The 54,324-nt window shown below is 64.2% G+C and carries 59 protein-coding genes and 2 tRNA genes (2 of these 61 running past the window's edge); 20 read left to right on the plus strand and 41 right to left on the minus strand.

Going from position 1 to position 54,324, the window contains the following annotated elements; translation table 11 throughout:
• Both I2H36_RS12520 and I2H36_RS12525 read left to right on the plus strand, forming a co-directional pair.
• Positions 1–235 carry the end of an ABC transporter permease gene (locus I2H36_RS12520; RefSeq protein ID WP_196264232.1) on the plus strand. 542 nt of this gene lie to the left of the window's left edge, so the window shows 235 of its 777 coding nt (coding positions 543–777); its start codon lies beyond the left edge, outside the window; the stop codon is at positions 233–235.
• The gene (locus I2H36_RS12525; RefSeq protein WP_196264233.1) at positions 232–1,023 is read left to right on the plus strand and encodes an ABC transporter ATP-binding protein; all 792 of its coding nucleotides are present in this window, start codon (positions 232–234) and stop codon (positions 1,021–1,023) included. The genes I2H36_RS12520 and I2H36_RS12525 overlap by 4 nt, the downstream gene beginning before the upstream one ends.
• A 118-nt stretch (positions 1,024–1,141) precedes the next feature.
• Here I2H36_RS12525 and I2H36_RS20035 read toward each other — a convergent pair whose 3' ends face one another.
• The 3 genes from I2H36_RS20035 to I2H36_RS12535 form a co-directional block, all read right to left on the minus strand.
• A complete protein-coding gene (locus I2H36_RS20035) occupies positions 1,142–1,411 on the minus strand; it encodes a hypothetical protein (RefSeq protein WP_246718773.1) in 270 nt (89 codons plus the stop codon).
• A 692-nt stretch (positions 1,412–2,103) separates the two neighbouring features.
• Positions 2,104–2,328, minus strand: coding sequence for a hypothetical protein (locus I2H36_RS20040; protein ID WP_246718774.1), 225 nt, complete (start codon positions 2,326–2,328; stop codon positions 2,104–2,106).
• Positions 2,297–2,716 (minus strand): hypothetical protein, encoded by a 420-nt coding sequence (locus I2H36_RS12535; RefSeq protein ID WP_196264234.1) that lies wholly within the window; start codon positions 2,714–2,716, stop codon positions 2,297–2,299. The genes I2H36_RS20040 and I2H36_RS12535 overlap by 32 nt, the downstream gene beginning before the upstream one ends.
• Before the next feature lie 166 nt (positions 2,717–2,882).
• On the opposite strand from I2H36_RS12535, the gene I2H36_RS12540 reads away from it, so the two are divergent.
• A complete protein-coding gene (locus I2H36_RS12540) occupies positions 2,883–3,077 on the plus strand; it encodes a hypothetical protein (RefSeq protein ID WP_196264235.1) in 195 nt (64 codons plus the stop codon).
• Positions 3,078–3,277: 200 nt separating this feature from the next.
• Here I2H36_RS12540 and I2H36_RS12545 read toward each other — a convergent pair.
• The 7 genes from I2H36_RS12545 to I2H36_RS12575 form a co-directional block, all read right to left on the minus strand.
• Positions 3,278–3,353 (minus strand) — tRNA-Phe (locus I2H36_RS12545).
• 102 nt (positions 3,354–3,455) lie between these two features.
• The gene (gene yacG / locus I2H36_RS12550; protein ID WP_196264236.1) at positions 3,456–3,659 is read right to left on the minus strand and encodes a DNA gyrase inhibitor YacG; all 204 of its coding nucleotides are present in this window, start codon (positions 3,657–3,659) and stop codon (positions 3,456–3,458) included.
• A gap of 214 nt (positions 3,660–3,873) precedes the next feature.
• On the minus strand, positions 3,874–4,491 hold the full coding sequence (locus I2H36_RS12555) for a Maf-like protein (RefSeq protein ID WP_196264305.1): 618 nt from the start codon (positions 4,489–4,491) through the stop codon (positions 3,874–3,876).
• Between the two features lie 111 nt (positions 4,492–4,602).
• Entirely contained in the window at positions 4,603–5,451 is an 849-nt protein-coding gene (pssA, locus tag I2H36_RS12560) for a CDP-diacylglycerol--serine O-phosphatidyltransferase (RefSeq protein ID WP_196264237.1), read from the minus strand.
• A gap of 111 nt (positions 5,452–5,562) precedes the next feature.
• The gene (locus I2H36_RS12565) at positions 5,563–6,264 is read right to left on the minus strand and encodes a phosphatidylserine decarboxylase (RefSeq protein WP_196264238.1); all 702 of its coding nucleotides are present in this window, start codon (positions 6,262–6,264) and stop codon (positions 5,563–5,565) included.
• Positions 6,265–6,319: 55 nt separating this feature from the next.
• On the minus strand, positions 6,320–8,233 hold the full coding sequence (locus I2H36_RS12570) for an ABCB family ABC transporter ATP-binding protein/permease (RefSeq protein ID WP_196264239.1): 1,914 nt from the start codon (positions 8,231–8,233) through the stop codon (positions 6,320–6,322).
• 108 nt (positions 8,234–8,341) lie between these two features.
• Positions 8,342–9,655, minus strand: a complete 1,314-nt coding sequence (locus I2H36_RS12575) for a LysM peptidoglycan-binding domain-containing protein (protein ID WP_196264240.1) — start codon at positions 9,653–9,655, stop codon at positions 8,342–8,344.
• 129 nt (positions 9,656–9,784) lie between these two features.
• On the opposite strand from I2H36_RS12575, the gene I2H36_RS12580 reads away from it, so the two are divergent.
• Entirely contained in the window at positions 9,785–10,393 is a 609-nt protein-coding gene (locus I2H36_RS12580) for an LOG family protein (RefSeq protein ID WP_196264241.1), read from the plus strand.
• Between the two features lie 9 nt (positions 10,394–10,402).
• Here the strand turns inward: I2H36_RS12580 and I2H36_RS12585 are convergent, their stop codons facing one another.
• The 4 genes from I2H36_RS12585 to cysS all read right to left on the minus strand — a co-directional run bounded on the left by I2H36_RS12585 (position 10,403) and on the right by cysS (position 14,822).
• A complete protein-coding gene (locus I2H36_RS12585; RefSeq protein ID WP_196264242.1) occupies positions 10,403–10,852 on the minus strand; it encodes a DMT family transporter in 450 nt (149 codons plus the stop codon).
• A 169-nt stretch (positions 10,853–11,021) separates the two neighbouring features.
• Complete coding sequence (gene cimA / locus I2H36_RS12590) at positions 11,022–12,617, minus strand: citramalate synthase (protein WP_196264243.1); 1,596 nt, start codon at positions 12,615–12,617, stop codon at positions 11,022–11,024.
• A complete protein-coding gene (locus I2H36_RS12595) occupies positions 12,614–13,123 on the minus strand; it encodes a GNAT family N-acetyltransferase (RefSeq protein WP_196264244.1) in 510 nt (169 codons plus the stop codon). The genes cimA and I2H36_RS12595 overlap by 4 nt, the downstream gene beginning before the upstream one ends.
• Before the next feature lie 175 nt (positions 13,124–13,298).
• A complete protein-coding gene (cysS, locus tag I2H36_RS12600; protein ID WP_196264245.1) occupies positions 13,299–14,822 on the minus strand; it encodes a cysteine--tRNA ligase in 1,524 nt (507 codons plus the stop codon).
• Positions 14,823–15,115: 293 nt separating this feature from the next.
• Here cysS and I2H36_RS12605 point away from each other — a divergent pair, with 293 nt between their 5' ends.
• On the plus strand, positions 15,116–15,439 hold the full coding sequence (locus I2H36_RS12605; RefSeq protein ID WP_196264246.1) for a hypothetical protein: 324 nt from the start codon (positions 15,116–15,118) through the stop codon (positions 15,437–15,439).
• A 5-nt stretch (positions 15,440–15,444) separates the two neighbouring features.
• Here I2H36_RS12605 and I2H36_RS12610 read toward each other — a convergent pair whose 3' ends face one another.
• Positions 15,445–16,341, minus strand: coding sequence for a LysR family transcriptional regulator ArgP (locus tag I2H36_RS12610; protein WP_196264247.1), 897 nt, complete (start codon positions 16,339–16,341; stop codon positions 15,445–15,447).
• Positions 16,342–16,435: 94 nt separating this feature from the next.
• Here I2H36_RS12610 and I2H36_RS12615 point away from each other — a divergent pair, with 94 nt between their 5' ends.
• On the plus strand, positions 16,436–17,047 hold the full coding sequence (locus I2H36_RS12615) for a LysE/ArgO family amino acid transporter (protein ID WP_196264248.1): 612 nt from the start codon (positions 16,436–16,438) through the stop codon (positions 17,045–17,047).
• A 7-nt stretch (positions 17,048–17,054) separates the two neighbouring features.
• Here the strand turns inward: I2H36_RS12615 and I2H36_RS12620 are convergent, their stop codons facing one another.
• Both I2H36_RS12620 and I2H36_RS12625 read right to left on the minus strand, forming a co-directional pair.
• On the minus strand, positions 17,055–17,561 hold the full coding sequence (locus tag I2H36_RS12620; RefSeq protein WP_196264249.1) for a CreA family protein: 507 nt from the start codon (positions 17,559–17,561) through the stop codon (positions 17,055–17,057).
• Between the two features lie 62 nt (positions 17,562–17,623).
• Positions 17,624–18,007 (minus strand): VOC family protein, encoded by a 384-nt coding sequence (locus tag I2H36_RS12625; protein ID WP_196264250.1) that lies wholly within the window; start codon positions 18,005–18,007, stop codon positions 17,624–17,626.
• A gap of 155 nt (positions 18,008–18,162) precedes the next feature.
• Between I2H36_RS12625 and I2H36_RS12630 the strand changes: the two genes are divergently transcribed.
• From I2H36_RS12630 to I2H36_RS12640, 3 genes are all read left to right on the plus strand, one after another.
• Positions 18,163–19,284 (plus strand): DUF2865 domain-containing protein, encoded by a 1,122-nt coding sequence (locus I2H36_RS12630; protein ID WP_196264251.1) that lies wholly within the window; start codon positions 18,163–18,165, stop codon positions 19,282–19,284.
• A 178-nt stretch (positions 19,285–19,462) separates the two neighbouring features.
• Positions 19,463–20,434: an ABC transporter ATP-binding protein gene (locus tag I2H36_RS12635; RefSeq protein ID WP_210331058.1), complete on the plus strand. Its 972-nt coding sequence runs from the start codon at positions 19,463–19,465 to the stop codon at positions 20,432–20,434.
• Positions 20,431–21,192: an ABC transporter permease gene (locus tag I2H36_RS12640; RefSeq protein WP_196264252.1), complete on the plus strand. Its 762-nt coding sequence runs from the start codon at positions 20,431–20,433 to the stop codon at positions 21,190–21,192. The genes I2H36_RS12635 and I2H36_RS12640 overlap by 4 nt, the downstream gene beginning before the upstream one ends.
• Positions 21,193–21,299: 107 nt before the next feature.
• Here I2H36_RS12640 and gltX read toward each other — a convergent pair whose 3' ends face one another.
• The 5 genes from gltX to gor all read right to left on the minus strand — a co-directional run bounded on the left by gltX (position 21,300) and on the right by gor (position 28,270).
• Complete coding sequence (gltX, locus tag I2H36_RS12645) at positions 21,300–22,640, minus strand: glutamate--tRNA ligase (RefSeq protein ID WP_196264253.1); 1,341 nt, start codon at positions 22,638–22,640, stop codon at positions 21,300–21,302.
• Positions 22,641–22,828: 188 nt separating this feature from the next.
• Complete coding sequence (locus I2H36_RS12650; RefSeq protein WP_196264254.1) at positions 22,829–24,562, minus strand: NAD+ synthase; 1,734 nt, start codon at positions 24,560–24,562, stop codon at positions 22,829–22,831.
• Positions 24,563–24,951: 389 nt separating this feature from the next.
• On the minus strand, positions 24,952–26,337 hold the full coding sequence (locus tag I2H36_RS12655; protein ID WP_196264255.1) for a class II 3-deoxy-7-phosphoheptulonate synthase: 1,386 nt from the start codon (positions 26,335–26,337) through the stop codon (positions 24,952–24,954).
• Between the two features lie 295 nt (positions 26,338–26,632).
• The gene (locus I2H36_RS12660; protein WP_196264256.1) at positions 26,633–26,860 is read right to left on the minus strand and encodes a hypothetical protein; all 228 of its coding nucleotides are present in this window, start codon (positions 26,858–26,860) and stop codon (positions 26,633–26,635) included.
• Positions 26,861–26,884: 24 nt separating this feature from the next.
• The gene (gene gor / locus I2H36_RS12665) at positions 26,885–28,270 is read right to left on the minus strand and encodes a glutathione-disulfide reductase (RefSeq protein ID WP_196264257.1); all 1,386 of its coding nucleotides are present in this window, start codon (positions 28,268–28,270) and stop codon (positions 26,885–26,887) included.
• Between the two features lie 227 nt (positions 28,271–28,497).
• Between gor and I2H36_RS12670 the strand changes: the two genes are divergently transcribed.
• The 3 genes from I2H36_RS12670 to I2H36_RS12680 all read left to right on the plus strand — a co-directional run bounded on the left by I2H36_RS12670 (position 28,498) and on the right by I2H36_RS12680 (position 31,634).
• The gene (locus tag I2H36_RS12670; protein WP_196264258.1) at positions 28,498–29,469 is read left to right on the plus strand and encodes a Bug family tripartite tricarboxylate transporter substrate binding protein; all 972 of its coding nucleotides are present in this window, start codon (positions 28,498–28,500) and stop codon (positions 29,467–29,469) included.
• Between the two features lie 184 nt (positions 29,470–29,653).
• Entirely contained in the window at positions 29,654–30,127 is a 474-nt protein-coding gene (locus I2H36_RS12675; RefSeq protein WP_196264259.1) for a tripartite tricarboxylate transporter TctB family protein, read from the plus strand.
• 7 nt (positions 30,128–30,134) lie between these two features.
• The gene (locus tag I2H36_RS12680; protein WP_196264260.1) at positions 30,135–31,634 is read left to right on the plus strand and encodes a tripartite tricarboxylate transporter permease; all 1,500 of its coding nucleotides are present in this window, start codon (positions 30,135–30,137) and stop codon (positions 31,632–31,634) included.
• Positions 31,635–31,701: 67 nt separating this feature from the next.
• On the opposite strand, the gene I2H36_RS12685 is transcribed toward I2H36_RS12680, so the two are convergent.
• The 3 genes from I2H36_RS12685 to I2H36_RS12695 all read right to left on the minus strand — a co-directional run bounded on the left by I2H36_RS12685 (position 31,702) and on the right by I2H36_RS12695 (position 33,506).
• Complete coding sequence (locus I2H36_RS12685; protein ID WP_196264261.1) at positions 31,702–32,202, minus strand: DUF2059 domain-containing protein; 501 nt, start codon at positions 32,200–32,202, stop codon at positions 31,702–31,704.
• A gap of 29 nt (positions 32,203–32,231) precedes the next feature.
• Positions 32,232–32,927 (minus strand): ribose-5-phosphate isomerase RpiA, encoded by a 696-nt coding sequence (gene rpiA, locus I2H36_RS12690; protein WP_196264262.1) that lies wholly within the window; start codon positions 32,925–32,927, stop codon positions 32,232–32,234.
• Between the two features lie 123 nt (positions 32,928–33,050).
• Positions 33,051–33,506, minus strand: coding sequence for a hypothetical protein (locus I2H36_RS12695; RefSeq protein ID WP_196264263.1), 456 nt, complete (start codon positions 33,504–33,506; stop codon positions 33,051–33,053).
• A 90-nt stretch (positions 33,507–33,596) separates the two neighbouring features.
• Between I2H36_RS12695 and I2H36_RS12700 the strand changes: the two genes are divergently transcribed.
• Positions 33,597–34,298, plus strand: a complete 702-nt coding sequence (locus tag I2H36_RS12700; RefSeq protein WP_196264264.1) for an HAD family hydrolase — start codon at positions 33,597–33,599, stop codon at positions 34,296–34,298.
• Between the two features lie 66 nt (positions 34,299–34,364).
• Here I2H36_RS12700 and I2H36_RS12705 read toward each other — a convergent pair.
• Positions 34,365–34,439, minus strand: a tRNA-Val gene (locus I2H36_RS12705).
• A 246-nt stretch (positions 34,440–34,685) separates the two neighbouring features.
• Between I2H36_RS12705 and I2H36_RS12710 the strand changes: the two genes are divergently transcribed.
• A complete protein-coding gene (locus I2H36_RS12710) occupies positions 34,686–35,270 on the plus strand; it encodes a L,D-transpeptidase (protein WP_196264265.1) in 585 nt (194 codons plus the stop codon).
• 50 nt (positions 35,271–35,320) lie between these two features.
• On the opposite strand, the gene I2H36_RS12715 is transcribed toward I2H36_RS12710, so the two are convergent.
• Positions 35,321–35,689, minus strand: coding sequence for a gamma-butyrobetaine hydroxylase family protein (locus I2H36_RS12715; protein WP_196264266.1), 369 nt, complete (start codon positions 35,687–35,689; stop codon positions 35,321–35,323).
• A gap of 89 nt (positions 35,690–35,778) precedes the next feature.
• On the opposite strand from I2H36_RS12715, the gene moaA reads away from it, so the two are divergent.
• The 3 genes from moaA (at position 35,779) to I2H36_RS12730 (ending at position 38,646) form a co-directional block, all read left to right on the plus strand.
• Positions 35,779–36,816: a GTP 3',8-cyclase MoaA gene (gene moaA / locus I2H36_RS12720; RefSeq protein WP_196264307.1), complete on the plus strand. Its 1,038-nt coding sequence runs from the start codon at positions 35,779–35,781 to the stop codon at positions 36,814–36,816.
• 210 nt (positions 36,817–37,026) lie between these two features.
• The gene (locus I2H36_RS12725) at positions 37,027–37,719 is read left to right on the plus strand and encodes a transporter substrate-binding domain-containing protein (RefSeq protein WP_196264267.1); all 693 of its coding nucleotides are present in this window, start codon (positions 37,027–37,029) and stop codon (positions 37,717–37,719) included.
• Between the two features lie 60 nt (positions 37,720–37,779).
• Positions 37,780–38,646: an NAD(P)-dependent oxidoreductase gene (locus I2H36_RS12730; RefSeq protein ID WP_196264268.1), complete on the plus strand. Its 867-nt coding sequence runs from the start codon at positions 37,780–37,782 to the stop codon at positions 38,644–38,646.
• A 69-nt stretch (positions 38,647–38,715) separates the two neighbouring features.
• On the opposite strand, the gene I2H36_RS12735 is transcribed toward I2H36_RS12730, so the two are convergent.
• The 7 genes from I2H36_RS12735 to cobT form a co-directional block, all read right to left on the minus strand.
• Positions 38,716–41,151, minus strand: a complete 2,436-nt coding sequence (locus I2H36_RS12735) for a caspase family protein (protein WP_196264269.1) — start codon at positions 41,149–41,151, stop codon at positions 38,716–38,718.
• A 102-nt stretch (positions 41,152–41,253) separates the two neighbouring features.
• A complete protein-coding gene (locus I2H36_RS12740) occupies positions 41,254–41,460 on the minus strand; it encodes a hypothetical protein (protein ID WP_196264270.1) in 207 nt (68 codons plus the stop codon).
• A 12-nt stretch (positions 41,461–41,472) separates the two neighbouring features.
• The gene (locus I2H36_RS12745) at positions 41,473–42,264 is read right to left on the minus strand and encodes an enoyl-CoA hydratase-related protein (protein ID WP_196264271.1); all 792 of its coding nucleotides are present in this window, start codon (positions 42,262–42,264) and stop codon (positions 41,473–41,475) included.
• Between the two features lie 98 nt (positions 42,265–42,362).
• The gene (locus tag I2H36_RS12750; RefSeq protein ID WP_196264272.1) at positions 42,363–42,584 is read right to left on the minus strand and encodes a hypothetical protein; all 222 of its coding nucleotides are present in this window, start codon (positions 42,582–42,584) and stop codon (positions 42,363–42,365) included.
• A gap of 446 nt (positions 42,585–43,030) precedes the next feature.
• The gene (locus I2H36_RS12755; protein WP_196264273.1) at positions 43,031–43,654 is read right to left on the minus strand and encodes a uracil-DNA glycosylase family protein; all 624 of its coding nucleotides are present in this window, start codon (positions 43,652–43,654) and stop codon (positions 43,031–43,033) included.
• 67 nt (positions 43,655–43,721) lie between these two features.
• Positions 43,722–44,225: a thermonuclease family protein gene (locus tag I2H36_RS20045; RefSeq protein WP_196264274.1), complete on the minus strand. Its 504-nt coding sequence runs from the start codon at positions 44,223–44,225 to the stop codon at positions 43,722–43,724.
• Positions 44,222–45,247: a nicotinate-nucleotide--dimethylbenzimidazole phosphoribosyltransferase gene (cobT, locus tag I2H36_RS12765; RefSeq protein WP_196264275.1), complete on the minus strand. Its 1,026-nt coding sequence runs from the start codon at positions 45,245–45,247 to the stop codon at positions 44,222–44,224. The genes I2H36_RS20045 and cobT overlap by 4 nt, the downstream gene beginning before the upstream one ends.
• Before the next feature lie 78 nt (positions 45,248–45,325).
• Between cobT and cobS the strand changes: the two genes are divergently transcribed.
• The 3 genes from cobS to I2H36_RS12780 are packed head-to-tail and all read left to right on the plus strand — an operon-like array spanning position 45,326 to position 47,097.
• Positions 45,326–46,162: an adenosylcobinamide-GDP ribazoletransferase gene (gene cobS, locus I2H36_RS12770; protein WP_425523305.1), complete on the plus strand. Its 837-nt coding sequence runs from the start codon at positions 45,326–45,328 to the stop codon at positions 46,160–46,162.
• A gap of 15 nt (positions 46,163–46,177) precedes the next feature.
• Positions 46,178–46,393, plus strand: a complete 216-nt coding sequence (locus I2H36_RS12775) for a DUF1289 domain-containing protein (RefSeq protein WP_196264276.1) — start codon at positions 46,178–46,180, stop codon at positions 46,391–46,393.
• Positions 46,393–47,097, plus strand: a complete 705-nt coding sequence (locus tag I2H36_RS12780) for a retropepsin-like aspartic protease family protein (protein WP_196264277.1) — start codon at positions 46,393–46,395, stop codon at positions 47,095–47,097. The genes I2H36_RS12775 and I2H36_RS12780 overlap by 1 nt, the downstream gene beginning before the upstream one ends.
• 237 nt (positions 47,098–47,334) lie before the next feature.
• Here I2H36_RS12780 and dusA read toward each other — a convergent pair whose 3' ends face one another.
• From dusA to xdhA, 7 genes are all read right to left on the minus strand, one after another.
• Positions 47,335–48,339: a tRNA dihydrouridine(20/20a) synthase DusA gene (dusA, locus tag I2H36_RS12785; RefSeq protein ID WP_196264278.1), complete on the minus strand. Its 1,005-nt coding sequence runs from the start codon at positions 48,337–48,339 to the stop codon at positions 47,335–47,337.
• Positions 48,340–48,539: 200 nt separating this feature from the next.
• Entirely contained in the window at positions 48,540–49,010 is a 471-nt protein-coding gene (gene ybaK, locus I2H36_RS12790) for a Cys-tRNA(Pro) deacylase (RefSeq protein WP_196264279.1), read from the minus strand.
• Positions 49,011–49,035: 25 nt separating this feature from the next.
• Positions 49,036–49,659 carry an urease accessory protein UreE gene (locus tag I2H36_RS12795; RefSeq protein ID WP_196264280.1) on the minus strand — a complete coding sequence of 208 codons (624 nt, stop codon included), beginning with the start codon at positions 49,657–49,659 and terminating at the stop codon, positions 49,036–49,038.
• A gap of 73 nt (positions 49,660–49,732) precedes the next feature.
• Entirely contained in the window at positions 49,733–50,218 is a 486-nt protein-coding gene (locus I2H36_RS12800) for a nucleoside deaminase (RefSeq protein ID WP_196264281.1), read from the minus strand.
• A 5-nt stretch (positions 50,219–50,223) separates the two neighbouring features.
• The gene (gene xdhC, locus I2H36_RS12805; protein ID WP_196264282.1) at positions 50,224–51,189 is read right to left on the minus strand and encodes a xanthine dehydrogenase accessory protein XdhC; all 966 of its coding nucleotides are present in this window, start codon (positions 51,187–51,189) and stop codon (positions 50,224–50,226) included.
• A complete protein-coding gene (gene xdhB, locus I2H36_RS12810) occupies positions 51,186–53,651 on the minus strand; it encodes a xanthine dehydrogenase molybdopterin binding subunit (protein ID WP_246718775.1) in 2,466 nt (821 codons plus the stop codon). The genes xdhC and xdhB overlap by 4 nt, the downstream gene beginning before the upstream one ends.
• Positions 53,652–53,655: 4 nt before the next feature.
• A protein-coding gene (gene xdhA / locus I2H36_RS12815) for a xanthine dehydrogenase small subunit (protein ID WP_196264283.1) crosses the window boundary here: on the minus strand, positions 53,656–54,324 show its 3' end. Its footprint extends 813 nt past the window's final position; 669 of the gene's 1,482 nt are visible here — the last part of the coding sequence; its start codon lies off the right edge, out of view; the stop codon is at positions 53,656–53,658.

Genomic DNA, 54,324 nt, shown 5'->3' on the forward strand with positions numbered 1-54,324 from the left:
GCCGGAAATCGCCGAGATCCTGCGCCTCGTGCTCGGCTGGGCCTGGACTTACGTGATCGTGGCCGAACTCATCGGCTCTTCATCCGGCATAGGACACATGATCATCGACAGCCAGGCGCTGCTCGCGACGGGTCAGATGATCTTCGGCATCATCATCATCGGCATCATCGGTCTCATCTCCGACTTCCTGTTCAAGGCCGTCAACCGCAAGCTCTTCCCGTGGAGGCTCGCATGAGCACTACGATCCTCCAGATCGACAACGTCTCGCGCGTGTTTCCCGGCGTGCGCGGCGGAGTGCCCGTGCGGGCGCTCGAGCCCACGAACCTGCAAGTTGAGCAGAACGACTTCATCACCATCCTCGGCCCGTCCGGCTGCGGAAAATCCACGCTCCTGCGCATCGTCGCGGGCCTTGACCGGCCGACCGATGGGCGCGTGCTGCTCAACGGCCGCGAGATCAAGGGGCCTGGGGCCGATCGCGGCATGGTGTTCCAGTCCTATACCCTCTTTCCGTGGCTCACGATTGCCGAGAACATCGCCTACGGCCTGCGCGAAAAGGGCGTACCGAAGGCGCAGCGTCAGGAGATCGTCGCCTCCTACACCGAGAAGGTGGGCCTGCGCGGTTTCGAGAACCATTATCCCAAGCAGCTCTCCGGCGGCATGCAGCAGCGCACGGCCATCGCCCGCGCGCTCGCCAACGATCCGGAGATCCTGCTGCTGGATGAACCCTTCGGCGCCCTCGACAATCAGACGCGCGGTCTGATGCAGGAATTGCTGCTCGGCATCTGGGAGCGCGAGCGCAAGACGGTGCTGTTCGTGACCCATGACATCGAGGAAGCAATCTTCCTGGCCTCCCGGGTCATCGTGATGTCGGCCCGCCCCGGCCGCATCAAGGCGGACATCCCCGTCGAGCTGCCGCACCCTCGTCATTACACCATGAAGACGACGCCGGAGTTCTCCAGCCTCAAGGCGCAGCTGACAGAGGAAATCCGCGTCGAGGCCATACAGGCAGAAGGCGTCCACTGATATTGTTTGTGGGGGCGACGCGCTTCCGAGATATCCCTTACGGATGAATTGACCCGCTTCCCCCGTTCAGGCGACCTTTGTATCCCTGAACGGGGAAGGCATGATGCTCAAGCGACTGTTAGCCGGATCCATCCTGATCACGAGCATGTCTCCCGCCATGGCTGACATTTTGATCGACCAAGCGATGATTACGGGTGGGGAGTTGCGTGTTGTTGGCCGGTTGAGCAAGCCGCGCCAGACGCCGATCACGCTCGACGAGCAGCATCAGACGAGAACGGATGCCAACGGACGCTTCACCTTCCGTCTCACCTATCATCCCAACACCTGCATTGTGAACATCAAGGCCGAGGATGAGCAGCGTCAGGTGGTGATCGGATTCTGCGGACAACGAGGCCCCGCCGCCTCAACTGCTGCCACCGCCGCAGCCATTCCCCCCGCTCAGCCTGGGCCGGTCGGCCCGATGGGACCTCAGGGCGAACCCGGACGCGACGGAGCCCCAGGCCCCCAAGGCCCCGCCGGACCGGAAGGTCCAATAGGGCCGCAGGGACCACAGGGCGTTACCGGTCTCCCCGGCCCCCAGGGAGAGGCTGGGCGCGATGGTCCTCCGGGGCCAGCCGGCCCTATTGGTCCTGCCGGACCGCCTGGTCCTCCCGGCAGCCCGGAGACACGCACGATAGCGGAGGGGCAACCTGGCCCAGCCGGCCCGATCGGACCTGAAGGACCCCTGGGGCCTCCCGGTCCCCAAGGTCCGCAAGGTTTGGCAGGGCATCAAGGCCCTCAAGGGCCTCAAGGCGTTCCGGGACCGAGAGGAGAGCCTGGTCCGGCTGGTCCCTCAGGCCCTGCAGGACCTCCTGGACCTGTTGGAACCATAGGTATGATAGGCCCCGCTGGACCTCCCGGCCCGCAGGGCCCTGCCGGTGAGATTGGCCCTATCGGACCTCCTGGCCCCATAGGCCCGATCGGCCCTGCCGGTTTGACAGGACCTGTTGGCCCACCCGGCCCTGAGGGCAAACTGGGTCCTGAGGGCAAGCCTGGTTCGGCGGGAACGGTTCTGCGGGTCTTCGTGCAGGAATGCGCCTCTCAGGCCCGCTGCACGGCCCGCTGTGGCGAGGACGAGTATCCGGTCAACGGCACCTGCAACCGCGGAGACCGCTTCGATATGGACGAGGCGGGCGTGTACTGCTTCTCCACAACCGAAAGCCCCAGAGGCATGATCGCCCGGGCGATCTGCGCGAGGAAGTAGGCGAGACCGGAAATCAGATCGGGCTCGTAATCAGCGAGAAGCGCGTTGAGCGCCACGAGCACGCAGGGCTGGCTCTTCATAAGGAGACGGAGCAAAGGAGCTGTTGTGCGGATGCGGGTTCCAGGTCTCGCCCGTGGATGTCACCGCCTTCAGCACGCCGGACCAGCGCAGTTTGAAATGACTGGCCGCCTTCGGGCTCTTGAAACCGACAAGGCCCCAGACGCCAAGCAGGTGGTAGAAGTCGCAGGCGTCACCGTGCTGCTCCAGCCAGGTGCTGACCTCAGGTTTCAAGCCCTTCCGCTGCTCGTTCCACACGTCCCAGTCATTGACCGCATAAACGAACGGCCAGCGCCTCGCATAGGCATCGATGCCATAGCAGGCTGCCGAGGCCATCTCCTCGTCCCGCCAAGTCTGACGGATGACTTCCTTCACTGATTTCAGATCCGTCATCGGCTGCATCCACTTTGCCATTGGCCATTAGGACTAGAAATGTGCCCTCCTTTGGGCATGGCGCAGGATTTGTGTACCTCTTTTGAGGTAAAGGAAAAACCAATCTTTTCTTGATAGCCGTGTGATAGTCTGGCGCAGAAGCATGCCTTGCCAACGCATGATCCGTATGGCTGTCGTTCGGTTGCGTATGAAGGAGGCTTATACCGTGGGTGGGCTTCTACCAGGGCCAAAGATCAACTGGCGGCAATTGCCGTTGATCATCATCAGCGGACTTCTGATCGGCGCCATCTTCGGCGGGGCCATCAAGGCTTTTGCGCCGGAGCAGACCACGGTAGTGGCGCGCGTGAAGCCTCGTTCCTAGAGCATCGGACCCAAAAGTGGATTTGCACTTTTGGGATCGATCCGATGCTTCTTCTATACATGAGAGCATCGTTGATGCGGAAAACCGGATCCGCTTTTCCGCACCAACGATGCTCTAGCCCTCTGTGCTGCAAGCATGACGCAACACGCGTCTGCACCAACAGCGCGAGGGCTCAATCTTTGAGATGTCAGAGTAAAGAGTGGTGCCCAGGGACGGAGTCGAACCGCCGACACTGCGATTTTCAGTCGCATGCTCTACCAACTGAGCTACCTGGGCATTCGATGCGCGGCGAGGCCGTGCGCGTCGTGGAGGGGTGTATAGTCAGACAAAGACCCTCTGTCCAGCGGGTCGAGGGAGAAAAATGCGAACGAGATCGGATCATGTCTCCCGGCGGTCTTCGTCCGGGTCGTCCGGTTCGCTTTCGACGACCGGAATGGCATAGCTGCCGGTCAGCCACCGGTTCAGGTCCACGTCGGCGCAGCGCCGGGAGCAGAACGGCCGGTACTGCTGCTCTGTGGGCTTGCCGCAGATCGGGCACTTGCCGGCCGAGGTCAGGGGCTTGTTTTCGTTGGCGGCGTTCATCTCTCGCCTCCTTTCTTCACGGAAGGCTAAAGCATCGGACCCAAAAGTGGATTCCATTTTTGGGTCCGATGCTACTTTCATATGCTGGCGCATCGTCCGAGGCGGAAAACCGGGCTCACTTTTCGCTGACGCGACCCTCTGGGTCCGCTCGATGCGCTAGGTGGTTGGTCCATTGTCCCGATGCAAGACCGAACCTCAGCCCAGGAGTGCAGCGTCAGGCGGCGTCGAGCCAGGAGAAGCGGACGGGATAACCCTCCCCGTCGAGCAAGGCGACGGCCTCGTAGAGCGGCAGGCCGACCACGTTCGAGTAGGAACCGACGAGCTTGACCACGAAGGTTCCAGCGAATCCCTGGATGGCATAGCCGCCGGCCTTGCCGCGCCACTCGCCCGAGGCGAGGTAGCGCTCGAACTCGTCCCGCGACAGGCGCTTGAAGCGGACCCGGGTTTCTACGAGGCGCTCGCGGATCGTGTCCTTGGGGGTGATCAGGCAGATGGAGGTGTAGACCCGATGCTGGCGGCCCGAGAGCAGGCGCAGGCAGCCTGCCGCCTCGTCCGCCACTTCCGCCTTGGGCAGAACCCGCTTGCCGACCACCACGACCGTATCGGCGGAAAGGATATAGGAGTTCTTCAGGTCTTCGCGCGTGCGCGCCACCTTCCGGGCCACCTCGGCCTTCGAGCGAGCCAGGCGTTTGGCCAACTCCTTGGCGCTCTCGTTCTTGAGCGGCGCCTCGTCCACATCGGCCGGAAGCAGCGCGTCGGGCTCGATGCCCGCCTGCTGCAGCAGGGCAAGCCTGCGGGGCGAGGCGGATGCGAGAACGAGCTTCGGACGCATGCTGGGATTCGACACCTCGGAAGACGACGCCACTTTTTTCTCCACGCTCCGGATTGGTCACAAAGGCTCAAGGCTAGACCCGGTGACAACATGGCACCAGGGGGAGATGAATCAAGCCGCAGGAGGCTCCGGTTCAGAGCTTGCCGGCTGTGGCGGCACCACCTGTGCGGCATGGGCGCGGTCGAGTTGGCGGTAGCGCATGACGCTCAAGGGGATCGAGGCCAGGAACAGCACGGTAATGACCGTCAGCATCTCCCAGGGGAAGTTCGCCAGAAGCCCGAAAACGGCCGCCGACAAAACGAAGATCGGCAGAACCCAATGGCGCGGCACCTTCAACCCGATGGTCTTGCCCGAATAGACCGGGATGGTGGAGACCATCAGGAAGGCCAGGCCCAACAGGTAGACCAGCGCAATCGGAGCGGCCGCAGGCCCCATTGGAACGCCAAGGAACGAGAGGTAGAGCGGCAGCATCGAGGTCAGCGCGCCGGCCGGTGCCGGCATGCCGGTGAAGAAGTTCTTCTTCCACTCGGGCCGGTGGGGATCGTCCAGCATCACATTGAAGCGGGCAAGGCGCAGCACCATCGCGATGGCGAAAACCAGCACGGCAATCCAGCCGATCGCCTTGAGCTCGTTCAACAGGAAGCTGTAGAGGATGAGAGCCGGCGTGACGCCGAAATTGACGAAATCCGCCAGCGAGTCGAGCTCCGCGCCGAATCGGGACGTGCCCTTGAGCATGCGCGCCACCCGGCCGTCGATCCCGTCCAGCAGCGCCGCGACCACGATAGCGACGACGGCCGGCTCGTAGCGCCCCTCGAAGGCCAGCCTGATTGCGGTGAGCCCAAGGCATAGGGCAACTAGAGTAATGATGTTCGGAATGATGACCCGAACCGGAACCGGCTTGAAGAGCCGTTTGCGCGGCTCGTTCGGATCGGGGGCGAAGGGAGGAAAAAGATCGCTCATGGCATGACATCTAGGGGGTGCCAGCTTAACCGGCAACCAAGATCGGAGGTGTTTCCCCTGTCATGGGAACAGCCCCGATCCTTCCAAAGCCCCGATTTTCTCGACAATGGCCTACCCGACCCGGTACTCCCGGCCGGGCTCGTTGGCCGTCAGGTCCGCCAGAACCGTCTCGCCTGCGACCGCCGTCTGGCCGAGGCCGACGAGGACCTGGGCGTTAAGCGGCACGAAGATGTCGAGACGGGAGCCGAACCGGATCAGGCCGAAGCGTTCGCCGGTGCTCAGGTGGTTGCCAACCTTCACGAAGGACACGATGCGGCGGGCCACGAGACCGGCGATCTGGACCACGCCGATCTTAGTATTCGCCGTCTCGATGACGAGGGCATTGCGCTCGTTGTCCTCGCTCGCCTTGTCGAGTTCGGCATTGAGGAACAGGCCCGGCGTGTAGAGGATCTGGGTGATGCGCCCGGTGACCGGCGCGCGGTTCACGTGGCAGTCGAACACGTTCATGAACACCGAGATCCGGGTCATGGGCTCGGGCGGCAGGTCGAGTTCGGCCGGGGGCACGGCGGTGGTGATGAGGTTCACGCGCCCGTCCGCCGGAGAGACCACGAGGCCCTCGCGGACCGGCGTCACCCGCGGCGGATCGCGGAAGAAGTAGCAGACCCACACGGTCAGGATGGCGCCGATCCAGCCGAGCGGCGACCAAAGCCAGGCCAGCACGAGCGTCGCGAACAGCGCGATCAGGATGAAGGGATAGCCCTCCTTATGGATCGGCACGAAGATGCGGCGCATCGATTCCAGGATGTCGGTCATATTGTCTCAAGCCTTAAGAAGATTTGCGCGGGGATGGCAGGCAAAAGAGCATCCGTCAACCTGCCACGCTCTCGGGGCTGCGTTCCTCTTCCTCGACCCGCTTGAGTGCTTCGCGGGCCTGATCGGCCTCGCGCTGGCGGTTCCACATGGCCGCATAGACCCCGCCATGGGCGAGAAGGCTCGCATGGTTGCCGCGTTCAACGATCCGCCCATGATCGAGGACGATGATCTCGTCAGCCCCGATCACTGTGGACAACCGATGGGCGATCACCAGGGTGGTGCGGCCGCGGCTGACACGGTCGAGGGCATCCTGGATCTCCTTCTCGGTGAAGGTGTCCAGCGCCGATGTCGCCTCGTCCAGTACCAGGATCGGCGGTGCCTTGAGGATGGTCCGGGCAATCGCCACGCGCTGCTTCTCGCCGCCTGAGAGCTTGAGGCCGCGCTCGCCCACAGGGGTATCATAGCCCTCCGGCAGGAGACCGATGAACCGGTCGATCTGCGCGAGGCGGGCCGCCTCCCTCACCTCCTCCGGGGTCGCATCCCAGCGGCCATACTGGACGTTGTAGCCAATGGTGTCGTTGAAGAGCACCGTGTCCTGCGGGACCATACCGATCACCTTGCGCAGGGAAGCCTGCTGCACCTCGGCGATGTTCTGGCCGTCGATGAGGATGCGGCCGCTGCTGGGCTCGTAGAAGCGGAACAGCAGGCGCGAGATCGTGGACTTGCCGGCCCCCGAGGGGCCGACGATGGCCACCGTATGCCCGGCCGGCACCTCGAAGCTCACGCCCTTGAGAATGGGCCGCTCCGGATTGTAGGAGAAATGCACGTCCTCGAAGCGCACGATGCCTGCATTGACCTGGAGCGGCTTGGCACCCGGTCTGTCCTGGATCTCGGGGTTGCGGTCGAGGATGTTGAACATGTCGTCGATGTCGATCAGCGCCTGCTTGATCTCGCGGTAGAGCATGCCCATGAAGTTCAGCGGGATGTAGAGCTGCACCAGCATGGCGTTGACCAGCACGAAGCTGCCGATGGAGGCGTTGCCCGTCATGATGTCCCGCGCGGCCAGCACCATGACGATGGCCATGCCGATGGAGAAGATCACCGCCTGGCCGGCATTGAGCACGGCCAGCGACGTATAGGTCTGGGTCGAGGCCTTCTCGTAGCCCGCCATGGAGCGGTCGTAACGGGCGGTCTCCCGCTGCTCGGCACCGAAATACTTCACCGTCTCGTAGTTCAGGAGCGAGTCCACCGCCTTGGTGTTGGCGTCCGTATCGGAGTCGTTCATCTGCTTGCGGATCGAGATCCGCCACTGGGTCGCCTTGTAGGTATAGGCGAGGTAGATCACCACCATGACGAAGACGACGGCCGAATAGACCCAGTTGAACTCCCAGGCGAGCAGGCCGAGCACGAGAACGAATTCGAGGATTGTAGGCAGGAGCGTCAGCACAACGAGGCGCGACAGCTCTTCGATCCCTTCGCGGCCGCGCTCGAGCACGCGGGTCAGGCCGCCTGTCTTGCGCTCCAAATGGAAGCGTAAGGACAGGCGGTGCATGTGCTCGAAGGTCTGCAGGGCAAGCTGTCTCACCGCATGCATGGCGACCTTGGCGAAGATGCCGTCGCGGACTTGCGTCAGCACCGCCATGAGGATGCGGGTGAGGCCGTAGATCGCCGTGAGCAGGATCGGCGCCTTCCAGATCCACGACCCGGACGTGGCGGCCACCTCGGTCGCCTGATTGCCGCTGCTCGTGACGGCCACGAGCGCGTCCGTCGCCCATTTGAAGGCAAACGGCGTGACCATCGTGACGCCTTTGGCCACCAGAAGCAGACCGAAGGCCAGGAAGACACGTCGCTGGAGATCCGGCCGGCCATGGGGCCAGATATAGGGCCAGAGCTTCTTCCAAGTGGCGGCCAAGCCGCTCGGCTCAGGCCGGGCTGCGCCAGTCGTCGGGACGGCGGTGGAGGGAGGCATAGGTGAGGATCCAATCGAAATCTGGACCTCGATATAGGCGATCGGCCGGGCGAATTCACCATGCCCTGGCAAATGTTCTGTGCAGCCGGCTCAAGCACCTGCCTTATACTAGTTGCTCTTGGGCTCCTGCTCGCCCGGCAACACGAAGACCTGGCCCGGATAGATCAGGTCCGGGTTGCGGATCTGCTCCTGGTTCGCGCCGTAGATCACCGTGTAGCGAAGGCCCTTGCCATAGATCCTCTGGCTGATGCGCCAGAGGTTGTCGCCGCGGGACACGATGGCAGTGTTGATGTTGGGGATCACCACCGTACCGGCATCGGCCACCTGCCCCTGCGGCAGGGCTGAGGCGATGTCGCGCGAGGTCTGCGGCTGGGAGAACGTCGACGGATCGGCGGCCCGCAGCTGAGCCGGCGCGGGAGCCTGAGGTTGAGTCGAGGCAACCTGGGCTGGCACGTTGAAGCCGACCTCGGCCCGGGACCTGACCTGACCGGAGACCGGGTCCACATCGTCGAGACGGATGCGATAGTCGCCGGGCTTCACGCCGCTGGCGATGGAGAAGGACACCTTGCCGTCGCCTCCGGCTCCCCCGGGAGCGATGAAGCTCTCGTTGAGATAGAGCCGAACGGTGGCTCCGGGCGAGGACTGACCCGACACATAGAGCTTCCCCTCCTCCGCCTCCACCGTCACGATCTTGATCTCAGGCCGGGCAGCAGGGGGAGGCGCCGAGGCAGCGGGTGCCGGTGGGGAAACGGTTGGAGCGGCACCCGCCTGCTGTTGCGGCACAGGAGGAGCAGTGGGCTCGGCCGGCTTGGTTTCAGGGTTCGGCGCCTCGGCAACCTTGGCCGCAGGCGGCTCGGGGTTCGATAGAACCACCGTGGGAGCATCCGGCGAGGTCAGGGTCACCAGCGGCCGGGTCTTGCCGTCCGTAATGACAACCGTCACGGCCTGGGCGGAGCGCTGGCGCGTTCCATCGGGCGCGATGGATTGCAGCACCACCTGGTGGGATCCGGGCGGCAGGGGCGGCGGCACGATGGCGAAGAGGCCGGATGCGTCGGCCGCAGCGCGGGCATGGACCTGATCGCCCCTGAGAAGCTCGATGGTGGCGCCGGGCGCGGCGCGGCCGGCAATGACGCTCTCCCCGTCCGGCTCGACGCGGACGACATCGAAGGACGGAACGACAGGCGGCTCCTTGGCCTGGGCCGGAGGCACCTCATTGGGCTTGGCAGCGGCCTGCTGCTGGCCGGGTGCGGGCTGAGCCGGGGGAGCGGGAGACTGCGCCGTCTGGGCGGGCGCTGCGTTCTGCAAAGTTTCAGGCTTTCCCGACCAGGACCAGTAAAGCACGCCGAGCAGCACCGCGACGACGGCCGCGGCGGCAGCGCCGAGAAGCGCGATCGTGCCCTTCAACTCTTTCGGATGCGCCATGATGCTTTTTCTCAAACGCGGCACTTTCCGCCATTTAATCCGTTTATCTTTCAAAAGGCTACGGCCATAAAGGACAAATTAATGCTCTACGACTCAGCGCGGGAGGCTCCCCGCCTCCCCGAAATGCCCATGTCATCCGTCAAACCGATCAAATCCATCTGCGTCTATTGCGGCTCCGGCTTCGGAGACGACCCTGTTTTCGCTGAGAATGCGGCCGCTTTGGGCCGTTCGATGGCAGAACAGGGGATCAACCTCGTTTATGGCGGCGGCAATGTGGGCCTGATGGGCACCGTGGCCCAGTCCGTCCTCGACCATGGCGGTTATGTCACAGGGATTATCCCAGAATTTCTGAAGTCCCGCGAGAAGCTCCTGGACGACGTGCAGGAAACCCTCGTCGTGCCCGACATGCACACCCGCAAACGGCTGATGTTCGAGAAGGCCGACGCCTTCGTGGCCATGCCCGGCGGCATCGGCACCCTGGAAGAGCTCGTCGAGCAGATGACCTGGTCGCAGCTCGGCCGCCACACCAAGCCGATCCTGATGCTGAGCACCAAGGGCTTCTGGAAGCCGCTCCTCACCCTGATTGCCCATATGCGCGAGCAGGGGTTCATCCGTCACGGGCTGGAGCTCAACTATCTCGTGGCGGAGCGAGTGGAAGAAGTAATCCCGATGCTGGAGAACGCTGCCCGGCGGGTTGGCATCGTGAGCAACGAAGAGGCGATCGAGAGCCGCTTTTAGAGATGCTGCTTATCCTGTGCGGGACAGCACGAGCCCGCCCAGGATCATGCCTGCCGCAAGAAGCCGTTGCCAGGTGATCGCCTGCACGGGAAGGCCGAAGGCTCCGACGGCATCGAGAACCAACGCGGCCGCGACCTGCCCGAAGATCAGGGCCGCCACGGTACTGACCACGCCGAGCTGCGGCACACCCCAGATCACGACGGCGACGTAGAAGGCGCCCAAGAGCCCGCCGAGCCAGGACCACCAGGGCGCCGCGGCCATGGCGCTGCTTGAGGGCCACGAACCGCGAAAGGCGCTGAGCACGGCCAGAATGAGGAAGCCGACTCCGAAGGAAATGCAGGCGGCCAGGACCGGATCGCCAAGGGACTTCGCCAGTGCGGCATTGATGGGAGCCTGGGCGGACAGAAAAGCGCCGCCCAGAAGAATGCCCAGGATCGGCAGAAGGATCGTGATGTTCATGAGAGCGCCTCGGGCTCGACTCAGTTTCAGCAATGCCGAACTCTTACACTGACCTTGTCCTGAGGAGCAGACGAAGTCTGCGTCTCGAAGGAGCTTTCAGAAAGCACGGGAGCCTCCTTCGAGACGGCGCTTCGCGCCTCCGCAGGATGAGGTTTGATTTTCGGTTGTCTTAGAGCGTCGCTCCGCCCTTCAACAGCTTGTAGACCATCGAGTCCGTCAGCGCCTGGAACGAGGCATCAATGATGTTGGGCGAGACGCCGATGGTGGTCCAGCGCTCGCCGGTTCCGTCCGCGAACTCGATCAGCACGCGGGTGACCGCATCCGAGCCGCCCTGGTAGATGCGCACCTTATAATCAACCAATTCAAGGTCCTGGATCAGGTGCTGGTACTTGCCGAGATCCTTGCGGAGCGCAACGTCGAGTGCATTCACCGGGCCGTTGCCTTCGGCCGCCGAGATCAGCACCTCGTCGCCGACGCGCACCTTCACGATGGCTTCCGATGCCGTAACCAATTCGCCGACCGCATTGAAGCGGCGCTCCACGTTCACTGAGAAGCGCTCTACGTCGAAGAAGGCCGGCACCTCGCCGAGCATGCGCTTGACCAGCACGTAGAAGGAGGCGTCCGCTCCTTCGAAGGCAAAGCCCTCGGACTCCTTGCGCTTCACCTCGTCGAGCACGCGCGCGATGCGCGGATCGCCCTTTTCGAGCGCGAAGCCGCAGCGCTTGAGTTCCGCCAGGATGTTCGACTGTCCGCCCTGATCCGACACCAGAACTTTACGCGCATTGCCGACGACCTCCGGCTCCACATGCTCGTAGGTGCGCGGATCCTTGAGCACCGCGGAGGCATGGATGCCGGCCTTTGTCGCAAAGGCGCTCGATCCGACGAATGGCGCGTGGCGGTTCGGCTGTCGGTTGAGGATCTCGTCCACCTGACGCGAGACCAGGGTGAGCTGACCCAATGTCTCCTCGGTGACGCCGAGATCGAAGCGGGCGGCGTAGCCGTCCTTCAGCTTCAGGGCGCCGATAAGCGTGATCAGATTGGCGTTGCCGCAGCGCTCGCCGAGGCCGTTGAGCGTGCCCTGGATCTGCCGCGCGCCTGCCTCGACGGCCGCAAGGGAATTGGCGACCGCGCAACCACAATCGTCATGGGCATGGATGCCGAGATGCGCGCCCGGCACCTCCTTCGTGACCTCTGTGACAATCTCAGTCACCTCGTGCGGCAGAGTGCCGCCATTGGTGTCGCAGAGCACGACCCAGCGCGCGCCCGCCTCATAGGCGGTCTTCACGCAGGAGAGCGCATAATCGGGATTGGCCTTGTAGCCATCGAAGAAATGCTCGCAATCGACGAGCACCTCGCGGCCCCTCATACGGGCGGCCTCGACGCTCTCCTGGATGCCGGTGAGGTTTTCTTCCGGCGTCGTCTCCAGGGCCACGCGCACATGGTAATCCCAGGCCTTGGCGACGAAGCAGATGGCATCGGCTTTAGCCTCCAGCAAAGCCGCGACGCCGGGATCGTTCGACACGGACCGCCCTGCCCGCTTCGTCATGCCGAAAGCCGTGAATTTGGCGGCCTTTGTGCGATTCTCAGCAAAAAAGGCGGTATCCAGCGGGTTCGCTCCCGGATAGCCGCCTTCCACGTAATCGATGCCGAGCCGGTCGAGGAGCGCAGCGATCGCCTTCTTGTCCTCGAGGGAAAAATCGACCCCTGTCGTCTGCGCCCCGTCGCGCAGGGTGGTGTCGAAGAGGGTGACGCGGTCTCGGCTCATGACGACAACTTCCTGTCTTCGAGCGGTGTCAGACGCTTTTCCATGGTGGTGGTGCCGAGCCATTCGTCACCAAGCGGCACCGTGTTGCGGCGCTGTGGCTGAAACCCATGTTTCTGGAAGAAGGGCAGCGCGTTGTCGCTGACCTCGGCGACAAGACGCGGAGCACCGCGCGCGGCGGCAAGCTTCTCGACTGCATCGTAGAGCATCGTGCCGATCCCCTGGCCCGCCACCGCCGGATGCACGTAGAACAGTTCGATCCGCTCGTTGTCTTTGAGCGCGATAAAGCCGACCGGCGAGCCCTCGACGGTTGCGATCAGCGTGAGGCTCTTTGCGAGCTTTTCGGCGAAGGCATCGTCCTCGGCGAGCGCCATCCAGACTTCCTGCTGGCTCTCGCTATAGTCCTCGCCTGTCAGCTCCGCGATGCTCTCCTCATAGATGTCGACGAGCAGCGGCAGATCGGCCGGCAGGAAAGGGCGAAGCCCCGGTTTCGGCAGTGCCTGTCCCATCAGTCGACCTCTTCTTTAAGGCTATAGCTTCCACTCCCCTCATCCTGAGGAGCCTGCGGAGCAGGCGTCTCGAAGGAGGATCCAGAGAGTACTGGAATCTCCTTCGAGACGGCGCTGCGCGCCTCCACAGGATGAGGACAGAGGGAAACAGAACGCCGATTGCGTTGGAGACGGCTCATCGCGCCACCTCCCAGGTGGTGGTGCCGTCCTTGTTGTCCTTCACCACAACATTCAAGGCCGCGAGCTCGTCGCGGATGCGGTCGGACTCAGGCCAATTCTTCGACGCGCGCGCTTCCTTGCGGGCGGCGATCAGCGCCTCGACCTGTTGAGTAAACTCGGCTGACAATAATTGCTTTTTATCTGTAGTCAGATCGATCCCGAAGAACATAGCAGAAGCCAACAACTGCCCCGCTGCATCGGCGCCCAACTCATTCTGTTCAGCATGTTCCTCTGAACCACGATAATATCTCGCCCCCCGCGCAGCATTTTCATATCTGTGCATCAAAGCGAGTGCCTTGGGAGTATTCAGATCGTCGGCTAAGGACTCGATCAATTCGCGAGGCACCGTAGTTTCTACGACACCAATATCCTTGATCACAGCACGCCATCTCTCCAGAACTCTTTGACTCTCCTCAAGCCCCTTCGTCGTCCAGTCGATGGGCTGGCGGTAATGGGTGCGCAGCATGTTGAAGCGCAGCACCTCGCCGGGCCAATCCTGCAGCAGCTCGTTGATGGTGAAGAAGTTGCCCAGCGACTTGGACATCTTCTCGCCTTCCACCTGCAGGAAGCCGTTGTGCATCCACACATTGGCCATGCGCGGCGTGTCGAAGGCGCAGCAGGACTGCGCGATCTCATTCTCGTGGTGCGGGAACACGAGGTCGATGCCGCCGCCGTGGATGTCGAAGATCTCGCGGGCTGTCGGATCGGCGCAGGTGAGCCGGGTCTCGAAGGCCTGGACGAGGTGCCGCCATGCCATGGCCGAGCATTCGATGTGCCAGCCGGGACGGCCCGGCGTCGCGATGCCGGCGGGCGAGGCCCAGGCGGGATCCCGCGGGCCCGACGGCTTCCAGAGCACGAAATCCATGGCATCGCGCTTGTAGGGCGCCACGTCCACGCGGGCGCCGGACAGCAACTCGTCGAGGGAGCGCTTGGAAAAGGCGCCGTATTTCGGCACGCCGGTCAGGTTCTGCATGTCCGCGACCGAGAACAGCACATGCTCCTCGGCCACATAGGCCGCCCCGCGGGCGATCAGCCGCTCGATGATCATGCGCATCTCGTCGATGTGCTCGGTCGCCCGGGGCTCGACGAAGCGCGGGGGCTGGCCCGCCTCGTTCACGTCCTCGGGCATGAGCACGCCGAGCGCCCGGATATCGGCGTGGAACTGCTCCTCGGTCTTGCCCGTGACGGCGCGGATGGCCTCGTTGTGCGGCATACCCGGGTAATCCCGTGCGGCGCGGGCGTTAATCTTGTCGTCCACATCGGTGATATTGCGCACATACGTCACGGCTTCCTTGCCGTACACATGTCTCAACAGACGGAAGAGAAGGTCGAAGACGATGATCGGGCGGGCGTTGCCGATGTGGGCGTAGTCGTAAACGGTGGGTCCGCAGACGTAGAGGCGCACGTTCGCAGGGTCGATTGGGACGAAATCGTCCTTCGACCGGGTCAGCGTGTTGTAGAGGCGAAGCTTGGCCGCCATGAAACCATACCCCTGTCAGGCCGCAGGCCGGAGGGTGGTTTCGATCTTGGAATGAGAACGAGACGGCTCCAGCCAGCGAAGTGCGCTAGCCGCAAATAATCCCGGAAATGAGGATCGTTGCCGTGTTCATGAAGCCATCAATGCCTCTTCAGGCTGAAGCCGTCAAGATTTCCGAATTGGTAATCATATTGAATTTGCATGGCCGCATGAAACGGGTTCAGCTTGAGCGCGTTAGAGCTTTGTTCACGCACACTCGTGACATAATGGCACGAGTTCAAACAAAGAGGTCTTCGATGCGCCGCGCATTTGCCATGCTCGGAATGGGTACTGTCGTGTTTTTCGCAGCCGCGTCCCTGACGCTGCTTCCCAATGGTACCCAGGCCTCTTCGACCGAAGCGACCTTCATGGTCCCCGCAGCCGACGGTTATGGCGCTGCGGAATGCCTCATAGGAAACCAGGCTTGTGGCCAAGTTGTGGCAAACGCCTGGTGCGAGGCTCATGGATACACCAAGGCCGTTTCCTTCCGTCAGATCTCGCCGGAGGAAGTCACCGGCACGATCCAGAAGGCCTCCTTCGGCCCCAAGGAGCCACCGGTCTCCGTGACCTGCACGAATTAAGGCGGTCAGACCCTGAACGGCATCGGCGAAAGCATGGCCCGGGCGGTCGACAAAACGGCTCGGGTCACATCGGCCAGCAGAGGACTGACGATCCGGCTCTGCTGCCAGTAAAGTGGCACCTCGAACGGTTCGAAGGGCTCCAACGCCACAAGGCGGCCCTCCCGGATATGCTCCCGAACCGTGGTTTCCATGTTCATCCCCCACCCCAATCCTGCTAGAGCCGCATCCACGAAGGCTTGCGATGACGGCAGCCAGTGAACCGGTGGCCTCACGTCTACGCCGAGGGCTCTTCGGAGCCAGAGCGCCTGGAGTTGGTCCTTCCTGTTGAAGACCAGACACGGCGCCCGGGCCGCTGATTGCTCATCCAATCCGTCCGGCAGCCAGCGTTTCACAAATCCCGGGCTAGCCGTCGCGAGATAGCGCAAGGCCCCGAGGGGATGGCAATTGCATGCCTGGATCGGCTTTCCGTGGGAGGTGACAGCCGCTACGACCTCGCCCCGTCGCAGCCACTCGGCGCTATGGTCCTGATCGTCCACCACGAGGTCGAACAGGAAGCCTTCCGTCTGGGCCATCGCCGGAATGAACCAGGTGGCGAGGCTGTCCGCATTGACCGCGATGCGCAGGGTCACCGGGCGGCTCTCCGGCTGAAGCCCCGGCAGGTTCTGGCGCAGGTAGCTTTCGAGCAGCGCCACTTGCTCTGCATGCTGGCACAGGCGCTGTCCCGCCTCGGTCGCCAGGCAGGGCTGGCCCCGCACCACTAGAACGGCCCCAATCCTCTCCTCCAGCAACTTGATCCTTTGGGAAACGGCGGAAGGCGTCACGTTCAACTGCTCTGCCGCCCGCTCGAAGCTTCCGGTGCGCACCACGGCAGCCAGGGCCGACAGAAGGGCATAATCTAGCATGAGATTAGTTTTTCTAAACTAGGAGAAGAGACTTTAACTGTCCTAATCTTAGATCCCAGCTTAGGAGACGTCGACTCCTCTTCGGACCATCGACATGACAGCTCCCCTCTTTGCCGGCTTCTTCCTGGGCCTTAGCCTCATCCTGCCCATCGGGGCCCAGAATGCTTTCGTGCTGCGCATCGGCCTGCGCGGGGAGCATGTGCTGGCTGTGTGTCTCACCTGTGCGCTCTCGGATGCGGTGCTCATCCTGGCCGGCGTCTCGGGCTTCGCGCAGCTCAGCGCCCGGGTGCCCTGGGCCGAACCGATTCTGCGCTACGGAGGCGCCGCATTCCTCCTGGTCTACGGAGCGCGCAGCTTCATGGCCGCCTTCGGGTCTGCCGCCCTGAGGCCGTCGGATGCGGCACCGGAAACCTTAAGCCGGGTGGTTCTCACCTGCCTCGCCCTCACCTGGCTCAACCCGCATGTCTATCTCGACACGGTGGTGCTGATCGGCTCCATCTCGACCCAATTCGACGAGGGCAAGGGCCTGTTCGCCATTGGGGCCATGCTGGCCTCCTTCGTATTCTTCTTTTCCCTCGGCTTCGGGGCCCGGCTGCTGAAGCCCCTGTTCGCCCGGCCTGTGACATGGCGCATTCTCGATGTCGCCATCGGCCTGATCATGTGGGCGACGGCCGCAAGATTGCTGCTGAGCGAAAGCGCGGGCTGAGCCCCTTTTAAGAGTTCATCCACTCTCCGCATTTCGGCGGCACCTCGGTGCCCCAGGGCATCAACGGCACGCTCGAGGTGGAGTTCTTGGGCGAGCCCTCGATGGGGCGGTCCGAATAGACCATGTAGACCAGGGTATTGCGCTTGGCGTCGCAGCCACGCACGATCTGCATCTTCTTGAAGATGAGCGAACGGCGCTCGCTGAACACCACGTCGCCCTGGCCGAATTTCTGCTTGAACTTCACCGGCCCGACCTGCCGGCAGGCGAGCGAGATGTCGGACACCTCCTCCGCCACGCCGAAAGTGCCGGCGATGCCGCCGCGCTCCGGGGTCGTGTAGTGGCAGGCCACGCCCTCGACCACCGGATCGTCGATGCCATAGACGGCGAGCTTGTCGTCTGGGGTGAGCGCCCGCCAGACCGTCGATTTCTTGAAGATCAGGTCGGGCTCCTGGGCCACGGCGGCGGTCGTGGCAGCCAGAGCGAGGGTCAGGCCGAGGGCAATTCGGGCAAGCATCGTCGGTTCGTCTCCTAACGTTACGCTGTCATGTGGGGATGGCCTCGACCTTTGACGAGAGGCTATTCCGGCTGATGGCAGACGATGCAGATCTTGTTGCCTTCGAGATCGCGAAAGTAGGCGCCGTAGTAGTTTGAATGGTAGTGCGGGCGCAGGCCCGGCCTGCCCTCGTCCGCCCCGCCCTGCTCCAGGGCCGCATGATGGCAGGCATCGACCACACTGCGTCTGGGCGCCAGCAATGCGATCATCGCTCCGTTGCCGACGCTCGAGGCCTCTCCGTTGAAAGGCCGCGCCACCAGGAACTGCGGCGGGCCGCCCGGCGCTCCCCATCCGACGAGCATCTCGTCCGCGTAACGCACCTCGTGCCCGAGCGGCGCGAAGATGGCATCGTAGAAGGCACGAGCCCGGGCGAGGTCGTTTGCCCCGACGGTCGTATGGGAGTACATGCTGGATCTCGCCTCAGAGTCGCTCTTGCGGGAAAGCTAGACAGCTTCTCCTGGAGCGGGCAAGGCGTTAATCACAATAGGGTCAAATTCGGGCGTCACATGACGAGCCAACCTGGCATAGGATGCCCCAACGGACCGGTTCTGCGATCAGCTTCATGACAAAGACATTCCTTATCCGCTCCCTTATCGCCCTGACGGCTTTCCTGGCCGCCGGACAGGCGGCGCTCGCCCAGTCCGCGCAGTGCCAGCGCTTCCAGGCCGAATTGGCGTCCCTGGAGCGCAGCGGAGGCAGCGCGCCGACCGGCCAGATGCGCGCCCAGCGGGCGGAGATCAACCGGCTCGTCACCTATTACCGTAACATCGGCTGCGAGCGCGGCCCGCTCGGCTTCCTCGCCGGCCCTGCCCCGGCCGAATGCGGGTCCATCGCCACCCAGATCCGCCAGCTCGAGGCCGGCTATGCCCGCCTTGCGGCGCAAGGAGCCGAACAGGGGGACATCGAAGCCCGGCGCCGGCAGCTCCAAGCTGCGGTCCAGCAGACCTGCTCCACGGAGCCCCGCGGCTTCTTCGAATCGCTGTTCGGCGCCCCGCGCCAGCCGCAGCAGCAGCAGGTCATGCCCGAGGGCCAGCCGATCATCGCCGATGACGAGCCGCGCTCTCTCGGCGGCGGGCGCCTGATCTGCGTGAAGACCTGCGACGGGTCTTTCTTCCCGCTGACCACCCCGCCGGGTGGTGGCCAGAGCGCCAACGAGATGTGCCAGGCCCTCTGCCCCGGCACGGAGACGACAGCCTTCGCCTATCCCGGTGGCGACAACGGCCTCAACCGGGCGGCTTCGCTCTCCTCGAACCAGCCCTATACGTCCTTGGCGAACGCCTTCAAGTTCCGCAAGAGCTTCGATGAGAACTGCGCCTGCAAGAAGCCCAACGAGAGCTGGGCCGTGGTGCTGCGCAAGGCCGAGAGCATGCTCACGCAACGCAAGGGTGACCTGATCGTTACCGCCGAGCAGGCCGAGGAACTGTCGCGCCCCAAGACACAGGCTGCCCGCAAGGCCGCCGACAAGAAGGCTGAGGAGGAGGCCAAGGAGGCCGCCGAGATCGCCGCCGCCGCCCCGACCGCCAGCAAGGAATCGGCCGGCATCGGCCCGCAATCGATCGAGAACAGCACCGTGGTTCGCCAGGGTGAAGGCGCGAAGCGCGAGGTCGCCTCGGGCAACGGCCAGAAGAAGACCGTCCGCGTGATCGCCCCTGACGTGATCCCGGTCCCGAACGTTCAGAACTGACGGCCCTTCCTAAGAAGCGATCCGTGTCATTCCCGGCCGGAGCGCAGTTGAGGGAAAGGGAATCCACCCACATGCTCGGCGGTATGGATCCCCTTCCCTCGCCTGCCGCTCGCCGGGGATGACATAGAGGTCGAGCACCTCCTTTCCGCGTGACGGACGGCCATGCTATCACCCCGGCATGAAGCCACTCGATTCTCTTGAGATGCCCCGCCCCGCGGGCGCGTCTGACCCGATCATCACCGTCTCAGGCCTCACCAAGACCTACGCTTCCGGATTCCAGGCCCTGAAGAAGGTCGACCTGGAAATCCGGAAGGGCGAGATCTTCGCGCTTCTTGGCCCGAACGGCGCCGGCAAGACGACGCTGATCAGCATCATCTGCGGCATCGTCAACCCGAGCACCGGCACCGTCGTCGCGGACCGTCACGACATCATCCGGGATTTCCGGCCCGCCCGCACGAAGATCGGGCTCGTGCCGCAGGAGCTCACCACGGACGCCTTCGAGAGCGTCTGGGCGACGGTGACGTTCAGCCGGGGGCTCTTCGGCAAGCCACCCAATCCGGCCTATCTCGAGAAGATCCTGAAGGATCTCTCCCTGTGGGAAAAACGCGACAGCAAGATCATGACGCTGTCCGGCGGCATGAAGCGCCGGGTGATGATCGCCAAGGCCCTCTCTCACGAGCCCACGATCCTGTTCCTCGACGAGCCCACCGCCGGCGTCGACGTGGAGCTGCGGCGGGACATGTGGGAGATGGTCCGGGGCTTAAGGGAGAATGGCGTCACCATCATCCTGACCACCCACTACATCGAGGAGGCCGAGGAGATGGCCGACCGGATCGGGGTGATCAACAAGGGCGAGATCATCCTGGTCGAAGACAAGCATGTTCTGATGCAGAAACTGGGCAAGAAGCAGCTCACCCTCCACCTGCAGCACCCGCTCGCGAGCCTGCCGCCCGAGCTGCAATCTGCGAACTTGCAACTCTCCCCGGACGGCACCGAACTCGTCTACACCTTCGACACCCAAAGCCAGGAGACGGGCATCGCGAGCCTCCTGCGCCGCCTGAACGAGCACGGCATCGACTTCAAGGACCTGCAGACCTCTGAGTCATCGCTTGAGGAAATTTTCGTCAGCCTGGTACGGGGGCGCGCATGAACTTCTACGGCATCAAGGCCATCTATCTCTTCGAGATGGCGCGCACCTGGCGCACGATCATGCAGAGCATCGCCTCGCCCGTGCTGTCGACCTCGCTCTATTTCATCGTGTTCGGCTCGGCCATCGGCTCGCGCATGGCGAGCATCGAGGGCGTGAGCTACGGCGCCTTCATCGTGCCGGGCCTCATCATGCTGTCGATCCTGACCGAGAGCATCTCGAACGCCTCGTTCGGCATCTACATGCCGAAATTCACCGGCACGATCTACGAAGTCCTCTCCGCGCCGATCTCCGCGGTGGAGACCGTGATCGGTTATGTGGGGGCGGCTGCCACCAAGTCGATCATCATCGGCACCATCATCCTCATCACGGCCCGGCTCTTCGTGGACTTCTCCATCGAGCACCCCCTGTGGATGATTGCCTTCCTGGTGCTGACCTCCGTCACCTTCAGCCTGTTCGGCTTCATCATCGGCATCTGGGCTGACAGCTTCCAGAAGCTGCAGATCGTGCCCCTGATGATCGTAACGCCGCTCGCCTTCCTGGGCGGCAGCTTCTACTCAATCAACATGCTGCCGCCGTTCTGGCAGACCATCGCCCTGTTCAACCCGGTGGTCTATCTGGTGAGCGGCTTCCGCTGGAGCTTCTACGGCGTCGCCGATGTGGGCGTGGGCATCAGCCTCGTCATGACCCTGGTGTTCATGCTGATCTGCCTCGCCGCCATCAGCTGGATCTTCAGGACGGGCTACAGGATCAAGGCGTAATCTGCCGCACGTCATCACCGGCCTTGTGCCGGTGATCCCGACTAAATGGAGCGCCATACTCTTCTAATCGAGATGGCCGGGACAAGCCCGGCCATGACGAAGATATGTTATGCAGCCTGCCCCGCCAGCCGCGCCTTCGCCCGCTCCGGCCCGATCAGCGGCAGCAGCGCTGCCAGTTCGGGACCGTGATCGAGCCCGGTCAACGCTAGCCGCAGAGGCATGAACAGTGCCTTGCCCTTGAAGCCCGTGGCGGCTTTCACCGCTTCCGTCCAGGTCTTCCAGGTGGTGGCGTCCCAAGGGGCCTCCGGCAGAACGCCGGTGGCTGCCTCGATGAAAGCTTTGTCCTCGATAACCGGAGTCACGGGACCGCGCACGATCTTGGCCCACTCCGCGGCATCCTGAACCTTCGTCAGATTGCCGCGCACCGCATTCCAGAACGCCTCGCCCTCATCGGCGCCGAGCTGTTTCAGACGCTCTCGGGCCACTTCATAGGGCATCTCGTGGATGAGGCGCGCGTTCAGGTGCTCCAGCTCGCTCTCGTCGAACTTCGCCGGCGCGCGGGAGATGTGCGAGAAGTCGATGAGCTTGGCGAGCTCGTTGAGATCGGCGATGGGCCGCACGGCCTCGGCCGAGCCGACCAGCACTGCCAGTGAAGCGACTGCCTGCGGCTCGAGACCGGCATCGCGCAGGCCCTTCACGGACAGATGGCCGAGGCGCTTCGACAGCCCCTCGCCGCTCGCCGTGATCAGCAGGCTGTGATGGGCGAAAGTGGGAGAGCCGGCGCCCAGAGCTTCGAAGATCTGGATCTGCACGGCCGTGTTGGTGACGTGGTCCTCACCCCGGATCACGTGGGTGATCTTGAGGTCGATGTCGTCCACTACCGACGGCAGGGTATAGAGATAGGTCCCGTCCTCGCGCACCAGCACCGGGTCGGACAGCGAGCTGCAATCCACATGGCAATGGCCGCGCACGAGGTCTTCCCAGGCGACGTTCGTCGGCTCCAGACGAAAGCGCCAGTGTGGCTTGCGGCCCTCATCTTCGAGTTTGGCCCGGTCCTCATCCGTGAGCTTCAGGGCCGCCCGGTCGTAGATCGGCGGCAGCCCACGGGCGAGTTGGCGCTTGCGGCGGAATTCCAGCTCTTCCTGGGTTTCGTAGCAGGGATAAAGCCGCCCAGCCGCCTTCAGCTGCTCGGCTGCCGCGTCATAAAGCGCGAACCGCTCCGACTGACGCACGACGACATCGGGCGGGATGCCGAGCCAATGCAGGTCGGTCTCGATGGAATCCGCATATTCCTGCTTCGACCGTGCCACATCGGTGTCGTCGAAGCGCAGGATGAAGGTGCCGCCTTCCCGCCGCGCGTAGAGCGCGTTCAGCAGAGCGACGCGGGTGTTGCCGATATGGATGTGCCCGGTCGGAGACGGGGCGAAGCGTACGATGGGCTTGGACATGCAGATGCTATGGCGAAGGGAGCGAAGGCGCGCAAGGGGTGACCGCGTTTGACAGTGCTCAGACTTTATCCCCTCCCCCTTGTGGGGAGGGTTAGGGTGGGGGTGCCGGCGCTGAACTGGACCAGCGGAGCGCTCACACCCCCACCTCCAACTCCTCCCCACAAGGGGGAGGAGAGTACAGGTGCGCCCTACACGTCCATCGACCCAGCGCGCGGCTTGCCGATGGCGCGCTCCAGGGCTTCGTCCTTCTGGTGCGCTGCCAGCCCCTGATCGCGGTAGCGGTTGACGATAGGGTAGCGACGGTCGCGGCCGAAGTTCCGGCGCGTCACCTTTACGCCGGGCGCCGCCTGGCGGCGCTTGTACTCGGCGATGTAGAGCAGGCGCTCCACCTTCTTGACGACCTCCAGGTCATAACCCTTCGCCACGATTTCCGAGACCCGCAACTCCTCCTCCACGAGGCCGCGCAGGATCTCGTCAAGATCCTCGTAAGGCGGCAGCGAATCCTGATCCTTCTGGTTCTCGCGCAGCTCTGCGGTGGGGGCCTTGGTCAGGATGTTCTCGGGGATCACGATCCCGTCCGGTCCGAGCGCACCCTTGGGTTTCCAGCGGTTGCGCAGGGCGGAAATGCGGTAGACCTCCATCTTGTAGAGATCCTTGATCGGATTGAAGCCGCCGTTCATGTCGCCGTAGATCGTGGCATAGCCGACCGACATCTCAGACTTGTTGCCGGTGGTCAGAACCATGGACCCGAACTTGTTCGAGATCGCCATCAGGATGGTGCCGCGGGCGCGGCTCTGGAGGTTCTCTTCCGTGATGTCCCGCTCGCGCCCCGCGAACAGAGGTTGCAGAGCGGCTTCGAAACCCTCCACGGGCTCGGCAATCGGCAGAATGTCGTAGCGCACGCCCAGCGCCTTGGCGCATGCTTCCGCATCCTTCAGGGATTCGCCGGAGGTGTAGCGATAGGGCAGCATCACGCAATGCACCCGCTCCGCCCCAAGCGCGTCCACCGCCATAGCGGCGCAGATGGCGGAATCGATGCCGCCGGACAGCCCCAGCACCACGCCAGGGAAACGGTTCTTCTCCACATAGTCGCGCAGGCCGAGCACGCAGGCAGCGTAATCGGCCTCCTCGCCTTCCTCCACCGTAACGATGGGCGCCTCACGACAAACCCAGCCCTCCTCACCCTTCTCCCAAGTGGTGAGCGCGATGGTCTCCTCGTTGGCCGGCAACTGACAGGCGAGCGAGCAATCGGAATTGAGCACGAAGGAGGCACCGTCGAAGACAAGCTCATCCTGACCGCCGACTTGGTTCAGGTAAACCAGCGGCAGGCCGCTTTCGGTCACGCGGGCGGCGGCGATGTTGAAGCGCTCCTCTGTCTTGCCGCGCCAATAGGGCGAGCCGTTGGGCACGAGCAGCATCTCGGCCCCGGTCTCGGCGAGGCACTCGACCACGTCGCCGCTCCAGATGTCCTCGCAGATGGGCAGCCCTAAGCGGATGCCGCGGAAATTAACCGGCCCCGGCAGGGGGCCTGCTTCGAAATTACGCTTCTCGTCGAAGACGCCGTAATTCGGCAGATCAACCTTGAAGCGCACCGAGACCGTGCCGCCGTCGAGAAGCGCATAGGCATTGTAGAGAAGCCCCTCCTCCCGCCACGGCAGGCCGACGAGCATGCCGGGCCCGCCATCCGCCGTCTCACGGGCGAGCCGCTCAAGCGCAGCCCGGCAGGTATCCTGAAAGGCGGGCTTCAGCACGAGATCCTCGGCGGGATAGCCCGCGAGGAACTGCTCGGCGAACATCACGATGTCGGCTCCCATGCGGGCGGCCTCGGCGCGGGCCTCGCGAGCCTTCTGCTCGTTGCCGGCCACATCACCGACGATGGGGTTGAGCTGCGCGAGCGCGATCTTGAGAATGTTCTGAGCCATGATACCAGCGGATTTAGCGCGCTGCCGGTTGCTCAGCAATGCGATGGGCAAAGCTTTCCCACGACAGTTCAACGTGCATCATGCCCAACCGATCCGCCATTTGGTATAGGCTCTGGCAGAGCTCTCAACGGCAAGCGCTCCACCCCTCGTGCAAAGCTCAAGCTTTGTGGGAACCCGCAACAGTCCAGTTCGTTATTTCCACACGAAACACTGGGAGACTGACATGTTGAAAGGCGGCCTGCTTTGGCTCATCGGCATTCCTCTGCCGATCATTCTTATTCTCTTCTTCATGGGCTGGCTGAGCTAAGCTCAAGTACTTGTAGAGTAGCGTATGCGTAAAAGAAAAAGGGGCGCTCGAAGCGCCCCTTTTTCTTAAGACATCCAGTCGTTCATTCCGCCGCCAGGGCGGCCGGTTGTTCCCTTGACTGGCGCTCGCGCTTGATCAGTTCCGATGTCAGGAATGCAATCTCCAGCGCCTGCTCGGCGTTGAGGCGCGGGTCGCAATAGGTGTGATAGCGATCGCGCAGATCCGCATCGGTGAGCGCGCGGGCGCCGCCGGTGCATTCCGTCACGTTCTTGCCGGTCATCTCCAGGTGGATGCCGCCCGCATGCGTGCCTTCCGCCTGATGGATGGCGAAGAAGTCCTGCACCTCGCTCATGACCTGCTCGAACGGCCGGGTCTTGTAGCCTGAGCCCGCCTTGATGGTGTTGCCATGCATCGGATCGCAGGACCACACGACCGTGCGCCCTTCCCGCTCGACCGCGCGGATCAAGCCCGGCAGATGATCGGCGACCTTGCCTGCGCCGAAGCGGCAGATCAGGGTCAGGCGGCCGGCCTCGTCCTCGGGGTTGAGGGTGTCGATGAGCCTGAGCAGCCCATCGGCCGAGAGTGATGGGCCGCATTTGAGGCCGATCGGGTTCTTGATGCCGCGCATATATTCAATATGGGCGTGATCCGGCTGGCGGGTGCGGTCGCCGATCCAGAGCATATGGCCAGAGGTGGCGTACCAGTCGCCGGTCGTGGAATCGACCCGGGTCATGGCCTCCTCGTAGCCGAGCAACAGCGCCTCGTGGCTGGTGTAGAAATCCGTCGAGCGCATCTCGGGATGGGTCTCGGGGTCGATCCCGATGGCTCGCATGAAGTTGATGCTCTCGGTGATGCGCTCGGCCAGCTCGCTGTAGCGCGAGGATTGCGGCGAATCCTTCACGAAACCCAGCATCCAGCGATGGGCATTTTCGAGATTGGCGTAGCCGCCGGTCGCGAAGGCGCGGATCAGGTTGAGCGTCGCGGCCGACTGGCGGTAGGCCATGAGCTGGCGGCGCGGATCGGGCGTGCGGGCCTCCGGCGTGAAGGCGATGTCGCTGATGATGTCGCCCCGGTAGCTCGGCAGCTCGACGCCGTCGATGATCTCCGTGCCCGAGGAACGTGGCTTGGCGAACTGGCCGGCCACGCGGCCCACCTTCACCACGGGCGAGCCGCCCGCATAGGTGAGCACCACGGCCATCTGCAGGAACAGGCGGAAGAAATCGCGGATGTTGTCCGCCGAATGCTCGGCGAAGCTCTCGGCGCAGTCACCGCCCTGGAGCAGGAAGGCCTCGCCCTTGGCCACCTTGGCCAGGGTCTTCTTCAGCTTGCGGGCCTCGCCGGCAAAGACGAGCGGAGGAAAGCCGGCGAGCTGCTGCTCGACGCTCTCAAGGGCCTCAAGGTCCGGATAGGCCGGAACCTGCTGGATCGGCTTGTTTCTCCAGCTATCGGGCGTCCACCGCTCGGTCATGACACTTACCCCGTGTCCTTTCTTCAATGCTCATCGTGCGCCGCAACAAGCGGCATGAAACGGCACCTATACACGACATGAACGAAAAGGCGAGTGCGTAGAGGTGACGCCGCGCATGAGGGGACCGCATGTCGCGGACACCCGAATTAAGCCTGAAATCCTGTAAAGTGCAGAAAAGGCGTATCTCAGCGCGCGGGGCGCTGACGGCTCTCACGCCGGGACATCCAGAGGGCGCCAAAGCCCATCGCGACGGCAATGACCGGGATGCCGAAGTAGACATAGGCTTCCAGGAGGGTCATGGCTTCAGGTCTCTCAAGATCAACTTCGCTATCGAATGTAGGATGAACCCGACAAAAAGCCAAATGATGCTGACGAGAATGGTGATAGAATCCCTTGCCATAGCCTCCGATCCATAGCCGACGGCCACCATTGGCCCCACGAACCCGGCAATCACGAATGCAACTGCCACGTTATTGAGGGCTGTCGCCGTCAGCTTGGTCTGCTCGTTATGGATCAGACTCATTCAGTACCCCCGCACCCCACCCTACTACCCCACCGCCACCGGCTTCTTCACCACGACCGACGTGCGCATGGTCACCAATTCCTCGGCTGCCGTTGGGTGAACCGCCACTGTTCGGTCGAAATCGGCCTTGGTGGCCCCCATGGTGACGGCGATGCCTGCAAGCTGGATCATCTCGCCGGCATCGTGCCCCATGATGTGGACGCCCACGACCTTGTCGGTGGCCTTGTCGACGACCAGCTTCATGAAGACCCGGTCCTTGCCGCCCGAGAGGGTAGCCTTCATGGGCCGGAAGGCGGTCTTGTAGACGTCGATCTCGCCATAGATCGCCCGGGCGGCGCCCTCGCCGCAGCCGATCACGCCGATCTCCGGCGTAGAGAAAACGGCGGTCGGGATCAGGTCGTGGTCGACCATCGTGGGCTTGTTGCCGAACACCGTATCGGCAAAGGCATGGCCCTCCCGGATGGCGATGGGGGTGAGGTTCGCCCGGTTGGTGACATCGCCCACCGCGTAGATCGACGGGATGAGGGTCTGGGAATAGGCATCGACAGGGATTGCCCCGACCTCGTCGACGGTGATCCCGGCATTTTCCAGGCCGAGCCCTTTGGTGTTGGGGCGCCGCCCGGTGGCGACGAGAACCTGATCCACGGTGAGCGTCGAGCCGTCGGACAGGCTCGCGGCAATGCCCCCGGCCGTCTTCTCCAGGCTCGTAAGGGTCCGCCCGAGGGCCAGGTTGATGCCGCGCTGGGTATAAGCTTCCCCCAGAGCATCGCGCACGTCGTCGTCGAAGCCGCGCAGGAGCTTGTCGCCCCGGTGCAGGAGCGTGACCTCGCTGCCGAGGCCGGCGAAGATGCCGGCGAACTCGACCGCGATGTAGCCGCCGCCGACGACCAGGATGCGCTTGGGCTGGGATTCCAGGTGGAAAACCTCGTTGGAGGTGATGCCGAGTTCGCCGCCGGGGATGACCGGCTCCAGGGTCGGGTGGGCGCCCACCGCGACGAGGATATACCGGGCTCGGATGCGGGAGCCGGTCTTGAGCACATGAACCGTGTGAGCATCCTCGATCACGGCGCGGCTGTCGACGATCTCGACGCCGGCCTTCCCGAGATTGGTCCGGTAGATGCCCTCCAGCCGGTCGATCTCCTTGTCCTTGTTGCGGATCAAAGCGGCCCAGTCGAAGCGCCTCTCGCCGAGGGTCCAGCCGAAGCCCTCCGCCTCGTGGAACTCGTCGGCGAAGCGGCTGGCATAGACCATCAGCTTCTTGGGTACGCAGCCACGGATGACGCAGGTTCCGCCGACCCGATACTCCTCCGCGAGCATCACCTTCGCGCCGTAACCGGCGGCGATCCGGGCAGCGCGCACGCCGCCCGACCCGCCTCCGATGACGAAGAGATCAACATCGAATGAGGTCATGGCGCGGTCTCCGCTCAAGTTCCGTTTCAACACTTCATATAGGGAATGTTGCTGGGCGGCACCGCCCGACAGCCCTGCTCCGGGGACATGGCTGCCCCTTGCGGTGGTGTTCTTACGCTAAGGTTCAACAGCGATAAAGAAGCAAGCGCTTGCCGCTCCTCTGTTCCCTCTTTAGGTTCTGCCGCAGGACGCTCTCACCAAACGTCAGCGTCGACGGAGGAAATAAGATGACCCAGTTTCGCAAAGGCCTTTGGCGCAGCGCACTCGCTGCTGCAGCCGTGGCCGGTTTCGTGACATCGGCAGCGGCCCAGATGGAGCTCAAGATCATGGCTCCCGCAGCGCCAGGCGGCGGCTGGGACCAGACGGCTCGGTCCATGCAGCAGGCGCTGACCCAGTCCGGCATCGCCAAGAGCGCGCAGGTCACCAACGTTCCGGGCGCTGGCGGCTCCATCGGCATCGCCCAGCTCGTGAACAACTCCAAGGGCGACGGCAATCAGCTCATGGTCATGGGCTACGTCATGGTGGGCGCGCTGCTGACCAACAAGTCGCCCGTCACCCTCGATCAGACCACGCCCATCGCCCGCCTGACGACGGAATACGAGGCGATCGTGGTGCCGGCCGACTCGCCGATCAAGAACGCCAAGGACCTCGCTGCTGCGATCAAGGCCGATCCGGCCAAGGTGACCTGGGCCGGCGGCTCGGCGGGCGGCGTCGACCACATTGCTGCGGCGCTCTTCGCCAAGGCTGCAGGCGCAGACCCGACCAAGATCAACTACATCCCCTTCTCCGGCGGCGGCGAGGCCCTGGCGGCCATCCTCGGCGGCAAGGTGACGGCCGGCATCTCCGGCTATGGCGAGTTCGAGAGCCAGGTGAAGGCGGGCAAGCTGCGCCTCATCGGCCTGACCTCGGCCAAGAAGACGGCCAATGTTGATGTGCCCTCCATCAAGGAGCAGGGTATCGACCTCGAGATCGCCAACTGGCGCGCGGTCGTGGCCCCTCCTGGCATTTCCGCCGACCAGAAGAAGGCTCTGACGGACACCATGGACAAGATGGCGAAGTCGAAGGAATGGCAGGACATTCTGAAGGCCAAAGGCTGGGAGGACGCTTACGTCTCCGGCGATGCCTTCACCAAGATTCTGGCCGACGAGCAGGCCCGCACCAAGGACGTGCTCACGGCCGTCGGTCTGGTAAAGTCGTAAGCTCAAGCCAAGAGCATCGTGCGGAAAAGTGGCCCCGGTTTTCCGCAGAAACGATGCTCTTATTCACGAAGGAAGCATCGGATGGATCCCAAAAGTGCAAATCCACTTTTGGGTCCGATGCTTTAGAATGACCTTCGGAGCGCCGCGTTCACGAAGCGCGGCGCTTCTTTTTGCAGGAATCGCCATGGCCTTCTCTCCGCATCGGCGCATCGACGTAGCAGGCCTCGTCATCGCCATCATCCTTCTCGTCTTGGCCGGAATCGTCTGGTGGGACATGAGCAAGCTTCAGATCCTGTCCCCCTACGATCTCGGCCCGAAGGTCATGCCCATCGTTGTGTCGGCGTGCCTCGTGCTGCTGGCCATCGGCAATGCCATCGGAGCCCTGCGCGGCGACCTCCCGGCCCGTGAGACGCTGGACTGGAAGCCGATCATCCTGATCCTCGGCGCGCTTGCCTGTCTCATCGCGCTGATCCGCTTCGGCGGTGGATTCATGATCGGCACGGCCTTGCTCTTCGCTGCGACATCGACGGCGTTCGGGCGCCGGGCTTTTGTCACCGATTTCATCATCGGCGCTGTGATTGCTCTTATCGTCTACGTGCTCTTCGCCAAGCTCCTGACCCTGTCCCTGCCGGCAGGGCCGCTCGAACGCCTGTTCTGAGGCCGCCATGGAAGCCTTCACCTCCCTCGCCAGCGGCCTTTCTGTCGCGATCCAGCCGATGAACCTGCTGTTCGCCCTCATCGGCGTTCTCCTCGGCACCGCCGTCGGCGTGCTGCCCGGCATCGGCCCGGCTCTCACCGTGGCGCTGCTCCTGCCAATCACGTTCAAGCTCGATCCGGCAGGCTCCATCATCATGTTCGCCGGCATCTACTACGGCGGCATGTATGGCGGCTCGACCACCGCGATCCTAATCAACACGCCGGGCGAGAGCGCCTCCATGGCGACCGCGCTCGAAGGCAACCTGATGGCCAAGGCCGGCCGCGGCGGCCCTGCCCTCGCGACAGCCGCCATCGGCTCCTTCGTGGCGGGCACGATCGCCACCCTCGGCCTTACGCTCCTGGCGCCGTACCTTGTCGACATCGCCGTGAGCTTCGGGCCGGAGGATTATTTCGCCCTGATGGTTGTTGCCTTCGTGACGGTCTCGGCCACCTTCGGCGATTCTCCCGTGCGCGGCCTCACCAGCCTGTTCATCGGCCTGATGCTCGGTCTGGTCGGCATCGATCTGCTCTCCGGCCAGTCGCGCCTGAGCTTCGGGGTGCCGGAGCTCTACGACAACATCGAGGTCACCACCCTGGCGGTCGGCCTGTTTGCCGTGGGCGAGGCGCTCTATGTCGCCTCCCGACGCCATGTGCATGAGGAAAAGCTCGAAGCCGTTCGCGGCTCCCTGTGGATGACCAAGGAGGACTGGAAGCGCTCCTGGAAGCCCTGGCTGCGGGGCACGATGTTCGGCTTTCCCATTGGGGCCCTCCCGGCGGGCGGCGCCGAGATTCCCACCTTCCTGTCCTACGCAACGGAACGGCGCCTGACCAAGTATCCGGAAGATTTCGGCAAGGGGGCCATCGAGGGCGTGGCAGGCCCGGAGGCCGCCAACAATGCCTCAGCCGCCGGCACCCTCGTGCCGCTGCTGACGCTCGGCCTTCCCACCTCGGCCACGGCCGCCATGATGCTGGCCGGCTTCCAGCAATACAACATCAACCCCGGCCCTCTGCTGTTCGCCCAGAACCCGGATCTTGTGTGGGGCCTGATCGCCAGCCTGTTCATCGCCAACGGCATGCTGCTGGTGCTGAACCTGCCCCTGGTGGGCCTCTGGGTGAAGCTGCTCACGATTCCACAGCCCTGGCTCTATGCCGGCATCCTGGTTTTCGCCACCATGGGTACCATCGCGGCTAATCCTTCGCCGGTGGAGCTTATCATGCTGACGATTTTCGGCGTGCTCGGCTTCCTGATGCGGCGGTTCGACTTCCCGATCGCACCGGTCATCGTCGGGCTCATTCTCGGCCCCCTGGCGGAAAGCCAGCTGCGGCGTGCGCTGTCGATCAGCCTGGGCGATCCGATGACGCTTCTGCAGAGCCCGATCTCGGCAACGCTCCTCGCCATCGCCCTGATCGCCCTCGTGTTGCCGTTCTTCCTGAAAGGCCTGGGACGCTTCAAAGCGGTGGAAGACTGATCCAAACAGAAAAGGCCCGGAGATTTCCGGGCCTTTTGCATTCCAATGTTCTAAATTTTAGCAGCACTTACTGCAGCTGATGCCCGCGCTTGCTCATTTCCTCGCGAGCGCGGCTCATTACGAACTGCGCGGTCTGCTGCGTCCAGGTTGCGAGATCCCGTACGACATCGTCGAGGATACCCGGCTGGGTCTCCACATACTTCTTGCCCGCCGGAGACTTGTAGAAATCCGAGATTGTTTTCAGCTCGGCCTCGGTCATTCGGCTGGCAAAAGCCCTGGCCGCGTTGTCGACCATCTTCTGCTTTTCCTTGTCGAGCTCGGGCCGGAGCATGGTCACGACCTGATCGAGATCGTTCTTGATCTCCGGGCGGGTCACGTTCATTTGCTGCAGCTGATCGAGGAAGGGCTCGACCATGGCGTCGAAAGAGCGGGCCATGCCGGAGGTGAGAGCGACTTCGCGGGCGAGAGCCATGTGGCTGGCGCTCGGCTGGGTCTGGGCGAAAACCGGGCTGGTGAGCATGAACAGCGCGACGGAAGTCGCAGCCAATCGGGAGGCGTTACGGATCATAAGTATGGCTCCAATCGTCATGGTTCTGGTCAGAGCTGACCGAGTTCGACGAGCCCGTCAGCGGTGGCGAGGATCGCGCCGGTAGCCAGGCCCAGGAAAAGACCGTGCTCCACGACGCCGGGAATGTTGTTCAGCGTCGAGGCAAGCACGTTCGGCTTGTCGATGCGCTCGAGATGCGCATCGATAATGAAATGGCCGCCATCCGTCACGTAGGGCGCGCCGTCGGCGGCATGCCGGAGGCGCAGCTCGCCGGACATGGACAGGGAATCCAGCAGCCGGGCAATAGCGCGTTCCGTGGCCGTGAGGCCGAAAGGCATCACCTCGATGGGGAGCGGGTAGCGTCCGAGCTTCGTGACGAGCTTCGACCCGTCTGCGATGACGATCATGCGCTGGCTCGCGGACGCGACGATCTTCTCCCGCAGCAGCGCGCCACCGCCGCCCTTGATGAGGCGCAGGTCGCTGTCGATCTCGTCGGCCCCGTCAACCGTCAGGTCCAAGTCCGGCGTTTCGTCCAGGGTGGTCAGGGGAATACCTTCGCGCAGAGCCTGCTCGCGGGTTGCCTCGGAGGTGGGTACGCCCACGACCTTCAGCCCGCCCCGGACGCGCTCGCCGATGGCCGCGACGAAATGCACCGCGGTCGAGCCGGTGCCGAGCCCCAGCCTCATCCCGTCAGTGACGAGTTGGGCTGCCCGTTCGGCCGCTGCACGCTTGAGAGTGTCGCTCACGGAGATCCTCTGACATTAAGGAGGCGCCGGCTGAAGGCCGTATAGTGGGCCTCTAACACACAGGAGCACCTGGAAGAAAGAACGTATCATGGATGAGCAGTGTCTGATGGCCGACAAGGGGCCTCAGGGACGCTGCGGCGAGGCTCCCGTCCCTGGGCTGACGCTGGGCGTTGCCACCGGGGCGGCCGCCGAGGAGGTCGCCGGCGACGGGGTCATCTGCGGCGTGCACACCACTCGCTCGTCGAATACGTAGCAGATACTCATCTGACCAGTCCGGAAATTGACCCGGAACACGCCCCCTTCCCGCTCGTGGCGGGAGGCGACGAGCCCATATTCACCCGGTGTCTGAGGGCCGGCGCCCTCACCTGCGCTGAAGCACAGCGTCACCCCGATCGTGCCTTCCTGAAGACCATACTGGCAGGAGCTGACCTCGCCAGTGATCCGATCGATCCTATAAATACGGTTCAGGTCGGTCTGGGGGGCAGGAACGAAATCGTAGGATGCAGCCAGGGCGGGACCTCCAAGGCCCCCCAGCGCCAGGGCTGCAAAAATCAACGCCGCGGGACCAAAGGACCGCATTCAACACTCCATTCGGTAAGAACGAATCAACCTTAGGACCTTATCATCCCGATGCTTGATTCCCTTGCCCGCAGCAGGTAGCCGACCTTCATGGCCATTGATACCCCGCACAATGTCTCGCCCATCGCCGTCTTCGACCTCGATGGAACCCTGGCAGACACGGCCGGCGACCTCGTCGGAACCCTGAACGTGATCCTCGAACGGGAGGGATTGGCCTCCCTGCCGGTGAGGAAGGCGCGCGACATGATCGGCGCGGGCGCCCGAGCCCTGATCCAACGCGGCTTCGAGGCCGCCGGCAAGGAGCTGACACCGGATTATCTCGACGAGCTGTTCCGGCAGTTCATGGTTCATTACGGCGAGAACATCTGCGTCCGGACCAGGCTCTATCCTGGCGTGGCCGAGGCCCTTGATCGGCTGGACGAGGCTGGGTTCATCCTGGCGGTCTGCACCAACAAAGTCGAGGAGCACTCGGTGAAGCTCCTGCATGAACTCGGTATCGGCCGTCGTTTCGCGGCCAATTGCGGCCGCGACACCTTCCGCTACTTCAAGCCGGACCCGCGCCACCTGACGCTCACCATCGAGCGGGCGGGTGGCCACCCGAGCCGCGCGATCATGATCGGGGATTCACGCACGGATATCGTGACGGCGAAGAATGCCGGCATTCCGGTCATTGCCGTTCCCTTCGGCTACACGGACGTGCCGGTGCAGAGGCTGGAGCCGGACCTCGTGATCAAGCATTTCGACGAGCTGTTTCCCGCCATCCAGCGCCTCATGCGGCCGCTTGCGGCCTGAGGCACGAGCCATCGCTCGCGTGCTTCGATGCACACAATGTTGTGAAGCTTATTGTCAGGAAGAAAATGGTGGGCGCGACAGGGATTGAACCTGTGACCCTTCGCGTGTGAAGCGAATGCTCTCCCGCTGAGCTACGCGCCCTGACAGAGGCCTTCTAAAGGCGCCGAACCCCCTGCGTCAAGCCAAAGAAGCAGCCAAGGCGGCAAGTATTTTGTCGCATGAATTATGGCGCCTTGGCCTTAACCACTCGGTTACGACATGGCAGGATTGTGACAAATCGCACTAGGATTTCGTAGCAAAAGCCCTAATAATCCCATGGATCCGAAGCGGGGCTGTTGCGTTGTGCAATCATAGACCCGCCATCAACATGTTCAAACCGAGGCAATTATGGGACGCACTCGCGCTGCTCTCACTGGACTTGCTTGCGCCTTCGTGGTGCTTGCGACGCCGGCTGCGGCATTTACGGCTATCGATCCTCTCACCCGCCAGCCGCTCTACAGCGCCGAGGAGACGTACCGGGCGCAGGCTTCCGCCGTGCCGCGGCAGATCGTGACGTTCGATGGGCGTTATGCACCCGGCACAATCGTCGTCTCCACCAGCGAACGCCGCCTGTGGTACGTGCTCGGTAACGGCCAGGCCGTCCAGTACGGCGTCGGCGTCGGCCGCCCAGGCTTCACCTGGTCCGGCACCCATTCCGTCACCATGAAGCGCGAATGGCCGGATTGGCGCCCGCCGGCGTCGATGCTCAAGCGCCGGCCCGACCTGCCCCGCTACATGAAGGGCGGTCCCGAAAATCCGCTCGGCGCCCGCGCCCTCTATATCGGCAGCACCATCTACCGGATCCACGGCTCGAACGAGCCCGAGACCATCGGCGAGGCCGTCTCCTCCGGCTGCATCCGCATGACCAACGAGGATGTGACCGACCTCTATAACCGCGCAAAGGTCGGCTCGCGGGTCGTGGTTCTTCGGTAAAAGCTATTCAATCTTGCGTCATGGCCGGACTTGTCCCGGCCATTTTCGTTTCACCGCACCCTGTCCCGCGACAGCCCCTTTGCGGCAAGCTCATCGAGATAGCCCTGCCATTTGTCCCCCTGCTCCGCGCCGAGCCGGTAGAGATAATCCCAGCCGTAGATACCGGTATCGTGCAGGTCGTCGAAGACCAGCTTCACGGCGTAATTGCCCACCGGCTCGACACCGATGATCGTGACCTCGCGCTTGCCCGGCACGGTCTTCCGCTCGGCGGGGCTGTGCCCCTGCACCTCGGCCGAAGGGCTCGACACCCGCAGGTACTCGGCCGGCAGATCAAAAGCTGTGCCATCGTCGAAGGCGATATGCAGGCTTCGTTTGTCCTTGGCGAGCCTAAGCTCCGTCGGCCAGCGTTCGGACGCCATGATCTCACCCTTTTCCCGGTTGCAATTGACGCTACGTGCTTGATGATGCGGATTGAAGCAAGATTCCTGTGAGCGAAAGCGTTTCCACCATGAGAGCCACCCCGGCTCAGCTTGAGACCTCCGAGATCGGTCATTCCCTGATGGACCCATTCGGCCGGGCCATCACGTATCTGCGCGTCTCGGTGACGGATCGCTGCGACTTCCGCTGCGTCTACTGCATGTCCGAGGACATGGCCTTCCTGCCCAAGCGCGACCTGCTGACCCTCGAGGAGCTCGACCGGATCTGCTCGGCCTTCGTGGCCAAGGGCGTTCGCAAGCTGCGGATCACCGGCGGCGAGCCCCTGGTGCGCCGGGACATCATGACCCTGTTTGGCTCCCTCGCCCGACACTTGGAATCGGGCGCCCTCGACGAGCTGACGGTGACCACGAACGGCTCGCAGCTCGCCCGCCATGCCAAGGATCTCGCCGCCTGCGGCGTCAGGCGCGTCAACGTCTCCCTCGATACCCTCGACCCGGACAAGTTCCGCGCCATCACCCGCTGGGGCGATCTCGCCAAGGTGATGCAGGGACTCGATGCCGCTCAAGGAGCGGGCTTGAAGGTCAAGATCAACGCGGTTGCGCTGAAGGGTGTTAACGAGGACGAGCTGGAAACCCTGCTCGAATGGGCGCATGGCCGGGGCATGGACCTGACGCTCATCGAGGTGATGCCGCTGGGCGAGATCGACGGGCAGCGCATCGACCAGTTTCTGCCTCTGTCCATGGTCCGCGCCCGCCTCTCGGGCCGCTACACGCTGCAGGACCTCGACGACCGAACGGGTGGTCCGGCCCGTTATGTGCGGGTGAAGGAGACCGGCGGGCGGCTCGGATTCATCACGCCGATGACGCATAATTTCTGCGAAAGCTGCAACCGGGTGCGGGTGACCTGCACCGGCCAGCTCTTCATGTGCCTCGGCCAGGAGGATGCCGCCGACCTGCGGGCGCCGGTGCGCGCCTCCGAGAGCAACGACCTGCTCGACCGGGCCATCGTCGATGCGATCGCCCGCAAGCCCAAGGGGCACGACTTCATCATCGACCGGCGCCATTCCCGCCCGGCGCTCAGCCGCCACATGAGCGTTACGGGCGGTTAGACCGCTTTTTCTACTGCTGCTGTTAAGTACTGAGACAGCCTGTCATTTGACTGTTCAGTATTTTCAAGGGATATCCAGTCAGACAATCTGGGCTGGGCTGCCGTGAGCGTATTGGGGTTTGGACGAAGACTGGCGCTTGCTGCCGGGCTGCTGCTCGGGCTGGGCGTGGGTCCATGCCTGTCGCAGGCACAACCTCCCGCACAGCCGCCAGTGATCCGCGTTGCCGTGGAGGGCGCCTACCCGCCCTTCAATTTCATTGATGGCAACAACGAGCTGCAGGGCTTCGAAGTCGATCTGCTCAAGAGCCTCTGCGAGGCCATGAAGGCTCAGTGTGAACTCGTTCAGCACCCGTGGGACGGCATCATCAAGGGCCTGCTGAACCGGGACTACGATGCCATCATGTCGTCGCTCGAGATCACGGAGCGCCGGCAGAAGAGGATCGCCTTTTCCAATCCTTATTATCGGATTCCGGCCGTGTTCATCGCCCCGAAGGAGACAGCCCCGGGCGAGGTGACGCCTCTGACGATGGCTGGCAAAAAGATCGGCACCATCGAGCGCACTGATCACGAGGCATACCTCAAGACCTTCTACAAGGAATCCGAGATCGTCCTCTATGCGAAGGCGGAAGAGGCCAATCTCGACCTTCTGGTGGGTCGCATCGATGCGGTCTTTGCGGACGAGCTGCTTCTGTCGAAGTTTCTCGCAACCCGCGAGGGAGGCTGCTGCCATATTCTGGGCGATGCGCCGGCGGAGCCAGCCTACAAGCGCGAGGCCTACGGCATCGGCCTGCGCAAGGAGGATGAGGCGCTGCGCGAACAGTTCAACCGCGCCATCGCCGAGGTGCAGGCCAACGGCACCTATGACCAGATCCGCGCCAAATATTTTTCCTTCGATATCAAATAGTGCCGTTTGACCCTGGCCTCTTCCCTTCCTAGAACCGAGTAGGATTTCAGGGAGCGGACGATGGCGAAGGTTGCATTCCTCGGACTTGGCGTGATGGGCTATCCCATGGCGCGTCACCTCAAGGACAAGGGCCACGAGGTGACGGTCTACAACCGTACGGGCGCCAAGGCGGACAAGTGGGTGTCGGAAAACGGCGGACGCGCCGCCAAGACTCCCCGTGAAGCCGCCGAGGGCCAGGAGATCGTGTTCGCCTGCGTGGGCAACGACGACGATCTGCGCCAGGTGACGCTCGGGGACGATGGCGCCTTCCACGGCATGGACCGAGGCACCATCTTCGTCGATCACACCACCGCGTCGGCGGAAGTGGCGCGCGAGCTCTACGCAGCGGCCCAGGAGAAAGGCTTCGCCTTCATCGACGCCCCGGTCTCGGGCGGCCAGGCCGGCGCAGAGAACGGGGTTCTCACGGTCATGTGCGGCGGCGACGCCGAGCCTTACGGGAAGGCCGAGCCCGTGATCATGAGCTTTGCCCGCGCCTGCAGGCTGCTCGGCCCCACCGGCTCCGGCCAGTTGACCAAGATGATCAACCAGATCTGCATCGCCGGCCTCGTGCAAGGTCTGGCCGAGGGCATCCACTTCGGCAAGAAGGCCGGTCTCGACATCGAGGCGGTGCTCGAGGTGATCTCGAAAGGCGCGGCTGGCTCCTGGCAGATGGAGAACCGCGGCAAGACCATGAACCAGGGCAAGTTCGACTTCGGCTTCGCCGTCGACTGGATGCGCAAGGACCTGTCCATCGTCCTGGGCGAGGCGCGCAAGAACGGCGCCAGCCTGCCAGTCACGGCCATCGTCGATCAGTTCTATGCGGAGGTCCAGACAATGGGCGGCAAGCGCTGGGACACGTCGAGCCTGATTGCGCGACTCAACAAGTAAGCCGCAGGCTGATTGCCTTTCAAAACCGAAACGCCGGAGCCCAAAGCTCCGGCGTTTTGTTCTGAGGCGTTAGCGTTCCTGCGGACAGGGACGTCCGGGCAGGCAACGCCGCTCCCGGGCTTCATCACCCTGCCGCCGTGGCGAGTCGAAGGAGGGTCGGTCGCGGGACGGCCTGTCCATGTCTCGACCTGGGCGAGGCTGGTCGAAGGTTCTTGGCGGCTCGCGCACGGCTCGCTCTACCCGCGCGGGCGCCTCCATGCGGGGCATCGGCCTCGGCTGGAAAGCAGGTGCTTCCGGCCGTTCGACCCGACGGGGCGCGGGGCTCTCCTCGAAGAATGGACGGGCGCGTCGCTCGGCTCGCTCGATCTCCCGAGGCGCGATATCGTGGAACGGGCGATCCGGGCGCAGTTCATCGCGCAGAGCGGGCCGTGGGAGGCGGTCACGCCGCTCCTCCCGGTCCGGTCTCTCCACAGAGGCAGGCCGTTCGATGCGCCGACGGGGCGGCCCATCGTCGTCACGACGGGGGCGGCGCTCCTCGATCTGAGGCAGCACGATCACCGGCGCCCGCTCAATCCTCTCCGGATCGGGCCTCCTGTCCGTCCGGTTGCGCAGATCGCGGCGCTCGGGCTCGCGGGCAGCCTTATCCCGGTCCGGGCGCTCGATCTCGATCCGCGGCCGGTCCGCCCTCGGCTGACGCGGCAGGATCTCGTCCGTATCGAGCCGCGGGCGCGCGGCACCGCGGACGGGAGCCTCGGGTCGGATGTCACGCCCATCGCGTTCCCGGTCAACGGAGCGCTGGCCGCGCTCCCGGTCGGGCTGCTCTCTTGGCTCCACGATCTCAGGCCGGCTCGGACGTGGACGCTCCTGACCATCGCCGATCAGCGGGATCCTCCGCGAGGGGATACGGTCCGGCTGCAGGCGCGGGGGCTCGCCGGGACGAACATCCCTGCCCTCGCGAGGGGCTCGCGGATTGACCGAGACGGGGATCGGCTCGAGGGGCGCAGCGAGACCCGGCTGCCTCGGCACGCGGGGCTCATCGGCGTGCAGGTTGCGGCGCGGTCGCGGCAGGGGCTCATCGCTGCGGTCGAAGACGTACGGAGCCCGCACGGGAATGGCGACCGGTCCCCGCGGGGTTCTCGGAGCGATCGGCTGGTAGAAGTAGCGGGGTGGACGCGCCCGGTACGGCACGGGGATCGCATACGGGATCGGCAGGATGCCGGCCATGATCGGCGGTGGCGGCGCCTCGCGGATGATGGTGATGAACTCCTCGTCATCCTCGTCCCAGCGCGGCAGGAGATAAGCCGGCAGACGCGGCGGCGGCACATCGCGGATGATGGTCACCACCTCGACGACCTCGATCCGCTCCACCTCCGGCAGCGGCGGAGGCAGGTCGTCGTAGATCACCTCCTCGAAGACGGCCGGCGGAGCATAGGGTGCGGAGAGACGCACGAGCCTGCGCCGGCTATCCGGAGCGTGCGGGCCGTTCGGGTAAGAGCGCAGGTAAGTCCAATAGGCCTCGCGGGTGTTGCGCGTGACGGTCCGGCGCCAGACGGCAGCCTCGCGGCGGGCGGCGAGGAGCGCCGTCACGCGGCGGGAGAGGCGATGATCGGGATAGCGGCGCAGGAAGGCCTGATAATCCTGGATTGTGTCGCGCTCGACCGCGATGGCATAGGCCTCTTCGGCCGGTACTTCCTCGATGCGGCGCACTTCACGCACCAACGGTGCGGCAGCGGCTTCCGCCTGCTCGAAGAACACGAAGGAGGCATTAGCCAGATTAGCCGAATGCCAGGGGATCTGCAGGCCGTTCGTGGTCTCGTGCACCCGCAGGCGCGTGCGGGCGAAGACCTCGTCCAGGGGTAAGCCCGGCTGGCGGATCATTTCCGCCAGCGCCGTGGCATAGGGGCCATATGGGCCCGACCCGTCCGTAGCGACGATGTTGGGGGCGGACGAGAAGGCCATTAGGAAGCCTGAGGGCGGCTCGATCAGCGCCAGTCCCTTGGCGATAGGCTCGCCCGTGGAGCCAAGCGCGTATTCACGGGCCATGTCGGCCACGACCACCCTCACCCGCGCCGGGCTCTGCTCGAGGGAGCGGACGAGATCCGAGAGACGGAAGCCTTCGATGGCAATGTCCGCGTCGCGCTGGATACGGGCGTCGACGGGCAGCAGATAATTGTCGCCTTCGAGCTGAACCCCGTGTCCGGCGAGATAAACCATCACTGTGGAGCCAGCCTCCAGACCCTCGACCTTGTCGAGGAAGTCGCGGACGAGGCTGCGCAGATCGCTGGCATTGAGATCACGGCCCTGCACGACCTCGAAGCCGGCACTGGTCAGGGTTTGAGCGATCAGGCCGGCATCGTTCGCGGCATGCGCGAGAGTGCGCCCCTCATAGGCACCCTGCCCGACCACGAGGGCGAGGCGGTCCTGGGCAAGAGCTACAGAGGCCTGACCGATGGTGGCCATCAGCGCGAAGGCAGCGAAAACAACGGCACGGTTCAGGGAAAGCACGGTGGAGGCCCCTCTTCGACCCACTTCTGCGGGATCATGCTAGGAGAATAAGGCCAAGCCTGTTGAATGCACCGTGAACAAACCGGGACGATCGGCAGAGCATCAGCGCCGTGTCATCGTGAGATAGACCACGAAGGCTCCGATGGCGATGGCAAGACCCATGATCACCATCTGCCGGGTCTCGCCGGTAAGGGCCGCGTCCCGATACATCTGCGAGAGCCGCTCGGCGCGTTCAGGGTCCCGCGACACGAACAGGCCGATCACGATGCTTAAGGTGGCGAGGCCGAGGATCCAGTAGGTGGGGCGCATGAGTGTATCTCCTCAGCGTCCCTGGAAGCGCGGCGCGCGCTTTTCACGGAAGGCAGCGACGCCCTCCATGAAGTCGTCGCTCGATCCCGCCTCGCTCTGCAGCCTCGCCTCGAGCTTCAGCTGCGCCTCCAGATCGTTCGAGAGGCTCTGCGCCACAGCCTGCTTGGTGAGACGATAGGAAAGCCCGGGACCTGCCGCGAGCTTTGACGCGAAGGCTGCCACATCGACTGCAAATGAGGAATCCTCGAACACCTTGTAGACGAGGCCCATGCGCTGCGCCTCTTCGGCCGGAACGGATTCGGCGCTGAGCATGAGGGCGAGCGCCATCTTGGGACCGATGAGCCGCGGCAGGATCCAGGTGCCGCCGGCATCGGGAATCAGGCCGATCTTGGCGAAGGCTTCCTGCAGATAAGCGGAGCGCGCCGCAACGACGATGTCGCAGGCGAGCGCGATGTTCATGGAAGCTCCGACGGCCGGGCCGTTGAGGGCAGCGATGACAGGTTTCGGATAGTTGGCGAGCCGGAGGATCAGCGGGTTGTAATCGCGCTCCAGGGCCGGCCCGAGATCGAGGTGCCCCTGCGCGTCGCGCTTGAGATCGACCGTCAGGTCCTGACCTGACGAGAAGGCCCGCCCCTCGCCGGTCAGCACCACGACGCGCACGCTCTCGTCACCCTCGCATTGATCGAGCGCATCGCGGAGCTCGGCATGCATGGTGGCATTGAACGCGTTCATCTTGTCGGGTCGTGCGAGGGTGATCGTCGCGACCGGTCCGTCGACGATGCAGCGCAGGGTCGTCGGGCTCATGCTGTCCAGGCTCCTTATCGTCGAGCTCGAACATAGAGCATTGAGCCCAAAAGTGGACACCACTTTTGGATCCGAACCGGTTCAGATTGTGGAGTGATTTAGAAGACGGACGACTGCAGGGTCTCGGACCGGGCCGTCAGGTCGCTTTCCAGCGCTGCGCGGCTGTAGGTCTCCCCAGCTCTGCTGATCTCGTACCGGGGCTCTTCGCCACCGGACGGCAGCAACTTAGTGATGACGAAGTCACCGGTCCAGGAGGGGCTCATTAGGCGCTTGCCCGTGAACGTCACGTGCTGGCCACGGGCATAACGATAATCGGACACTGGGAGCTCCTTCAAGAAAGTGACGTCAGGCTAGCCGCATGGCGCTTACTGCCTGAACAGGCGAGCCTGTTCGTTCCGGTGCCGGGCCCTGCGTGGCAGGTTCATCCAGGGAACGAGATTGAGGTCTGCAGAATCGTTCATTTGGGGAAAGTCGAGCAGACCGAATACCTCCGCCTCCCGAGACAAACCGATGGGCGCTGCAACCTGGCTGAGTTCATCCTCACCAGCTACACAATCACAGGGGTGAAGTGTCGTGTGGGAGAGACGTCCATCGAAGCCAGGGGCCTCTTGGTGATAGGGAACATATGTCATGGAATTACCTGATCTGCATCAAGTAAACACATCGCAACACAGATCGTTCCAAATGTTGTTTTGAATACTCTTATTATTATTTAAATTTCCGATGTATATTCAGGCCGTTTTATTGTTCTTTACTAGCCCCCGCTTCAAAGCAGTTCACGGACTTCCTGCTGAAGCACCGGCAGGAGCTCAGCCTCGAACCAGGGGTTCTTCTTGAGCCAGCCATTGTTGCGCCAGGAGGGATGCGGCAGCGGCAGGATACGCGGCTTCTGCGGATGGCTGAGGATGTCCCGCCAGCGCCTCACCGTCTCGGTGAGCCCGTCCTTGAAGTTCTCGCCCAGATGCCAGGCCTGCGCATACTGGCCGATCAGCAGGACGAGATCGAGATTGGGCAGAGCTTGAAAAAGGGGCTGGCGCCAAGCCTCGGCGCATTCCCGGCGTGGCCCGAGATCGCTGCCCTTCGCATCCTGCCCCGGGAAGCAGGAGCCCATAGGCAGGATAGCGACCTTGGATTCATCGTAAAACGTCTTCTCGTCCAGGCCGAGCCATGAGCGCAGCCGTGAGCCGGACCGATCGGCGAACGGGATGCCGCTGGCATGAGCCCGCGTGCCGGGCGCTTGGCTGGCGATGCACAGGCGCGCGCTGGCGCTGCCCTGGACGATCGGGCGCGGCTCGTGCGGCAAGGCCGTGCCATAGCGCGGCGTATCGCGGCAAATGCGGCAGGCTCGCAATTGGATGGCAAGATCGTTGAAATTCGGCGGAGGATTCATCCCTACGGAAATAGGAATTCCAGCACAGGTCTTGGAGGTCCCATCCGAGGGACATGACGTCGCTCTTTTACGAATGCTCCCGGCGCCAGTCCTGCGGCCGCTCGAACTCTCCCTCCCAGAGACCCAAACCGCGCTCGTGAGCGCGGGCTTCCTCAGTGTCGTAATCTCGCCCGTAGGAGAGAGCCCAACCGTTCTCGACCATCTGCGTGCCGATGTCTATCCCATGGACCGTGCAGCGGGCAAGAATCCGCTGGTAGCGGTCGCGTCCGATGGCGCGGCAGCGCACCGTCTCGCCCGAGACGAGATCGATCAGCGCCCGCCGGGCCGACACGCCGCAAGCGTATGAGCGGCCGTCCTTAGAGCAGCGCTGCTCCATCTCGGGCGCGTCTATGCCTTTCAGACGGATGCGCGCCTCGCCAATGCGGATCGTGTCGCCGTCTGTCACCTGGGCACGGCCCTCCAATGAGCGCCCACTCGGCTTCAGCACGATTGCGGCCCCGCCGGCGAGTGCAAGCGCGGCGATGAGAGAGGTGATGCCGCTCGGCCCGGAGCGGCGACGGAATCGTCTCACGACAGGCGCTCGGACACTCCCGCCTGCCCGAAGGTGGCCATGTCGCGATGGACCGCAGCCGCCGCCTTCACGAGGCCGGCCGCCAAAGCCGCACCGGATCCTTCGCCGAGCCGCATGCCCAGCGCCAGAAGTGGGATCTTGCCGAGGCGGCCGAGCACGTCCTGATGCGCACCTTCGGCACTCAGATGACCGGCGATGCAGTGATCGATGGTCGAGGGATGGATGGCGTGGAGAATGGACGCGGCAGCGGTCGCCACATAGCCATCGAGCACCACCGGAATCCGCTGCAGCCGCGCGGCGAGAATGGCGCCCGCCATGGCGGCGATCTCGCGCCCGCCGACGCGGCGCAGCACCTCGAGCGGATCCTTCAGATTGTCGCCGTGATGGGCAATGGCCGCTTCGACGGCCGCGACCTTGCGCCGGAGGCCCTCGTCATCCACACCCGTGCCGCGCCCGACCCAGTGCTCGGCAGGCCCGCCATAGAGCGCCGTGTAGATCGTCGCTGCGACGGTGGTGTTGCCGATGCCCATCTCGCCTATGGCGAGCAGATCGGTGCCGCCGGCAATCGCTTCCATGCCGAACGCCATGGTGGCGACGCAGGATTTCTCATCCATGGCATCCGCCTCGGTGATGTCGCCGGTGGGCATGTCGATGGCGAGATCGAACACCTTGAAGCCTAACCCATAGGCCGCACAGATCTGATTGATGGCAGCGCCGCCGGCCGCGAAGTTCTCCAGCATCTGGCGGTTCACGTCGGAGGGATAAGCCGACACGCCCTTGGCGGTCACGCCGTGGCTTGCCGCGAACACGCAGACCAGCGGGCGGTCGACGCTGGGTGTGGACTTCGCCTGCCAGGCGGCGAGCCACTCGGCGATCCATTCCAGGCGGCCGAGGCTGCCGCCTGGCTTGGTGAGCTGCCGGTCGCGCATCCGCACGGCCTCGACGGCGGCCTCATCCGGACCGGGCATGGTCGTGATCAGGCGGCGGATATCGTCGAAAGGTGAGGACACGGCATCGGACATGAGGGGCTCCAGCCCGCAAGGGCATTGCAGAACGCGAAGAGGCGTGACCTATAGCGGCCCATGCACGCGGGGTGAAGCATGTCGGAGCAAATTGAACCGAGCGAGGCGGCGCCCATGAGCGCGTGGCAGGCGGCGGCCGTAGACCTAGCCCATTGCATTCGCTTCTTTTCCCGGCTTCCGGTTCCAGCCCTGCCGTGGGAGCAGGACGCCCATGCGCCGCCGAGCTTTCCGCGCCTGCTGCGCATGATTCCCGTGGCAGGCCTCGTGCTTGGCCTCTTGCCGGCCGCCGTGCTGGGCCTTGCCCTGATGCTCGATCTCGGTCCCTGGCTTGCCGCGACCCTGTCGGCCGCTGCCATGGTGCTGACCACCGGTGCGCTGCACGAGGACGGCCTGGCCGATACCGCCGACAGCATCGGGGGCACCACCCGCGAGAAGCGCCTGGAGATCATGCGCGACAGCCGGATCGGCTCATTCGGAGCCTCGGCCCTGTTCCTATCGCTCGCGCTCCGGATCGGCGCCCTGGCGGCCCTGGCCTCGCGAATCGACGGCGGAGCCGTCGTGGCTGCGATCCTCGTCACCGCCTCCCTGTCGCGCACATCGGGCCTGATGCCTCTGGTGTTCCTGCCCCCGGCCCGCCTGGACGGTATGTCCCAGGCGGTCGGACAGCCGGCGCAGAAGACCTTTTGGCAGGCGGCCGGGATTGCCGTTGCTCTTGCCGTCTTGCTGGGCGCGCTCGGCGACCTGCCGGCCACCGGCATTGTCCTGATGCTGGCACTCTCCGGCCTCTCAGGCCTCGCCGTGACCGGCTTTGCGAAGCGCCATCTCGGCGGGCAGACGGGAGACATCGCGGGCGCCGCGCAGCAGGTGGCGGAGATCGCCGCGCTGATCGGCCTCTTGACCGTCCTCGGGTCATAACAACATGAGAAGCATATGACCCGTGTTTCCAGCCCCTGCATCCGCGTCTGCACTCTCGATTCCGAGACGGGCCTCTGCGAAGGCTGCGGCCGCACGCGCGAGGAGATCACCCGCTGGTATCGCATCCCGGAAGTTGAGCGTCTGCTGATCATGGCAGAGCTGCCTGAGCGCATGCGCCAAGCCTTTGCCCTCGAATCGCCCTTCGCACCCGAACCAGGCAAGACCGATTGATGCCGGGCATTCGCGGAGCGGGCCTTCTTCTTCTGATCGGCGCTCTCCTGGTGGGACTCTTCGCCGAGGAGCCCATCGGCGAGTTCTCGCCCATGGAGGCCGCAGGTCTTCTGAGTCTTGGTGGCCTATCCCTCCTCATGGCGGCCTCCATCGTGGAGGGCTTTGCCCGGCACTGGACCTATGGGGTGCAAACCATTGCGGTGAGCGGCGGCATTCTCATTGCCCTGCTCGTCACTTACGCCTCCCGCGAGGAATTGCAGACCGTGATAGACCGCGCCATCGGCGACATCGCGGTTGGACGCACCGTCACGACGGCTGAAGGCGAAGTGGTGGCCGCACGGCGGATGGATGGGAGCTTCCTGGTGCAGGGCGCGGTGAACGGCCACGAGACCCGCTTCATCTTCGACACGGGCGCCAGCACCGTGGTCCTGCGGGCGGAAAACGCCGTGGCGCTGGGCTTCAAGCCGGAAACGCTGAACTACTCCGTGCCGGTCTCGACCGCCAACGGCGCGGCGCTGGCCGCCCCTGTGGTCATCGAGAGCCTGACCGTCGGGTCGATCACGGAACGCAATGTCCGCGCTCTCATCGCCCGCACCGGCGTGCTCCACGCCAACCTGCTGGGCATGAGCTTCCTCGAGCGTCTCGGGTCGTATGAGGTGCGAGGGAATCGGCTGATTTTACGGGGCAAGGAGGGCGCAGGCTAATAAAACCTCGTCATCCCGACGAAGCGCAGCGCAGATCCGGGATCATCTTCAGAATATAGCGCGGGCTTCCCTCCCCCTTGTGGGGAGGGTCAGGGTGGGGGTGTAAGCGCCAAGCTTTCAGGATGTGACGCCGGCACCCCCACCTCCAACTCCTCCCCACAAGGGGGAGGAGGGTTCCAGCGCCACCCTCGTCACCCGATCCCGGATCGGCTTTGCCGTCCGGGATGACATCAGAAATTACTCCGCCGCAGCCAGCCGCGCCTCGAGCGCCGCCGTCTCACGCGACACATGCGCCACCGCATCCCGCAGCGTCTGCAGGTTCGCGCCCGGCTTCACCGCCGCGGTCGCCAAATGGCGGCGATAGGCCCGCGCGCCGGGGCGGCCGGTGAAGAGACCGAGCATGTGGCGGGTGATGCTGTGCAGGCGCTCGCCCCTGGCGAGCTGCTCCGCGATATAGGGCTCGTACGCCTCAATAGCCTCGAACCCATCGGCGACGGGCGCGGCTTCGCCGTAAAGCTCCGGGTCTACGGCGAGCAGGATTTCGGGCTCATGATAAGCCACGCGGCCGAGCATCACGCCATCCACGTGCTTGAGATGCTCATGCACCTCGGCCATCGTCTTGATGCCGCCATTGATGGCAATCGGCAGATCGGAGCGAGCCTGCTTCAGGCGATACACCCTGGGGTAGTCGAGGGGCGGGATATCCCGGTTCTCTTTCGGCGACAGGCCCTGCAGCCAAGCCTTGCGGGCGTGAACAGTCAGCTCGTCGCAGCCGGCCGCCACCACGCAGTCGGTGAGGCGGTTCAGAGCCTCCTCCGTATCCTGATCGTCCACGCCAATGCGGCATTTCACCGTCACCGGCAGGGATACAGTGGCCTTCATGGCCGCCACGCACTCGCCCACCAGCACCGGCTCCTGCATCAGGCAGGCCCCGAAGCGGCCGTTCTGCACCCGGTCGGAGGGGCAGCCAACATTGAGGTTGATCTCGTCATAGCCGAACTCGGCGCAGATCCGGGCGGCCTGCGCCAGATCCTTCGGATCCGACCCGCCAAGCTGCACCGCCACCGGATGCTCAACCTCGCTGAACCCGAGCAGCCGCTCCCGCGGCCCATGAATGACCGCCCCCGTGGTGACCATCTCCGTATAGAGCCGCGCCCGGCGCGACAGGACGCGATGAAACGCCCGGCAATGCCGGTCGGTCCAGTCCATCATGGGAGCCACAGTGAAAAATTTCTGGGTCATGCTCAGCAAAACGGTCGGGCAGAGATCAGGGAATGGGCCCTCTCATATGGGGATGTCGAGTTCAAGGCAAATAGGCTTATGCCTACGACGCAGAAGTGCACCACACGTCATCCCTGGACCTGCTCCGGATCCACGTCCCCAACCCGGTCTTAGACGTGGATGGCCGAGACAAGCCCCGCCACGACGGAACAACGAAGTCTCTAGACCACCCCCGCGACCTTCGCACCCAGCACCTCAGCCGCCGCGCGCGGATCGAGCTTCACCTGCAGGCCGCGCTGGCCACCGTTGATGAACACTTGCGCGTGCTCGAAAGCCGATTGCTCCAGCACGGTTGGGACGCGCTTCTTCTGCCCGAAGGGGCTGATGCCACCGACGTGGTAGCCGGTGATGCGCTCTGCATCCGCCGGCTTCATCATCTGGGCCGCCTTGCCGCCGAGAGCCGATGCCAGCTTCTTCAGGTTGACCTCCTGATCGGAGGGTAGGATCACGCAGGCCGGCTTGTTGTCCACCAGCACCATCAGGGTTTTCAGCACGCTCGACGGATCGGCCCCCATGGCTTCCGCCGCCTGAAGGCCGATGCGCTCCGCATTGGAATCGTACTCGTATGAGTGCACCGTGAAAGGCACGCCAGCCTGCTGCAGGGCCAGCGTCGCGCGGGTGGTCTTGGACATGCTCGTCTGAAAGCTTCAGGCTCGATCAGTGATCGTGCTTGTGCCCGTGATGATGGTGACCGCAGCCGGGGCCGTGCTCGTGGTGGGCATGGTCATGGTGATCATGCTTGTGCTCGTGTGCATGATCGTGGCCATGGGAATGCTCATGGCTGTGCGCATGAGCGTGGCTCTCACTGTGGCTGTGTGCATGGCCATGATGATGCCCATGGTCGTGATCGCACACATGGGTGCTGCGCTCCGGCTTGAACGGGCGCTCCACCGGGGTCACGGTGCAGCCCTGGCCGCGGGCCAGTTCCGCCAAGGCCGGGTTGTTCTCGATGTAGAGAGCATCGCCCGTGACCTCGACGAGGCCGTGATTGCTGCCGAGGTGCCAGGCAAGGCGCATGAGGCGCAACGGGTTCTCGGCCCTCACCTCCAGCAGCGACTCCGCCGCCGCCTTCACCTGCACCAATTGTCCGTCTTCGAGCCTCAGGGCATCGCCGTCGTTGATGGTGGTCTCCATGTCGAGATCGAGCACGATGTCGGCTCCACCCTCGGCCCTCAGCGTTCCCTGGCGGCGACTGCGGGCCTCATAGTCGAGGGTGATCGTGGCGACGACGCGGTCGGCCTTCACGGCGGGCTTGCGGACGATGGTGGTGACGCGGGGCATGGGCTCGTCTCGGTCTGTGATCGGGTGAAGCTCAGATAGGAAACTCAGCCGGGCGCTGCCACCCGGCGGATCATTAATAGGCGATCTTGTCCGGCTTGTCCGCCCAGGCGTCGAACACGGCCTTGGCCTCCAAGCTCGGCAGGTGGTCCATGGGGATCAGGCGCTCCGATACGGGCTTCGGGATCTCGTCATAGATCAGGCTGTCGTCGAAGCCGATCTCGGCCGCATCCTGCCGGGTATTGGCATAGACGATCCGGCCTACCCGTGCCCAATAGGCGGAGGCGAGGCACATGGGGCACGGCTCGCAACTCGTATAGAGCGTCGCGCCCTCCAGGGAGTGCTCGCCGACGGCTTGGCAGGCGAGCCGGATCGCCGTGACCTCGGCATGGGCCGTCGGGTCCTTGGCGGAGGTTACCTGATTCCAGCCCTCGGCCAGAACCCGGCCGTCGCGCACGATCACGGCGCCGAAGGGGCCGCCCGCCCCCTCCTCCATGTGCTCGCGGGACAGTTCGATGGCGCGCGCCAGATGGCGCTGATCGTCAAGTCGATGGATGCTCATGATGCTTATGTATCGTTGGAGGCCGCGGGAGGCGAGAATTTTTGGGCAACACCCCCGTGCTCCCGCACCTGCAGCAGTTGCGCGGTCACGGAAGCCGCGATGATGGCCGGGTCCTTGTCCTCGATGTCCGGCAGCCCGATGGGGCAGACGAGGGAGCGGATCGTCTCCTCAGGAATTCCCAGCTCCCGGAACCGCTTCTCGAAGCGCGCCCGCTTCGTGGCGCTGCCGATGAGGCCCACATAGGGGAAGTCACGGCGCAAGGCCGCCGCCGTGATCTCCATGTCGAGGGGGTGATCGTGAGTCATGACCAGGATGAGCGATTGAGGGCTGGCCTCGGCGATCTCCGCCTCAGGGTCCCACATACGAACGGCCTTCGCGTTCGGCGGCAGATGGGCCGGGAAGGCATCGTCCCGGTCGTCGAGCCACCGCACGGCAAACGGCAGGGGCGCGAGCGACAGCACCAGCGCCCGACCCACATGGCCGGCGCCGAACAGGAGAACGGGCGTGCGCACCTCGCCATGGGTCTCGCGCCAGCCGGTCCAGCGGTCGTCGCCGACAGCGGACGCGAAATCGCGTTTCACGCGGCCCTCCTCCATCCGGCATTCCAGCTCAAACAGTCGTCCCTCGGCCTCGGCGGCCACGAGAGGAGTCAGTTCCTCCATGGCTCGTGCATCAAAAGTCTCGATCAGGATCTTCACCCGGCCGCCGCAGCACTGGCCGAGATCGGGGCCGAGCGCTTGGTCGAAGATCCGGGCCGGGCCACGCCCGGCGTCCAGCATCTCACGGGCGATGTCGAGCATGCGGAATTCGAGCTGACCGCCGCCGATGGTGCCGTGAAAGGCGCCGTCGGGCCGCACCACCATCCGGGCGCCGACTTCACGCGGAGCGGAGCCTTTCACGTCATGGACGGAGATGAGAGCGGCGGCTCCGTGCCGCTGCACGAAATCGGCAAGTTGGCGCCAGACCCTCACCCCATGGGCCTCCCCCGCAATGCCTCGCAGGCGCGCAGGATCGCCTCGGGCGTCGCGGGTGCGTTGAGCGGCACGGGCTTTTCCGGATCGAGCGCATGGATCGCATCGGCCAGCGCGCAGAAGACGCTGTTCGCCAGCATGACCGGTGGTTCGCCCACGGCCTTGGAACGGTAGATCGTCTCCTCCCGGTTGGCATTGGGATAGAGCGCCACGTTGAAGGCCGCTGGCACGTCGGAGGCAACCGGGATCTTATAAGTGGAAGGAGCGTGCGTGAGCAGATGCCCCTCCTTGCTGAAGACTAGCTCTTCCGTGGTGAGCCAGCCCATGCCCTGCACGAAAGCGCCCTCGATCTGACCGATGTCAATGGCCGGGTTCAGGGAGCGGCCGACATCGTGAAGAATGTCGGTGCGCAGCAGGCGGTTCTCACCCGTGAGCGTATCGACAATCACCTCGGAGCAGGCTGCCCCATAGGCGAAGTAAAAGAAGGGTCGTCCTGTGCCTTTCGCACGATCCCAGGTGATCTTCGGCGTCTTGTAATGCCCAGCCTCGGAGAGCTGCACGCGGGCCGCGATGCATTTCTTCGCAAGTTCGTCGAAGGCGAGGCTCTGGTTGCCGATGAACACCCGGTCGTCGCGAAACTCGATCTGCTCCTCCGGCACGCCGTAAGCTTCGGACGCATAAGCGATCATGCGCTTCTTGATCGCGCCCGCCGCAATCTTCGCCGCCATGCCGTTAAGATCGGAACCGGAGGAGGCGGCCGTCGGCGAGGTGTTCGGCACCTTCGCGGTGGTCGTCGCGGTGATGCGCACGCGCTCCATGGCGATGCCGAATTCCTCGGCCACCACCTGCGCCACCTTGATGTAGAGCCCCTGTCCCATTTCGGTGCCGCCGTGGTTCAGATGCACGGAGCCGTCCTGGTAGACATGCACCAGGGCGCCCGCCTGGTTCATATGCGTCAGCGTGAAGCTGATGCCGAATTTGACCGGCGTGAGCGCCAGCCCGCGTTTCATGATCGGCGATGAGGCGTTGAAGGCCGCGATCTCCTCCCGACGCGCACGGTAGTGCGAGGTCTCTTCGAGCGTGCGCACGAGATTGACGAGCGTGTCGGTCTCCTCCACCTCCATGCCGTAGGGCGTGACGTTCTCACCCGGCCGGTAGAAGTTGGCATAGCGCACGTCGAGCGGGTCGCGCCCCGTGACCCAGGCGATCTGGTCCATCACATGCTCGATGGCAAGCATGCCCTGCGGGCCGCCGAAACCACGGAATGCCGTGTTGGAGACGGTGTTGGTCTTGAGCCGCTTCGAGGCGATGTGGACGGAGGGCATCCAATAGGCGTTGTCGGCGTGGAACATGGCGCGGTCCACCACGCCGGCGGAGAGGTCCGCCGAATATCCGCAGCGCGCGAGCAGGTCGACCGCATAGCCCTGGATGCGTCCCTCCTCATCGACGCCCACCTTCCAGTCGCAGCGGAAGTCGTGGCGCTTGCCGGTGAGGGTGAAGTCGTCGTCGCGGTCGAGACGCAATTTGCACGGCCGTCCCGTAACACGCGCCGCGAGCGCTGCGGTCACGGCCCATTGCGTCGCCTGACTCTCCTTGCCGCCGAAGCCACCGCCCATGCGGCGCGTCTCGCAGGTGACATAGGCATCGGGAATGTCGAGCACGCGGGCGACCACGTGCTGCACTTCCGTGGGATGCTGGGTCGAGGAATAGACATGAAAGTCGCCGTCCTCGCCCGGGATCGCTAGGGCAACCTGGCCCTCGAGATAGAAGTGCTCCTGCCCGCCGACACGGAACTGGCCTTCGAGCTTCTTAGGAGCCTGCGCGATGACGGCATCCGGATCGCCGCGGCCGTAAGAATAATCCGGCAGCACGGTCTCGCCACGCTCCAGCGCATCCTCGACCGTGATGCTCGGCGCTTCGGATTCAATCTCCATCACGGCCTTCTTGACGGCACGGCGTGCGGTGTCGCGCGTCGTGGCAACGACGGCAAAGAGCGCTTGCCCTAAGAAGCTGATCTCAGTGTCGACGAAGAGCGGATCGTCGCCGAAGGCGGGTGACACGTCATTCTTGCCGGGAATGTCCGCGGCTGTGAGAACCGCCACGACGCCGGGAACGGCGCGCACGGCGGAGACATCGAGGGATATAAGCCGCCCGCGCGCCTTAGGCGACTGGCCGATGGCCACATGCAGCGTGCCCTCGGGCTCGCGGATATCGTCGATGTACTGCGCAACGCCCTGGACGTGCTTCGGGCCGGAATCGTGCGGCAGGGGTTTGCGGATGTGGCGGAGGTTCTCGACACCCTCCCCTTGAGGGGGAGGGTCGGAGCGCGTCAGCGCTCCGGGGTGGGGTGGCAGCGCGACATTCGCAGATGTGGAGCTTCCCACCCCCTCCCGCGCCTCCGGCGCGACCTCCCCCCTCAAGGGGGAGGTGGAATGGGCACCGAGTCTTGGCTGCTCGTTCATGGCCCTACTCCGCCGCCTGGAGCGCGTCGCGCTGGCCGATGATGCGCGTGGCGCGGGTCTCACCCGATGCGGTCTCGCTCAAGGCCTTGAACACGAGATTGCGCGCCACCGTGGCGCGATAGGCGGCCGAGGATCTGTGGTCGTCGAGCGGCTGATAATCGCGCGCGATCGCCGCCATGGCTTCGCCCCAGCTCGACGGCTCGTCAAGGGAGAGACCCACAAGCGCCTGCTCCGTGGCAAGCGCCCGCTTGGGCGTCGCCGCCATGCCGCCGAAGGCGACGCGAGCCTCGGTGATACGCCTGCCGTCGAGGGTTAACTTGAACGCACCCATGGCGGCCGAGATGTCCTCGTCGAAACGCTTTGAAATCTTATAGGCGCGGAAGACTTCATGGACTTTGAGCTTCGGCACCGTGATGCGGCGCAGGAACTCGCCGGGCACCCGGTCCTGCTTGCGATAGGCGATGAAGAAGTCCTCGAGCGGCATGGTGCGCGTCGCATCGCCATGGCGCAGTTCCAGCTCGGAGCCAAGCGCGATCAGCGCAGGTGCAAGATCGCCGATGGGCGAGCCGTTGGCGATGTTGCCGCCCACCGTTCCGGAAGCACGCACCTGCCAGGATCCGAAGCGGCGCATGAGTTCGCCGAGATCGGGATCGATGCGCGCGAGTGACGGGTG

The organism is Microvirga terrestris, assembly GCF_015694425.1.
Taxonomy (GTDB): Bacteria; Pseudomonadota; Alphaproteobacteria; order Rhizobiales; family Beijerinckiaceae; genus Microvirga; species Microvirga terrestris.

What these genes read in the sequence shown, in the direction of transcription:
- I2H36_RS12525 (WP_196264233.1), top strand. Translation starts at nt 232, where the DNA reads ATGAGCACTACGATCCTCCAGATCGACAACGTCTCGCGCGTGTTTCCC.
- I2H36_RS12535 (WP_196264234.1), bottom strand. Translation starts at nt 2,716, where the DNA reads ATGACGGATCTGAAATCAGTGAAGGAAGTCATCCGTCAGACTTGGCGG.
- I2H36_RS12540 (WP_196264235.1), top strand. Translation starts at nt 2,883, where the DNA reads ATGGCTGTCGTTCGGTTGCGTATGAAGGAGGCTTATACCGTGGGTGGG.
- yacG (WP_196264236.1), bottom strand. Translation starts at nt 3,659, where the DNA reads ATGAACGCCGCCAACGAAAACAAGCCCCTGACCTCGGCCGGCAAGTGC.
- I2H36_RS12555 (WP_196264305.1), bottom strand. Translation starts at nt 4,491, where the DNA reads ATGCGTCCGAAGCTCGTTCTCGCATCCGCCTCGCCCCGCAGGCTTGCC.
- pssA (WP_196264237.1), bottom strand. Translation starts at nt 5,451, where the DNA reads ATGAGCGATCTTTTTCCTCCCTTCGCCCCCGATCCGAACGAGCCGCGC.
- I2H36_RS12565 (WP_196264238.1), bottom strand. Translation starts at nt 6,264, where the DNA reads ATGACCGACATCCTGGAATCGATGCGCCGCATCTTCGTGCCGATCCAT.
- I2H36_RS12570 (WP_196264239.1), bottom strand. Translation starts at nt 8,233, where the DNA reads ATGCCTCCCTCCACCGCCGTCCCGACGACTGGCGCAGCCCGGCCTGAG.
- I2H36_RS12575 (WP_196264240.1), bottom strand. Translation starts at nt 9,655, where the DNA reads ATGGCGCATCCGAAAGAGTTGAAGGGCACGATCGCGCTTCTCGGCGCT.
- I2H36_RS12580 (WP_196264241.1), top strand. Translation starts at nt 9,785, where the DNA reads ATGTCATCCGTCAAACCGATCAAATCCATCTGCGTCTATTGCGGCTCC.
- I2H36_RS12585 (WP_196264242.1), bottom strand. Translation starts at nt 10,852, where the DNA reads ATGAACATCACGATCCTTCTGCCGATCCTGGGCATTCTTCTGGGCGGC.
- cimA (WP_196264243.1), bottom strand. Translation starts at nt 12,617, where the DNA reads ATGAGCCGAGACCGCGTCACCCTCTTCGACACCACCCTGCGCGACGGG.
- I2H36_RS12595 (WP_196264244.1), bottom strand. Translation starts at nt 13,123, where the DNA reads ATGGGACAGGCACTGCCGAAACCGGGGCTTCGCCCTTTCCTGCCGGCC.
- cysS (WP_196264245.1), bottom strand. Translation starts at nt 14,822, where the DNA reads ATGGCGGCCAAGCTTCGCCTCTACAACACGCTGACCCGGTCGAAGGAC.
- I2H36_RS12605 (WP_196264246.1), top strand. Translation starts at nt 15,116, where the DNA reads ATGCGCCGCGCATTTGCCATGCTCGGAATGGGTACTGTCGTGTTTTTC.
- I2H36_RS12610 (WP_196264247.1), bottom strand. Translation starts at nt 16,341, where the DNA reads ATGCTAGATTATGCCCTTCTGTCGGCCCTGGCTGCCGTGGTGCGCACC.
- I2H36_RS12615 (WP_196264248.1), top strand. Translation starts at nt 16,436, where the DNA reads ATGACAGCTCCCCTCTTTGCCGGCTTCTTCCTGGGCCTTAGCCTCATC.
- I2H36_RS12620 (WP_196264249.1), bottom strand. Translation starts at nt 17,561, where the DNA reads ATGCTTGCCCGAATTGCCCTCGGCCTGACCCTCGCTCTGGCTGCCACG.
- I2H36_RS12625 (WP_196264250.1), bottom strand. Translation starts at nt 18,007, where the DNA reads ATGTACTCCCATACGACCGTCGGGGCAAACGACCTCGCCCGGGCTCGT.
- I2H36_RS12630 (WP_196264251.1), top strand. Translation starts at nt 18,163, where the DNA reads ATGACAAAGACATTCCTTATCCGCTCCCTTATCGCCCTGACGGCTTTC.
- I2H36_RS12635 (WP_210331058.1), top strand. Translation starts at nt 19,463, where the DNA reads ATGAAGCCACTCGATTCTCTTGAGATGCCCCGCCCCGCGGGCGCGTCT.
- I2H36_RS12640 (WP_196264252.1), top strand. Translation starts at nt 20,431, where the DNA reads ATGAACTTCTACGGCATCAAGGCCATCTATCTCTTCGAGATGGCGCGC.
- gltX (WP_196264253.1), bottom strand. Translation starts at nt 22,640, where the DNA reads ATGTCCAAGCCCATCGTACGCTTCGCCCCGTCTCCGACCGGGCACATC.
- I2H36_RS12650 (WP_196264254.1), bottom strand. Translation starts at nt 24,562, where the DNA reads ATGGCTCAGAACATTCTCAAGATCGCGCTCGCGCAGCTCAACCCCATC.
- I2H36_RS12655 (WP_196264255.1), bottom strand. Translation starts at nt 26,337, where the DNA reads ATGACCGAGCGGTGGACGCCCGATAGCTGGAGAAACAAGCCGATCCAG.
- I2H36_RS12660 (WP_196264256.1), bottom strand. Translation starts at nt 26,860, where the DNA reads ATGAGTCTGATCCATAACGAGCAGACCAAGCTGACGGCGACAGCCCTC.
- gor (WP_196264257.1), bottom strand. Translation starts at nt 28,270, where the DNA reads ATGACCTCATTCGATGTTGATCTCTTCGTCATCGGAGGCGGGTCGGGC.
- I2H36_RS12670 (WP_196264258.1), top strand. Translation starts at nt 28,498, where the DNA reads ATGACCCAGTTTCGCAAAGGCCTTTGGCGCAGCGCACTCGCTGCTGCA.
- I2H36_RS12675 (WP_196264259.1), top strand. Translation starts at nt 29,654, where the DNA reads ATGGCCTTCTCTCCGCATCGGCGCATCGACGTAGCAGGCCTCGTCATC.
- I2H36_RS12680 (WP_196264260.1), top strand. Translation starts at nt 30,135, where the DNA reads ATGGAAGCCTTCACCTCCCTCGCCAGCGGCCTTTCTGTCGCGATCCAG.
- I2H36_RS12685 (WP_196264261.1), bottom strand. Translation starts at nt 32,202, where the DNA reads ATGATCCGTAACGCCTCCCGATTGGCTGCGACTTCCGTCGCGCTGTTC.
- I2H36_RS12695 (WP_196264263.1), bottom strand. Translation starts at nt 33,506, where the DNA reads ATGCGGTCCTTTGGTCCCGCGGCGTTGATTTTTGCAGCCCTGGCGCTG.
- I2H36_RS12700 (WP_196264264.1), top strand. Translation starts at nt 33,597, where the DNA reads ATGGCCATTGATACCCCGCACAATGTCTCGCCCATCGCCGTCTTCGAC.
- I2H36_RS12710 (WP_196264265.1), top strand. Translation starts at nt 34,686, where the DNA reads ATGGGACGCACTCGCGCTGCTCTCACTGGACTTGCTTGCGCCTTCGTG.
- I2H36_RS12715 (WP_196264266.1), bottom strand. Translation starts at nt 35,689, where the DNA reads ATGGCGTCCGAACGCTGGCCGACGGAGCTTAGGCTCGCCAAGGACAAA.
- moaA (WP_196264307.1), top strand. Translation starts at nt 35,779, where the DNA reads ATGAGAGCCACCCCGGCTCAGCTTGAGACCTCCGAGATCGGTCATTCC.
- I2H36_RS12730 (WP_196264268.1), top strand. Translation starts at nt 37,780, where the DNA reads ATGGCGAAGGTTGCATTCCTCGGACTTGGCGTGATGGGCTATCCCATG.
- I2H36_RS12740 (WP_196264270.1), bottom strand. Translation starts at nt 41,460, where the DNA reads ATGCGCCCCACCTACTGGATCCTCGGCCTCGCCACCTTAAGCATCGTG.
- I2H36_RS12745 (WP_196264271.1), bottom strand. Translation starts at nt 42,264, where the DNA reads ATGAGCCCGACGACCCTGCGCTGCATCGTCGACGGACCGGTCGCGACG.
- I2H36_RS12755 (WP_196264273.1), bottom strand. Translation starts at nt 43,654, where the DNA reads ATGAATCCTCCGCCGAATTTCAACGATCTTGCCATCCAATTGCGAGCC.
- cobT (WP_196264275.1), bottom strand. Translation starts at nt 45,247, where the DNA reads ATGTCCGATGCCGTGTCCTCACCTTTCGACGATATCCGCCGCCTGATC.
- cobS (WP_425523305.1), top strand. Translation starts at nt 45,326, where the DNA reads ATGTCGGAGCAAATTGAACCGAGCGAGGCGGCGCCCATGAGCGCGTGG.
- I2H36_RS12775 (WP_196264276.1), top strand. Translation starts at nt 46,178, where the DNA reads ATGACCCGTGTTTCCAGCCCCTGCATCCGCGTCTGCACTCTCGATTCC.
- I2H36_RS12780 (WP_196264277.1), top strand. Translation starts at nt 46,393, where the DNA reads ATGCCGGGCATTCGCGGAGCGGGCCTTCTTCTTCTGATCGGCGCTCTC.
- dusA (WP_196264278.1), bottom strand. Translation starts at nt 48,339, where the DNA reads ATGACCCAGAAATTTTTCACTGTGGCTCCCATGATGGACTGGACCGAC.
- ybaK (WP_196264279.1), bottom strand. Translation starts at nt 49,010, where the DNA reads ATGTCCAAGACCACCCGCGCGACGCTGGCCCTGCAGCAGGCTGGCGTG.
- I2H36_RS12795 (WP_196264280.1), bottom strand. Translation starts at nt 49,659, where the DNA reads ATGCCCCGCGTCACCACCATCGTCCGCAAGCCCGCCGTGAAGGCCGAC.
- I2H36_RS12800 (WP_196264281.1), bottom strand. Translation starts at nt 50,218, where the DNA reads ATGAGCATCCATCGACTTGACGATCAGCGCCATCTGGCGCGCGCCATC.
- xdhB (WP_246718775.1), bottom strand. Translation starts at nt 53,651, where the DNA reads ATGAACGAGCAGCCAAGACTCGGTGCCCATTCCACCTCCCCCTTGAGG.